Source organism: Mesorhizobium sp. P2_F5 (genome assembly GCF_056403715.1).
Genome location: NZ_JBFUEY010000019.1, coordinates 168,412 through 224,146, shown reverse-complemented (window position 1 = coordinate 224,146; position 55,735 = coordinate 168,412). Strand labels below are relative to the sequence as shown.

Genomic DNA, 55,735 nt, shown 5'->3' with positions numbered 1-55,735 from the left:
TCGGCTCGCTCGCCCGCGCGGTCCTGCCCTACGCCTTCGCGGTGGCCGCCCAGACGGTCGTCGTCATTGCCGGCGGCATCGACCTGTCGGTCGCCGCCATGATGGCGCTGACCAGCGTCACCGCGGCGTCGATGATGAATGGCGCCTCCGAGGAATACGCGCTGTTCGTCGTGCCCTTCGTGCTCGCCATGGGTTTTGCGCTCGGCGCCCTCAACGGCCTGTTGATCGTCGTCACCCGCGTGCCCGACATCGTCGTGACGCTCGCCATGCTGTTCGTGCTGCAAGGCGCTGCCCTTTTGGTGCTCGACGCGCCGGGCGGCGGCATCGCCGAATGGCTGAAGGCGCTGATCTCCGGCACCGTGCCGATCCCCGGCCTGCCAGACGCCATCGACGCCTGGCTGCCCAAGGCGCTGCTGGTGCTGATCGTCTGCTTGTGCATCATCTGGATACCGCTCAGGCGCTCGCGCCTCGGCCTCTCCATCTACGCCATCGGCTCGAGCGAGCTGGCGGCGTTCCGCTCAGGCGTGCCGGTCAAGCGCACCCGCATCATCGCCTATGCGCTGTCGGGCTTGTTCGCCGCCTTTGGCGGCCTGGCGCTGACCATGAGCACCGGCATCGGCGCCCCCATCCCCGGCCCCTATCTGCTGGCCAGCGTCGCCGCGGTCGTGCTGGGCGGTGTGGCGCTCGGCGGCGGCAAGGGCGGCCTGCTCGGCCCCATCGTCGCCGTCTTCGTGCTGCGGCTGGTGCGGACCGACCTGACGCTGCTCGCCATCGACCCGAATGTCACCGCCATTATTGAAGGCCTGATCATGGTGGCTGTGGTGATGTTCGGGGCGTTTATCACGATGCGGGGGCGGCAGTGATGAGGGTTGGGGCGGTGCTGTCGCAGCGAGGGGTCGGCGTTCCTGCGCGCCCCCCTCTGTCCTGCCGGACATCTCCCCCACGAGGGGGGAGATCAGCCGTCACATCGGCTTTCGCCAGTCTCCAACCTTGCACGAATGAGCGAGGCGCCAAAGCTGCCAATCTCCCCACAAGTGGGGGAGATGTCCGGCAGGACAGAGGGGGGCGCCGTAGAGCGCTAGCCTCCCCCACTTACCGCACCTGGCAAACCTCATCGCGAGCAAGGGCAGCGTCATGAGCACAACCGCGATTACTCCCCAACCCATCACCTTCGGCCGCCGGATAAAGCGCTTCATGGCCGACCGGCCGCTCATCCCGCTGGTTATCCTGCTCATCATCCTGGTGGTGATCCTGCAGATCCTGCGCCCAGGCATCGTCAACGAGCGCTGGATCGCCAACACCATCAAATTCGCCATCCCCTTGGCGATCCTCGCCGGATGCCAGACCATGACCATGTTGACCGGCGGCATCGACCTGTCAGTCGGCACGGTGGCAACGATGAGCGCCTTCATCATGGCGACGCAAATCGTCAACCAGGACCCGTCGGTGGCGTTCCTTTTGGCGATGATGCCGGCGGTGCTGATCGGCCTCGTCAACGGCATCGGCGTCGGCGTCTTCCGCGTCCACCCGCTGATCATGACGCTGGGAACCAGCCTGATCGGCACCGGCTGCCTGCAGGTCTACCAGCGCACGGTGATCGCGTCGGGCGCCAAAATCCCGGACTTCCTCGCCTGGCTCGGTACCGGCGTGACGTGGGGCTTCCCCAACGCGCTCTTGCTGTTCGTGCCGCTGGCGGCGCTCATCGTCTTCACGCTGGCCCGCACCGGCTTCGGCCGCCTGCTCTACGCCGTCGGCGACAATGAGTGCGCAACGCGCCTGTCGGGCGTACAATACTGGCAGGTGATCACCGCGCTCTACGTCACCTCCAGCGTGCTCGCCGGCATCACCGGCCTGCTCTATATCGGGCTGATCAAGGCGCCCTCGCTGTCGCTCGCCGAACCGCTGGTGCTGCCCTCGGTCGCCGCCGCCGTGATCGGCGGCACTTCGATCTTCGGCGGCCGCGGCGGCTACACCGGCACCATCATCGGCGCGCTGATCCTCACCGTGCTGACGACGCTGCTGACGATCTTGCAGATGCCGGAGGGGGCACGGCGGATCTTGTTCGGGCTGATCGTGCTGTTCGTGACGGCGGCGTATTTAAGGATTGTGGAGGAGAGGTAGGCGGCTGGTCCCGTAGAAGGTCGGGATAGTCGCCTATGGCTGCGCCGGCCCCCACTCCGTCTCGGCTGCGCCGAGCCACCTCTACCCCCACGTCCGTGGGGGAGAGGAAATGCCAAGCTTTCGTGAGGGAGGAACCCAAACTTTTCGAGGGAGAGGGAAACCCAAGCTTTTGAAGGCCGCAACTTCGGAGATTAGCGTTTCCTCTCCCCCACGAATGTGGGGGAGAGGTGGATCGGCGAAGCCGAGACGGAGTGGGGGGCTACCCTATGCGATTGCCATAGTCCTAGGTGGTCATGCCCAGGACGTGACGGGCTGAGACCGCCCCTTACTTCAACGAAATCGCCATCCCGCTCAAATCCGCATTCACCTGCAGCCCCACCTGCCGGCCCGTGAGCTCGAGCGTGGCGCCCTTGTCATTGGTCATGACGATCACCTGCGCGCCCTTGCCGAGCGCGCCGCCGCCGCCCGCCGCGCCGTAAACCCCGGTCGCATCGCGAACCCTGCTTATATGCCGCACGGTGCCGCGGAAATAGGTCTTGGAAACGCCAAAGGCGAAGCCGCCCGAGACGCCGCCGATCGAGATCGGATAGGAGCGGCCATGGAAGGTCAGCGTGCCCTCGCCGCCGGAGCCGCCGACGAAGAAGGCCGCCTTGTAGACGGCAAAGCGGATCGTGCCGCTGTCGGCATGCGCGGCACTGGCGGCGCTGACGGCAACAGCGGTGATGGCTGCAACCGCAAGCGAACGAAAGCTGGATGAGATGGTCATGATGAGAGCTCCTCAAGGTCGCCGCTCACCCAACAGGCAGGGCTCGTCGGCGTCGAATCAAACTTGAACAGTTTAGACGGGGATTTGGTTCCAGGCTTGGCAGGGTTGGCGCGGAAGATCGCCACGAAACAAGGACAAGCGCTTGCGGGCATACACCGATTGGAACGCCGGCGACGCCAGCCGAGGGGAAAGGTGTAGACAACGGTAGGCGGAGAACGGACGAGTTGATGGCTAAACTGGGCCGGAAGCTGACCGACTGGTTGTAGGTCAAGGCGCGAAGAAGCGGACACTCCGCCTACGACCCCGTCTCGGACGTATTCACTATCCGCAATAGCTCCGAAAGCCGGCGCCCAGGTGCATCACCGAAGCGGCCGCGCTGCGTCACAAACGAACGTTGCAGGTCACCAAACTTGACGCTGGGCTGGCCAAAGCCGACACTGAGCAGAGACAAAACAGGAGCACCTCAGTGGGAGGGCCTGACTCCGACTCTGAGATCACGATCAGCTCGCTCCGATCCGAGTTGACAGCGGCGCGCGAAGAAAATCAGGTACGCACCGCGGAGGTCGCCAATCTCCTTGAACAGCGGAATGCGACGAGTGCGATCCTCAGGGTGATCGCCGCATCGCCGACCGACATCCAACCCGTCCTGCAGGTCGTGGCGGAGAGTGCTGCGCGCTTCTGCGACACCTACGACGCCGGTATTTTCCTAGCGCGAGACGGGACACTATTCCCCAAAGCGCACTACGGCCCCATCGCCTTCGACTTCGAACCGATGCCGGTCGCACGCGATTGGGTCTGCGGTCGCGCCTTCGCTGACTGCAAGACTGTGCATGTCAACGACATAGCGGTTGCAGGTGAGGAGTTTCCTGTCAGCCAAACACTTGCCGAAAGGCTTGGCCACCGCACGATGCTCGCAACACCTCTCATGCGTGACACCGAGGCGATCGGCGCGCTCGTCATCAGGCGCATCGAGGTCAAGCCTTTCAGCGAGAAGCAGATCAAGCTGCTCAAGATTTTCGCCGACCAAGCGGTCATCGCCATCGAGAACGTGCGCCTGTTCGACGAGGTGCAGGCGCGTACACGCGACCTCAGCGAGGCGTTGGAGCAGCAGACCGCGACCGCCGATGTGCTCAAGGCAATCAGCCGGTCGGCCTTCGATCTCCAACCGGTACTGCAGACGCTGGTCGACTCGGCAATACGCCTGGCCGGGGCGGACATGGGCGCAATCACGTTGCGCGTTGGCGATACGTTGCGGTTCATGGCAGGCGACGGGCAGGCTGCTGAGTTGCATGCATACGAACGAGCCAATCCACATGTCGTGGGACGAGGGACGTTCCAGGGCCGCGCAGCGCTGGAGGGAATGACGATCCACGTGGCGGACGCGCTTGAAGACCCGGAATACGAAAGGCCGGAAGCGGCAATCATGGGCAGTTTCCGCGGAGTACTTTCTGTTCCGCTGAAGCGGGGTCAGGAGACCATCGGCGTATTCGGCATGGCGCGGCGGGCGATCGGGCTATTTTCACCGCGTCAAGTCGAACTGGTCGAGAGCTTCGCCGACCAGGCGGTGATCGCCATCGAGAATGTCCGCCTGTTCGACGAGGTGCAGGCGCGCAACCGTGAGGTGACGGAAGCGCTGGAACAGCAGACGGCGACGGCCGAAGTGTTGAAGACGATCAGCAGTTCGGCGTTCGATCTCGATTCCGTGCTGCATACGCTTGTGAAGTCCGCGTCCGACCTCTGTCATTCCGGGATGGGCTACATCTATCTGCGCCAGGGCGACGTGTTGCAGCCGACGGTGCAGATCGGATGGAGCCAAGAATTCCAGGACCACATGAACAACCTCCCGGTCACGCCGGGCCGGGGCAGCATCGCCGCCCGCGTTGCCCGGAGCGGGTCCGTGGAGCAGATTGCCGACGTTCTCGACGATCCGGAGTATACCAACATCGAAGGCCAGCGGCTCGGCGGCTTCCGCACCCTGCTGGGCGTTCCGCTGATGCGTGACGGCGCCGTGACCGGCGTGTTCGTCCTCGCCCGCTCGTCGGTCTCGCCGTTCAGTACGCGCGAAATCGAACTGGTGCAGACATTTTCGGATCAGGCGGTCATCGCCATCGAGAACGTACGGCTGTTCGAAGAGGTCGAGTCCCGCAACCGCGACCTAGCCGAGTCGCTGGAACAGCAGATGGCCACCGGCGAGATATTGCGCGCGATCTCCAGATCCCCGACTGATGCGCAGCCGGTCTTCGACACGATCGCCCAGAGCGCCGCCAAGCTCTGCGGGGCGCAATTCTGCTTTGTTGACCGGTTCGATGGAACGCTCCTGCACTTCATGGCCCACTACGGGGTGCCGCCCGAAGCAATCGAGACCATCGATCGGAGCTTCCCAATGGCACCAGGACGTGGCAGCGCCGCAGCGCGGGCGGTGAGCAGCGGCACCGTTGTGCAAATCCCCGACATACAGGCCGATCCGGATTATCAGGCCGATCCGGATCATAAGATGGGCGCGCTTGCCGATTTCTTGCATTCGCGAAGCACCGTCGCGGTGCCGATGCTCAAGGATGGCGTTCCGATCGGCGTGATCACGGTCGACCGGCTTGAGGCCGGCGATTTTCCCGATCGGCAGGTCGAACTGCTCAAGACGTTCGCCGACCAGGCGGTCATAGCCATCGAGAACGTGCGGCTGTTCGAAGAGGTCGAGTCGCGTGGCCGTGACCTGACCGACGCGCTAGAGAAGCAGACGGCTACCGGCGCGATACTGCAAGTGATCGCCGGGTCTCCTACGGACATTCAGCCTGTGCTGGACGCCGTCGCTGAAAGTGCCGCTCGGCTCTGCGACGCCTATGACGCAACGATCTATCTGCTGCGCTCCGACAGGCTGGCTGTGGGAGCGCATCACGGACCGATTCCGATTGACAGTGCTGGCTTGCCGGTCGCGCGCGACATCGTTACCGGCCGCGCCGTATTGGATCGGGTGCCGGTCCACGTTCACGACTTGACCATCGCTGGAGAGGAGTTTGCAACTGCCCGAATGATGGCTCAACGGCTTGGTTTTCGCGCGATTCTCGCGACTCCGCTGTTGCAGGAAGGAAAAGCAATCGGAGCGCTTATGATCCGGCGCATCGAGGCGCGGCCCTTTAGCGACAATCAAATCGACCTCCTCAAAACTTTCGCCAACCAGGCCGTCATCGCAATCGGCAATGTGCGGCTCTTCGAAGAGGTGCAGGCGCGCACCGCCGAGCTTGGCGAAGCATTACAGCAGCAGACGGCCACGGCCGATGTGCTGAAAGTCATCAGCCGATCCGCCTTCGACTTGCACCGTGTCCTGGAAACGCTGATCGATTCGGCCTGCAAGCTTTGCGGGTCGCACACGGGCGGAATCTACATGCTGGACAACGACGGCGACGCCTACAAACTCGCTGCCAACTACGGAATGAGACCAGAGCTTGTTGCCTACGAGGCTCGCCATGCCATCCGCGTAGGACGGGATTCTTACGTCGGACGCAGTGCATTGGAAAAAGCGGTGATCCACGTTCCTGATGTCGCCAAGGATCTCGAATACGGGTTCCCGGAACTACCAAGTCTCGGCGGCTTTAAGGCCGTCCTGTCCGTGCCGCTGATGCGCGAGGGCGTACCGATCGGCGTTTTCTCAATGGGCAAGCCGGAGCCAGGTCCCTATACACCTCGACAGGTCGATCTCGTCCAGACGTTCGCCGACCAGGCGGTGATCGCGATCGAGAACGTGCGCCTGTTCGACGAGGTCCAGGCGCGCACGGCAGAACTCGGCGACGCCCTGCAGCAGCAGACGGCCACCGCCGACGTGTTGAAGGTGATCAGCCGCTCGACGTTCGATTTGCAGACGGTGCTCGATACGCTCACGCAATCGGCCGCGCAGCTTTGCGAGGCGGATATGGCTGGCATCACTCGGCAGGAGCCGGAAGGCGCCTACTACGCCACCAACTACAATCTGCCTCCGGACTGGCTGGAGTACGTCAAGGACAAGCACTTTGTGCCCGGACGCGGCAGTGTGGTCGGGCGGGCATTGCTCGACCGCGGGATCGTGCATCTGGCTGACGTCCTGGCCGATCCCGAATACACCTTCCTGGAGTCTACGAGCGAGGTTTGGTTCCGGACCGTGCTGGGTGTGCCGTTGATGCGCGAGGGAAATCCGATCGGCGTACTCATACTGGCCCGCCAGAAAGTCCAACCTTTCACCGAGAAACAGATCGATCTGATCCAGACCTTCGCAGACCAGGCGGTCATAGCCATCGAGAATGCACGCCTGTTCGAAGAAGTGCAGGCGCGCACCGCGGAATTGAGCGAGTCGCTGCAGCAGCAGACGGCGACGGCCGACGTCCTGAAGGCGATCAGCCGCTCGACCTTCGACCTCCGGGCAGTGCTCGACGCACTGGCCGAATCGGTCACGCGGCTGTGCGAAGCGGACAACGCCTCGATCGTGCGTGAGACGGACGGCAAATTCGTCGAGGCCGCGAGTTACGGCTATCCGGCCGAGCTCGAGAAATATTTCAGCGGCTTTGTGCACATCCCGGGGCGCGGCACCGGGGTCGGTCGAGTCCTGCTCGAAGGCAAGGCCGTCCAGATTCCGGACGTGCTGGCAGACGCCAACTACACGCTGCGGGAAGGACAGCGGCTCGGCGGATACCGCACGGTGCTGGCCGTGCCGCTGCTGCGCGAGGGGCTTCCAATCGGCGTTTTCTCGCTCACCCGCTCGACGGTGCGGCCCTTCACCGACAGGCAGATCGAACTCGTCGAAACCTTTGCCGACCAGGCGGTGATCGCCATCGAAAATGTCCGCCTGTTCGACGAAGTGCAGGCGCGGACGGCCGAACTCGGAGAGGCGCTGCAGCAACAGACGGCAACGGCGGATGTGCTGAAGGCGATCAGCCGCTCTACGTTCGACCTGCAGCCGGTTCTCGACACGCTGGCGGAATCAGCGGCCAAGCTGTGCGACGCGGACACTAGCGTCATCTTCAAGCGCGACGGCGATCTCTACCGGTGGTCGGCCGACTACGGCAATTTGCCTGAAGCCGCGGTTTTCGCCAAAGCCAATCCCTTCGCCGCCAGTCGCGACAGCGTCACCGGAAGGGTGGCCCTCGAAGCCCGCGCCGTCCATGTTTCGGACGTGCTCGCCGACCCGGACTACGGGGCAACGCAGCTTCAGAAGCTCGGCGGCTACCGGACCATTCTATGCGTTCCGATCTTGCGCGAAGGCGCGCCGGTCGGCGTGTTCGCGCTGACGCGGTCACAGGTGCGGGACTTCACGCCGAGGCAGATCGAGCTCGTCGAGACGTTTGCCGACCAGTCCGGCATAGCGATCGAGAACGTCCGGCTGTTCGACGAGGTGCAGGCGCGTACCCGCGAACTGTCACGCTCGCTCGAAGATCTGAGAACCGCGCAGGACCGCCTCGTGCAAACGGAGAAGCTCGCCTCACTCGGCCAGTTGACCGCCGGTATCGCCCACGAGATCAAGAACCCGCTCAACTTCGTCAACAACTTCTCAGCGCTCTCCGGCGAACTCATCGATGATTTGAGCCGTGTACTGGCCGGAGCGCCTTTGGAGGCATCCGTGCGCGAAGAGGTCGCCGAGCTGACAGGCATGCTCAAGAGCAATCTCGACAAGGTGGTCCAGCACGGCAAGCGGGCCGATTCCATCGTCAGGAACATGCTGCTGCATTCGCGCGCGGGTTCAGGAGAGCATCGTCCGATCGACATCAATGCCGTCGTGGAGGAGAGCCTGAACCTTGCCTATCACGGGGCGCGCGCCGAAAAGCCGGGATTCAACATCACGCTGACGCGGAATTTCGACCCGCAGGCGGGGGATGTCGATCTCTACCCGCAGGAGATCACGCGGGTGCTTCTCAACCTCATCTCGAACGGCTTTTATGCAACGGCCAAGCGGAGCGCCGCGGCGAATGGCGCGGGCTATGAGCCGACGCTCTCCGTCACCACCAGGAGTCTCGGCGACCGTGTCGAAATCAGGATCCGCGACAACGGCACCGGCATTCCGCCGGAGGTGAAGGAGAAGATGTTCAATCCATTCTTCACGACCAAGCCAGCCGGCGAGGGCACCGGGCTCGGGCTGTCGCTCAGCCACGACATCGTCGTCAAACAGCATGCCGGCACGATCGACGTCGACAGCCAGCCAGGCGAGTTCACCGAGTTCCGGATTGTGCTGCCGCGCGCTGAGGCCTCGCTCGCAAAATCGGGAGGTGAAGCATGAGCCTCCTCATCCTGGTCGTCGACGACGAGCCCGACGTCGAGCCGCTGTTTCGCCAGCAGTTCCGCCGCGACATCCGAGCCAGCCGCTTCACCATGGAGTTCGCGCAATCGGCGGTGGATGCGTTGGAGCAGATCGACCACGCCGAAGGGGTGACACTGATCCTGGTGCTGTCCGACATCAACATGCCCGGCATGAGCGGGCTCGAGCTGCTGCCGAAGATCAAGGTGCTGCGGCCCGACGTCCCGGTCATCATGATCACCGCCTATGGCGACGCCGAAACCAAGAGCAAGGCGTTGGAGAACGGTGCCGAAGCGCTGCTGACCAAGCCGATCGACTTTTCGGCGCTCAGGCAACAGATCGAAACCCGGCTGGGAATGGTGGCGTGACGGCGCGCATCCTCGTGGTCGACGACGAGCCCGATCTTGAGGTCTTGATCGTCCAGAAGTTCCGGCGTCAGATCCGCGACGGCGCGGTCATTTTCCTGTTTGCCAGCGATGGTGTGGACGCCCTGTCCGTCATCGACGGCAACAGCGACATCGACATGGTGCTGTGCGACATCAACATGCCCCGTATGGACGGCCTGTCGCTGCTGGAGAAGCTGCAGCAGGCCGAGGGCCAGCAGCTTTCGACGGTCATCGTCTCCGCTTACGGTGACATGGCCAACATCCGCACTGCGATGAACCGCGGCGCCTTCGACTTCATCACTAAGCCGATCGACTTTGCCGACCTGGAGACCACGATCGCCAAGACCTTGAAGCATCGCGAGGTGCTGCACGAGGCGCATCGGCGGCAAGCGGTCGCGGAGCGCGCGCATGCATCCCTGTCGCGCTACTTCTCGCCCAATCTGGCCGAGCGGTTGGCCGGCGACGCCGACGGGTTGGCGCTAGCCGGACAGTGGCGCGAGGTCGCCTCGCTGTTCACCGACATTACCAGCTTCACAACGCTGGTGGAAACGATCGACCCTGCCACGCTAGGCGCGCTCCTCAACGACTATTTGGCCGGCATGACCGACGTCGTGTTCGCGCATGAAGGCACCGTCGCCAAGATCGTCGGCGATGCGCTGCATGTGCTGTTCGGCGCGCCTGGCGAGCAGCAGGACCATGCGGCGCGCGCGGTTGCCTGCGCGCTCGAGCTCGACGGGCTGTCGCAATCGTTTCGCGATAGCTGGCGCGACAAGGGCGTCACGGTCGGTACGACCCGCATCGGCGTCCATGCAGGTCCGGCGCTGGTCGGAAATTTCGGCGGAGGCCGCTTCTTCGACTACACGGCCTATGGCGACACCATCAATATCGCGGCGCGGCTGGAAAGCGCCAACAAGCAGTTGGGCACGCGTATCTGCGTCAGCGGGAGCGCGGCTGCAAGGGTCGACGGCTTCCGTGGACGGCCGGTCGGCGATCTGATGCTGCGCGGCAGGGCCGAGGCGCTGCGCGCGTTCGAGCCTTTGTCGTCAAAGCAGTATGATGATCCTTCGACGGCGAGCTATCTCGAAGCCTTCGGCAGATTGGAGGCCGGCGATGCAAACGCGCTTACGGCTTTCGCCGCGCAGATCGGCAAATGTCCGGACGACCAGCTCGCCAGCTTCCATCTCAAGCGGCTGCTCAACGGCGCCAAGGGAACGCGGATCAGCCTAGACTGATCTTTGCGCCTGTCGCGGCCGCGACCGTCAAGCCTCGTCGCCGGCAATGTCTGCTTTCACGGGGTGGCAAAGGTGCCCGGCCGACAAGAGGCGCAAAGCCGACATCGCAACTGACATGCCGTCGCTGTGGTGCCCCCCACCCCGCTCGCCATCCTCCCCCTACCCCACCTCCGCAAACAGCCAATCCCTGAACGTCTTCACCTTCCGCTGCCTTATCGCTTCCGGCGGGTATACCACGTAAAAACTCGAGACCGCTTTCAGCGCGTGGTCGAAAGGGCGCACCAGCCTGCCCGTCCCGAGGTCGGCTGAGACCAGCATGGTGCGGCCGAGCACCACGCCTTCGCCTTGCACGGCGGACTCGACCGCGAAGGTGGCGGAATCGAATGTCAGCCCGCTGTTGGGGTCGACGCCTTCGACGCCGGCGCTGGCGAGCCACGCCGCCCAGTCGATACGGTAGCCATCGCGGATCAGCGTGTGGTGTTTGAGATTCTGCGGCGTCTTCAGCGGATGCGGCCCTTCGAGCAGCCTCGGGCTGCAGACACCGAGATGTGGGATGAACTCGTTGGCGAGGCCAAGTCCGGCTACTTCGCCGCCATGGCCGAGCGCCTGCCGGTGGGTAAGGTCGCTGCGGCGGCCGATGTCGCGCCGGCCTATCTCTATCTGATGGAGGCCGAATTCATGACCGGCGAGACCATCCACATCGATGGCGGGCAGAGGTTGGTGTGAGCGAAAGAGGCAATCGCCTATGGCGTTCCCCCACTCCGTCTTGGCTTCGCCAAGCCACCTCTCCCCCACATTCGTGGGGGAGAGGAAATGCTAACCGCCGGAGTCGCGACCTCGAAAAACTTGGGTTCCCTCGCCCCAAAAAGCTTGGGTTTCCTCTCCCCTATGTACATGGGGGTAGAGGTGGCTCGGCGAAGCCGAGACGGAGTGGGGGCTGACGCCGACCTCTGCAATTGCTGTCGGGCGGACCAAAAATGCCAGCCTACGGATATTTCGCCGGCTTTGGCGCGTAGATCTGCGGATCGAAGTCCAGATCCTTCGGCAGCGGCAGGCTCGAGCACTGCAAATGCACCTGGCGGGCAAGCAGCCTTCGCTGCTGCTGCTGATGTTCCTTCGCCGCCGCGACGAGGCCCATGCTGTAGGGACCAAGCAGCACGCCGAAGCCCCATCCCGGCTGCCCCTTCTCGCGCGCGTCGTTGGCCATGGCGTCCGTTCGGGCCTGCTGGCATTCCGGCGTCGCCCATTTCGGGTCTTGTGTCGACAGCGAGGCTCCATATTGGACCGGCGAACTGACGCATCCTGCCGCTGTCACGGTCAACGCGACGACCATTGCAATTCTCATCCGCAAGCTTCTCCTAATGTAGGACCGCGACTACAGGACGATTCCAGCCGCAAAAAGGCAGCTTCAGGATGCGGATTTCGGAGAGCCGCTCAACCCAAAAGATTGCGCGCCGCGCGCATGAAGATGCGCGAGCCGATCGGGATCAGATCGTCGGGAAAATCATAGTCGGGATTGTGCAGCGAAGGAGTGCGCTCGCCGGCGCCGAGGAAGAACATCGCCGACTTCGCCTTGTGGCCGAAAATGCCGAAATCTTCCGAGGCGCGCATCGGCAAGGCTTCCTCGCTGCGCATAACACCTTCGTCGTCGAGCGCGCGGTTCAGATGCTCCACCGCGTCCGGCGCGTTGACGCTGGCCACGAAGATCTCGTGATAGTCGCAGCGGACCGACAGGCGATGCTCGCCGGCGATCCTGGCAGCCAGCGCTTCAGCGGCGGCAACAAGCTCGGCCATGCGCTCGTCGCGCCTTGTGCGCAGCGTCGCCCAGACCTCGGCGTAGCCGGGCGAGATGCCGAACACGGCCTCGCCCATCGTCGCGTGGGTGACGGTCACCATGCTGAAATCATCATCGGCAAAGGTACCGCGTCCGAGCGCGGGCAGCAGCGGCATCAGCGCACTCACCGCCGGCATCGGCGACACGCCGGTTTCGGGCATGGACGAATGCGCGGTCTTGCCCTCAAGCACGATGCGGATGCCGCGCGAGGCGCAGTTCACGACACCTTCCCTGAGGCGCACCTCGCCGAACGGCACGCCCGGCAGATTGTGCAGCGAGAAGGCGAAATCCGGAGCGATCTCGCCAAAGCGCGGATCGGCGACAACACCGGCCGCACCATTGCCGGTTTCTTCCGCCGGCTGGAACATCAAGACGACGCGGCCGCGCGCCGGCCTTTCGCGGCCAAGCTGGCGGCCAAGTGCTGCCAGGATCGCGGTGTGGCCGTCATGGCCGCACATATGCGATTTTCCGGGCACCTGCGAGGCATGGTCCACGCCCGAAAGCTCCTCGATCGGCAGTGCGTCCAGCTCCGAGCGGAACAGCACCGTCGGCCCTGCCTGGCCGCTGTCATAGACCGCCGCCACACCATGGCCGCCCAGGCCGGTCAGCACCTGGTCCGGGCCGGTATCGGCGAGGAAGGCGACGACCTCTCTCGCGGTCTTCTCCTCTTCGTTCGAGATTTCCGGCTGCTGGTGCAGCTTGCGCCGCCATGCCGTCAGCTCGATGATGTCGCGATTGGTCAGGGTCATGGTTGGGCTCCGCTTGGTGCTGCGGCCTTCATAGCATGCGTGAAGGCTACTCCGGCAATCCCGCCAACCGCATCGCGTCGGTCACCTCACCGACAATCTCCGGCGCCAGCCCGACCGCTGCCGACCACCGGCCGATGGTGAAATGCGGGTCGAGCGCCATCAGCCGCGCGGCCGAGGCCTTGGCCTCGTCGAGCCGGCCGAGCCTGGCCAGCGGTGCGGCCAGCCAGCCATGCAGCATGCTGAAGCCGGGGGTCATCTCCACCGCCCTCCGGCCTGCTTCTACTGCCTGCTCGTGCCGGCCGGAGAGAAAATTGCCGAAGCCGATAATGCCGTGCGGCACGCAGTTCATGGCATCCAGCGGGGAGAGCCTGATCGCCTGCTCGCCCCAGTCGATGGCGCGTGCCGCATCGCCGCCATAGGCCACCGACACGCAACCAAAGGCGTAGACGAAGGAGCAGGAGGCGTTGAGCGAAAGCGCGGTCGCGAATGCCGCGTCGGCGAGCTTGCGGTCATGCTCGACCATGCCGATGGTGAAACCGGCGAGCGCCATCGCCATGGCGTCGCCCGGACCGTGCTCGATCGCCGCATGGGCATGGCGGGCTGCCTTGTCGCGATGCTCTGCCAGCAAACCGCCGCGTAGGTAAAGGGTCTGATGCGCCCAGGCGGCAAAGCCGTGCGCAAGCGCATAGCTCGGCTCGATGGCGAGCGCCTGGTCGAGAAGCGGCAGACCCTTGGCGGCGCCCTGCGGCATGAAGGTGTAGACATCCGGCAGCGCGCGCAGCAAAAGATCGTACGCGTCGAGACTGTCGGGGCGCTTGCGCTTGACGCGCTCGATCTCGGCCCGGCGCAGATTGGGTTCTATTGCGGCGACGACGCTGACGGTGATCTCGTCCTGCAGCGCGAACACATCGGTCAGCTCGCGGTCGTACCGTTCGGCCCACAGATGGCTGCCATCCTCGGCGTCGATCAGCTGGCCGGTGATGCGCACGCGGCTGCCCACCTTTCGCACTGAGCCTTGCAGCACATAGCGCACGCCGAGCTCCTGCCCGACCTGCTTCACGTCGACCGCGCGGCCTTTGTAGGTGAAGCTTGAGTTCCGCGCGATCACGAACAGCCAGCGAATGCGCGACAGGCCGGTGATGATGTCCTCGACCATGCCGTCGGCAAAATAATCCTGCTCGGCATCGCCGCTCATATTGGCAAAGGGCAACACCGCGATGGAGGGGCGGGCGGGAATGCCCAGGTCCGGCTTCGCTTGCTGTACCGATGCGCTCGCCTGGGCACCGCCTTCCTCGCGCACGGTGCCGACGAAGCGAAAGCCCCGGCGCAGGATGGTGCGGACAAGGCGCTGCTCCTCGCCGCTGTCCTGAAGGGCATTGCGCGCGGCGTTGACGCGGCTGGCAAGCGTGGCGTCGGAGACGATCCGCCCTTGCCAGACCGCATCGACCAGATCGTCCTTGCTGACCACCCGCTCGCGGTTGCGGATCAGAAATTGCAGCAGGTCGAAGACCTGCGGCTCGACGGGGACCAGCTCATTGCCACGGCGCAATTCGCGCCGCTCGCCATCCAGAGCAAAATCCTCAAAATGATACGACAAAATGCTGTCTCCAAATCGTCCGGAAATTGCCGGTCAGGCACTTTAGCCGCGTCTTGAGTGCAAAATCAAAATGATCTCAAGCGAAAATCAAGGGGTCCTGAAGGTCCCCTCAAAGCGCGCCCGCTGCCGCCGGCGCATAGTCCTCCTGCAACAAACGTTCAACCGGCCCAACCAAGCAACCGACCAAGCTTTTGAAAAGGAGAACTCAAATGTCGAACAATGCAGCAAATTCCGTCGTCCTCGTTCATGGCGGCTTCGTCGATGGCTCCGGCTGGGACGGCGTCTACCAGATCCTCAGGAAGGACGGCTATGACGTCACCATCGTCCAGAACCCGACGACCTCGCTCGCCGACGACGTCGCCTTCACCAAGCGCGCCATTGCCGAAGCCAAGAGCGACGTCATCCTGGTCGGCCATTCCTATGGCGGCATCGTAGTGTCGGAAGCCGGCACCGATCCGAAAGTGGCTGGTGTCGTCTATATCGCGGCCTTCGCCGGCGATGCCGGCGAGTCGGTTGCGACCCTGATCGCCAACCCGCCTCCCGGCGCTTCGGTGCCGCCGATCCTGCCGCCCGTCGACGGCTTCCTGATGCTCGACAAGGAGAAGTTCGCCGCCTCCTTCGCCGCCGATGTCCGCCCTTCGCTCGCCGCCTTCATGGCCGACTCGCAGGTTCCGTGGGGCATCCCGGCGCTCGAAGGCAAGGTCACCGCTCCGGCCTGGAAGGTGAAGCCGAGCTGGTATCTGGTCGCCGCCGACGACAAGATGATCCCGCCGCCGGCACAGCGCCAGATGGCAACCCGCGCCGGTGCGACAACGGTCGAAGTGCCCGGCAGCCACGCGGTCTACGTCTCCGATCCGGCAGCTGTCGCCAAGCTCATCGAACAGGCGGCCGCCGGCATCGCCAAGAAGCGAGCCGCGTAACACGAATGAATTGCCCGGGCGCCTGACGATGCCCGGGCGTTTTTGCGCCGTCGTACCGGCCATGGCGGGGTGAGCGACATATTCCCCTCCGGGATCGTCGAGCTCATCTCCGACATCTCGCGGCCGCTCCTGAGGAGCACGGCGCACACGCCTGTGCCAAATCTTCGGCGATATCAGGCTCCATCCAGTTGAGGGCAGTTTCGGAACAACAATGGCCAGGCGGTTTGCGTTTCTCTTGGTTCGCGACTTCACCCTGTCGCCGCTGTCGCTGTTCATCGACACGCTGCGGCTCGCAGGCGATGAGGGCGACCGCAGCCGCAGGATCGAGTTCGACTGGGAGATCGTCGGCGAACGCGGCCTGCCGATCCGGGCGAGTTGCGGTGTCGAATTGCTGCCGACCAAGGCGATCGGCAATCCGGAGGAGTTCGACAATGTCGTCGTGGTCGGCGGCCTGCTCGACACCAACCGCAGCCTCAGCTCCGAAAAGGAAGCCTTCCTGTTGCGGGCCGCCGAAAAGGGCGTGCCGCTGACGGCACTCTGCACGGGCAGCTTCGTGCTCGCGCGCTACGGCCTGCTCGACGGCTACAGCGCCGCTGTGAGCTGGTTCCACATCAAGGATTTCCGCAACCAGTTCCCTGACGTGAACGCCCATGCCGACAGCCTGTTTTCCGTCGACCGGGGCCGTTCGACCTGCGCCGGCGGCACGGGAGCGGCCGACTTTGCCGGCCATTTCGTCTCGCAGTTCATCGGCCGCAAGGCGGCGGAAAAAGCCGCCAATATCCTGGTGCTCGACCGCATCCGCTCGAGCCGGGACGTTCAGCCCGTCGGCGACCTCTTTCCCGCGGCGTCGAGCCGGGCGGTGAAGCGGGCGCTGCTTTTGATGGAAAGCAACCTCCAGGAGACGCTGTCGGTGGAAGAGATCGCGAGCCGGCTGAATCTATCGCGGCGCCAGCTCGAGCGGCTGTTCGGCGCCGAGCTCGGCCTCGGTCCGATGGCCGCATATCTTGCGCTGCGCGTGCATCATGCGAAATCGTTGCTGGAGGCAAGCGACCTGCAGATCGGCGACATTGCCTATCGCTGCGGCTTTCCCAATGCCGGCCATTTCAGCCGCGTCTTCCGCCAGCAGACCGGCATCACGCCCACCCATCTCAGGCATCCCGGCCGCATATCTGGTGTCTCTGCCGGTAGTAGTGGCCCATAGGTGAATGTTCCGGACTATGACGCCATCAGATTTCGAGTGCGACCTCGGCGCCGGTATGATAATATCATACCGGCTCTGATAGGAGAAACCATGTCAGCAACTGAAAAACGCACTTTCAGCCTGCCGGCCGAGCAGGCCGCTTTCATCGACCAGCTCGTTCAGTCCGGCACATACGCCACCAGCAGCGAAGTGATCCGCGCCGGTCTTCGCGCATTGCAGGAACGCGATGCCGCCGTGGAGCGCTGGCTGCGCGAGGAGGTCGTGCCGACCTATGACAGGTGGAAGGCAGATCCTTCCCAGGCCATCCCGGTCGACCAGGTTTTTGACAGCATCCGCGCCCGTCACGCCGCCCGCCTCAAGGGGGACGTGTGAAGCGCCGGCATGTTGTCCTGTTGCCGGACGCCCAGGCGGACCTGCTATGGATATACGATACGGTCGCTCACGCATCCGGAAGCCTCACCGCCATTCGCTACATTGAGCGGATCGAGCGATTTTGCCTGGGTCTTGACTACGCCTCGGAGCGCGGAACCCGAAGGGATGATTTACGGCCAGGGCTTCGCATCGTTGGTTTCGAGCGGCGCCTGACTGTGGCGTTCGCCATAGAAGGCGATCAGGTGGTGATTCTCCGGGTGTTCTACGGTGGCGCTAACTGGGAGGACGAGTTGGGATCTACCGCTCCGTGAACGCTCGCGCGAAGGAATCCAGCATCGGTCGCGCCAGATATTCGAAGAAGGTCCGCTCGCCGGTGCTGATAAACGCCTCGACCGGCGTTCCCGGGTAAAGCTGCTCAGCTTTCACGCCCTGCGGCAGCGTGTCCGTGATCTTCAGCCTGGCGCGGAAATACGCCTCGTGCGTGGTTTCATCGATCAGCCGGTCTGCTGAAATCTGTGTCACCGTCGCCGAGACCTCAGGCGTGAGGCGCGCGTTCAGGGCCGACAGTCTGAGCTTCGCCGGCTGGCCGACACGGACTAGGTCCACATCCCTCGGCCGCAGCTTCGCGTCGACGATGAGGCCTGACGCGGTGGGCAGGATCTCCATGATCTTCTGCCCGGGGGCAATCACGCTGCCCTTGGAATTATAGGTCGACGACACCACAATGCCGGCCGCCGGCGCCTTGATTGTCGTGCGCCCCAGCACCGCCTCGGCTGCCGTGATCTGTTCGCCGATGTCGGCCAAATTGGTGCGAACCTCGTCGAGCTTGGTCAGCGCGTCCTCGACGCGTTGCGTGGTGGCGCGCTCGACCTGCGCCTGGGCTTCCACGATCTGGGTCTTGGTCGCAGCAAGGTCCGCCTCCAGCGCGCCGGCCTGGCCGACCAGATCGGCCTCGCTGCGCAAAAGCTGCGAATATTCGCTGCGGTTGGTGAGGCCCTTGTCGAGCAGGCTGGTCTTGATGCCGAGTTCCTTCTTCACGATGTCAGCCTGTTGCTGGATCGCCAGTTTCTGCGCGTCCAGTCCCAGCGCCGACTCGCGATGCATGGCGACGCGCTGCGCCAGGATCGACTGCTCGGACCGGAACCGGGCGAGCCTGGCGTCGAACTCCTTCTGCTGTTCGTGCACCAGATTGTCGAAATCGGTCTGGAACGGCGCGGGTGCCGCCTCGGTGATTGGCGCCAACCTGTCCGATCCGTCGCGCTCCGCTTCGAGCCGCGCGGCGCTCGCCCTGAGCGCGATCGACTGTCTGGTCAGCCGGTTGAGGTCGGCCTCGGCCGCCGTGCGGTCGAGGAGGACCAGCGGCTCGCCTTGTTGCACGCGGTCGCCTTCATGCACCAGCAGCTGCTCGATGATGCCGCCCTCGGGGTGCTGGATGAGGATGTTGCCGCCCGTCGCCGAGATCGTACCGGACGTGATCACCGCCCCGGAGAGCGGCGCGCTCGCCGCCCAATAGCCGAAGCAGCCGACGAAGAGCGCTACGGCCGCGTAGCCGACGATGGCCGTGCGGCGGAAATCGGTGCGCGGTCGGCTTTCGAAGGCAATGCTCTGCTGTGTCATCATCTATGACCCGAAGCGGACGCTGTGCGGACGCACGGTCGGCACGAACGAGCCCGTCACCACGGCGCTCCCGGCAACGCCCTTGCCGGCCGTGGATTGCCGCAGCACCTCGCTCGAGGGGCCGAAGGCTTCGATGGCGCCGTTGCGCAGGACCATCACGCGGTCGCAGGCGGCAGCGATCGAGGGGCGATGCGTGATCACCAGTGCCGTGACGCCCGCGCCGCGCACGGCCGAAAGCATCGCTTCGAGCGCCGCCTCCCCGCTGCCGTCGAGATGGGCGTTGGGCTCGTCCAGCACCAGAATGCGTGGATTGCCGTAGAAGGCGCGCGCCAGTCCGATCCGCTGCCGCTCGCCGCCCGACAGCACGGTATGCGACGGCCCGATCATGGTCTGATAGCCGTCGCGCAGCGTGAGGACCAGCTCATGCGCCTCGGCACGCCTGGCCGCTTCGACGATCGCGGCGTCATCGGCGGCGGGATCGAAGCGGGCGACGTTTTGCGCGATCGATCCGGGGAAAAGCTCCACCTCCTGCGCGAGATAGCCGATATGCCTGCCAAGCTGGATTTCGTCCCAGCTCCTCAGATCGGCGCCGTCGATCCTGACCGCGCCGCCGGTCGGCTGCAGCGCGCCCACAAGCAACTTCGCCAGCGTCGATTTGCCGGCGCCGCTCGGGCCGACGATCGCCACCGCTTCGCCGGCGCCGATGGCAAAATTCAACCGCTTGAGGATGGGCTCGGTGCCGAACGACGCATTCGGCGCGATGAAGAACAAATCCTGCACCGAAATCGCACCCAACGGATCGGGCAGGACGAGCTTGCGCGCTTGCGCCGGTTGCGCCGCAAGCGCGGTGTCCAGCCGCTTCCAGCATCGCCTGGCATCGACGATCTGCCGCCAGGATCCGATCAGCTGATCGAGAGGTTGCAACGCGCGCGACGACACCAGCGATGAAGCGAAGATCATGCCGGCGGTCATCTGCCCTTGCAGCACCAGCCACGCGCCGGCGCCGAGGATCGCCAGTTGCAGCATCATGCGCAGCGACCGCGATGTTGCGCTGAAGATCGCATTGGCGCTGCCGGAACGGTCATGCAGGGTCAACGCTTCGGCGACATGCTGTCCCCAGACCGCGGCGGCATTTTGCACCATGCCCATGGCGCGCAGGGTTTCGGCGTTGCGGGCAAAGGCCTGCTCCGCCTGGCTGGCCACGGCCGAGCGTTCCGCCGACATGGCATCGTTCCTGCCGATGGCAAGCTGGTTGGCCACGACCAGCAAAAACAGAAGCACGGCGCCGGCGAGCGTCAGCCAGAACAGCACGGGATGGATGAAATAGAGCAAGGCGAGGAAGACGGGAGCAAACGGCAGGTCGAACAGCACCGCCACGCCGCGCGACCTGATGAAGGCGCAGGCTGTGGCAAGATCGCTCAGCGGCGACAGCGCGCTGCCGGCATATCTGGCGCCAAGCGAGGCGGCAAATGTCCGCGCACCGAGCTTTTGGTCGACGGTCGCCGCGACGCGTTGCGCGTAGATGGCGCGGACCGCGTCGAGCAGGCCGAGAAAGCCGAGCGCGGCAACCGCCATTGCCGACAGGTAAAGCAGCGTCTCGACGCTGGAGGAGGGCAGCACCCGGTCATAGACCTGCAGCAGATAGAGCGGGATCACCAGAAGCAGGATGTTGATCAGCAGCGAGAAGACGCCGATATCGGCGATGGCGCGCAGGAAAACCGGGCGCAGCCCGATGGCTGCATCCCTGAGCGGCGCGCGGTCCCGCGGCATCGCGCCGGCCACCTAGACTGTGTGCTCGGTTGTGCTCAGATGGCTCTGCTGCAAATCGTTCAGCGTATAAGCGTGGATATAGTCGATCTTCATCTGCGCGGGCGTGGCGAGATGGTCGGGCGGCGCGCCGGCTTGACCGCCGACCGCAAGGTCGACCAGCATATACATGGGCTTGTTCATATCGGACGGCGTCGCCGCTTCCGCGACCTGGACGCCATCATAGGTCCAGACCAGCTTGTCCGGCGTCCACAACAGGCCATAGGTGTGATAGCCGTCGGTGTTCGAGACATTCACCGTCGACCCGACCGTGGTGTGGGTTCCCGTCTCATTTGTGTGCGCGGTCATGAGAAGCGCATTCGGGTTCTGGCCATACATTTCCATCACGTCGAGTTCCGGGGGCCAGGAACCGTCTTCGGGCAGAAGCCAGAAGGCCGGCCACGCGCCGGCGTTTTCCGGAAGGTCGGCCCGCATTTCGAAATAACCATAGGTCTGCGAGAAGGTGTCGTGCGTCGTCAGTATGCCGGAGGTGTATTCGTAGTTGTTGATCAGCGGCTTGATGTCGTCGGGCGCCTGCGCCGCGGTGATGGTGAGCACGCCGTTTGTCACGCTGAACGGATGGACCGAGCTGGTCGGCGCATAATTGCCGTCGATATACCATTGCAGCTCGCCGTTCTGGGGCTGCGAGCTGCCGTTCTGCGCCCCCCACCAGAAATTGGAATCCCAGGTGCCGCTCTGGCCGTTCCACAGGCTCAGCGTGTTGAAATCGTCGTTGAAGGACAGCGTCATGCCTGTCTTGTCGATCGGCAGCTCGAACTGGGCGGGCTGAAACTTGTCGATCGTGGTGTTGTTGAACACCAGCACCTCGCTCGAGCCGAGGTTCAGCTGCACGTTCGATCCCACCTGGACCATGTTCGCCTGGACGGCCTCGAACGAGGTGAAGGCGTAGCCGTTGAGGCGCACGGTGTCGGTCGCGTCGAAATCGGAGATCAGGTCGCTGCCGTTGCCCTTGGTGATGATGAAGGTGTCGGCGCCGGCGCCGCCGATCAGCACGTCATTGCCCTTGCCGCCGTCCAGCGTCTGGCTGCCGGCGCCGCCCGTTATGATGTTGTCCTGACCATTGCCGAAGGCATAGTGGCCGTCGCCGGTGACGACGAGGTTCTCGAAATTGGCGGGCAGCTTGTAGCTCATCCAGGTGTCGATCGTGTCGACGCCCGCGCCGTAGTTCTCGACCGCTTTGTTGATCGTCGAATAGAGATGGTAATAGTCGTCGCCCGCGCCGCCATACATGGTGACCTTGACGCCGGTGTCGCCCCAGAAGGAATCGTTGCCCGAGGTGCCGTAGAAGTACGGCGCTCCAGTCGCCGAGAACCAGTGGGTGGAAGCGCCGGTGTAGGGAAGCGGAATGCCCTTGGCGTTCAGGACGGTGGTCATTCGGACACTCCTTGTGCGTGTTGCCTTGGCCGCTCGATAGCCTTCGAGCGACCACCGGATCAAATTTTAGATTAATCTGTCGCTCCAGGGTATCATCCTATAGTACACCAAGAAGATAGCCATTCATCAATTAATAGATCATGTTGAGTATAATAAGCTGAGCCTAATACAATTTTAGAGAGAGACTTCAAAAATTTTAATAAATATTGTAAAATTTATGCCGAAAGATTAGGCAGATTGTCAATAATGCATGCAATTGTCGCGATGCGGCTTACCTGCCTGAAGCGACGGCCAAAATAGCGGGACGGATGGCCGCAGCCAAAGGGCCCAAAAAATTTGACAGGCCGTGTCGGACCGGGTGAAGTTCACCCGTCCTTGGGGCATCGATCAACGAAACCACAAAGGATACCAGAGACATGCCAAGCACCGTACGTTTGCACCGCGTTCTGACGACCAACCCTGAGAAGGTCTACCGCGCATTCACCGAAGCCGATGCGCTGGCCAAATGGCTCCCGCCGAACGGCTTCACCTGCTCGGTGCACAGCTTCGACGCAAAAGTCGGCGGCACGTTTAAAATGTCGTTCCGCAACTTCACCACGGGCGGCAGTCACGCCTTCGGCGGCGAATATCTCGAGCTCGTTCCAGGCGAACGCGTGCGCTACACCGACAGGTTCGACGACCCCAACCTGCCCGGCGAGATGCAGGTGACCGTGATCTTGAAGAAAGTGTCGGTCGGCACCGAACTCGACATCACGCAGGCAGGCATTCCCGACCTCATTCCGGCCGAGGCCTGCTATCTCGGCTGGCAGGAGTCACTGCGCAACCTGGCAAAGCTCGTCGAACCCGAGATCAATCAGTAGAGCCATCCGAAGCGCCGTCGGCAGCGCGGCCCAGCCCGCGCCGCCAACAATGCCGAGCCGAGCGCTCATCGCCTCATGGCCCGGTGCAGATCGGCAGCGGCTGTGGCGGTGGCGGCGGATTGTCCTTCTTGTATTGCGCGATGATCGGCTCGAGGCTCTTGCGCGGCCAGAATTTCGGCTTTCCGATCTCCTTCAGGCAGGACGCATTCCAATAGGCGCCGGATTTGCCAACGGCGGCGATGTCGCGCGATTCCGGGTAGATGTAGAGCGTCGTCGGATTGCCCTTCACCATCGAAATGATCTGGTCGGCATCGGCCGGCGACCAGCTGGTGCAGCCATTGCTGCGGCCGCCGGCATAATCGACCAACTTGCCGTAGGGCACAAAGCCGTCATGGTCGGCGTAGGAGCTGTTCGGGTTCTTGCGCAGGCACATGCCACGCAACAGCCGCGCCGCATGGCCGCCGATCACGCGTTGCCTGGCGTTCGCCGTCTCGCCTTCGCCGTCGAACTGGATGAAGGTGCGCATCAGCGCCTGGTCCTGCTTTGCGCCGACCCGGTAAAAACCCTTGAATGAGGTCTTTGCCTCGCCGGTCATATAGGCGCCACCCGCCGTCAAGGAAGAGTCCAGGGCATTGCCGAAGTTTTTTGCGCAGCGTTTCCCGTTCGAGAAATTGACGATACCCTTCAAATTGCGGCCGCCGCCATGTCCCGACGATATCGCCCGAAACGACTGCTTGGCCTCGCAGATGACGTAGTAGCGGCGCCCGAGCACACCATTGCCGAGATCGCCGGGCCGCGTTGCATCCATGGCGAAATAGCAGCCATTGTGGACCGCGCCCTGCGCGACCTTCTTCTGATAAAGCGCACGCGCCCGCTCCAGCACCACTTGCGAAATCTCGCCATCGCCATCGCCGACATGGGCCTGCAGCCAGTCCGGCATATTGGACGACCCGGCAAAAGACCGGGCCGATACCGTCACAGCGATGACGGCGACGGCAAGGATGCCGAGGATAAGAACAGCCAGAGATTTCAACCGCACCGGACAACCCTCCCGCCCGAACCGTTCTGCGATTCTCGGAAAGCCATCATAATTCGCCGCGCGCCGATCGGCGAAACACATCTTGTTCAGAACCGCACCCACTTGTCGCGCCGGTTACAGCGCCAAACTCCCTTGCTCCGCCTCCACCGCATTGGGATCGCCTGGCGCCGTTGCCCAGGCGAGCTCGACCAGCGTCACTGTGCGGCGGCCGGTGCCGTCGAGCTGGCAGACGATGAGGCCCTGTTCCTCGATATAGGTGAGCAGCCGCCGGGCGCGGCGCAGCGAATGCGAACCGTAGGCACGCGCGATCGCTGCATCGCTCGGACACGGCCAGCCCTCCTTGGCGGCGCGGGCGATCATCATGAACACGCCCTGCATGTCCTCGGGCAGCAGCGACGCGCGCACCGAGACGTCCTGCCAGGCGTCATCGCCTGCCATGTCGGCGCCAAGCCCGGCGCGGGCGCGCGTCAGCATGCGGCGGAATTCGGTGAGGTCCGGCACTACCGAAGCGAGGCCCTCGATGCGGCAGCGGACCACGAACTCCTGATAGAGCACGCCGATGACGCGAAAGCCCGCGTCGGGCTCGGCCAGCACGGCGCGCAGCACACGGTCGACGCGCCCGCGCCGCTCGGCCAGATCCTCGGCGCTGATTGCCGGCTCCACGGGTTCCGGGCGGATGTCCAGCGCCGCTGACTTCGCCGCCATCAGCTGGTCGAGCAGGTCCGGCGACGCCATCCGGCGCGGCGTGCGCATCGTCTCGGGCGGCGGCGCCGCCAGGATGATGGCGCGCGCGTCCTCAAGCGCTGTTTCCGGCATCGCCATCAGCCGTGGCGTGCCGTTGCGCGGGCTTGTCTCGGTCTGGCCGATGCGCACGCCGAGCGGACGGCGCGACAAAGCCGGGCCCAGCGCCATGAAGTGCCCGCGCTCGAGGTCGCGAAACGCCTCCGCCTGGCGCCGTTCCATGCCGAGAAGGTCGGCGGCGCGCGCCATGTCGATATCGAGGAAGGTACGGCCCATGAGGAAATTGGAGGCTTCGGCCGCGACATTCTTGGCGAGCTTGGCCAGCCGCTGCGTGGCGATGATGCCGGCGAGGCCACGCTTGCGGCCACGGCACATCAGATTGGTCATGGCGCCGAGCGAGAGTTTGCGCGCTTCGTCGGAAACCTCGCCGGCCACGGCAGGCGCGAACAGCTGCGCCTCGTCGACCACCACCAGCATCGGATACCAGTGCTCGCGGGCAACCTCGAACAGGCCGCTGAGGAAGGCGGCGGCGCGCCGCATCTGGTTTTCGGCATCGAGCCCTTCGAGATTGAGCACGGTGGAGACGCGGTGGATGCGCGCCCGCTCGCCGGCCGCCTGCAGGCCGCGCTCGGTATGCTCCTCGGCATCGATGACGAGATGGCCGTAATGGTCGCCCAGCGAGACGAAGTCGCCTTCGGGGTCGATGATGGTCTGCTGCACCCAGGGTGCGCTCTGTTCCAGGAGCCGGCGCAAAAGGTGCGATTTGCCGGAGCCGGAATTGCCCTGCACCAGAAGGCGGGTGGCCAGCAGCTCCTCAAGGTCGAGCGCCGCCGGCGCACCCGCCGTCGTCTGTCCCATCTCGATGGCTACGGTCATGTCACGACTCTCCTTGAGGAGAGGGCTTATCAACCTGACCGCAAGCCGTCGAGCGCGCCATGACCGCCCGCCCAGTGTTCCACACCTATGCTGCCAAAGCGCCACACCTCAGCCGACCTAACCCATGGGAAGGGCGCCTCAAGCGGGCTTCACCGGTGGCAATAGCGGCGCATCCAGACCGTCGAAGGGGTCACACCAGGCCTCGATGGCTTCGAGCCGGTGATACCAGCCGTGAACGGCAGGATAGTCAGCGAGCGGCAGGCCGGCGACCTCGTTGAAAGGCAGGAACGTCGCCATGCGGAAATCGGCATAGGAAGGCGACTTGCCCACCAGCCAGGGCCGCCGGGCAAACTCCGCCTCGAGAATTGCCGCCGCGATACGGAAGTCCGCCAGCCCCTCTTCGACCTTGCCCTGGTCGATCGGGCCAATCCCGTAGCGCTGCTTGGTTCCGCGCTCGAAATGCACGGTGTCGCAGGCCCGGACAAAATTCTCCTTGCCCCAGCTCAGCCAGCGGATCATGTCCGGTTGGTCGTCGCCGCCGCGCCAGAAATCCGAACCCGCCTCACGCGACAGCAGGCAGGCTATGGCGTCGGCTTCCCACAGGCTGCCGCCCGGCCATGCCAGTATGGGGACAGAAAGATTGGGATTGAGCGGCCGGAAACGGTCGGCTTGCCCCGGCGCGAAGGGCGCCGCGAACTCAAACTCGACCCTTGCCTGCAGATGGCGTGCCGTCGCAACGGCGAGGCGCGGATTGGGGTTGCGGCTGAAGAAAAGTTTCATATCTGGGCAGCCCTTGGACGCTGTTTTGTTCGATCCTATCAAACACGGAAACGTGCCCGCTCGGCAATCTGGTCGGACCACGATTCCGCTGGCGCAAGTTGCCGTTCGGCGTATCATTCCTGCGGGAGAGGGTTCTTGGCAGGAGGAAGCCAATGAACGTTGTAGCAAGCGTACCTGTCATCGACCTGACAGCTCGGAACCTTGTTTCCTCTGTGCTTTCCAAATTCCGCGCCGGCGATACCGTCTCGACCAGGGCGGCGCTCGACGCCATCCGCCGCATGGATTCGACCTGTGTCGACAGCGACGACGATCTGGTCGAACTGATCGTTATGGCGGCAATTGGTAAGACCATGGCGGTCGTGTTCGACCACCGCAAGCAGTGACGCCGGAACGAAAAACGGGTTGCGCCGTTTCGATTGTCTTCAAGTTCGAGTTGAGTTCCAGGAGTAGCGTCAATGCGCGATGAACAGTTCGACGTTCCCGTGACCATCGAAAGCGAAGGCAGCGGCCTGACCGTGACCGGAACGATGCAGGCCGCCTCGTTTCTGGTCGACGGATGGCCCGACGAAGAGCGCGGGCCGAAATACCGGTCTGCCCTCAAAGCAATGATGGATGCGATGGAGCAGCGCCGCGCGGTCGGCACGGCGCGCCGTGCCTTCACCGCCGCGGCCCGGGAAGCGCACTTGTTCGTGCGCGAAGGCCGGCATTAGCTCACTGACGTGCGGCGCGCGCCTCAGCTTCCCAGCGGATGCGGCATGTAGCCGACGAAGCCTGCGATCTTCCAGCGCCCCGACACTTTCCTGCAGAAATACAGCGTCTGCCATTTCAGCCGGTCGACCGTGCCGTCAGCCTTGGCCACCGAGCCGTTGAACTTCTTGTGCAGCACCGCGCGGTCGCCATCGACATCGATGTCGCGCATATTGGTGACACGGAATAGCGCCTCGCGCAGCGGCTCGGCGAATTTGGTCGCCGCCGTTTCCTTGGCCTGCCGCAGCCACTCGTCGCGATAGACGGCAAGGCTCGGGAATTGCAGCCGCCACGCGTCGGCGTCATTGAGGAAATGCGCATGCATGCCGAAAAAACTGTCGGCGACGAAATCGTCCTCGACCATCGACCAGTCCTGACCGATGAAGGCGTCGATGTCGCGCTGCACCAGCATTTCCCAAAGCGCGTGACGATCGGCGTCGCCTTCCGGAAACGGGTTCTTGTCGAAGGTCATTGAAAAAATCTCCTGTCGGGAAAATGCGAGGCGCAAGATGCTGGCGAGCCCCTGATAAAGCAACACGCATCTGGAAAAATCTTGCTTTCCCAAAACGCCGCTATGAGGATCATGGGGAGAGGCGTAGAGCGAGCGGCTGAAACGGAACCGCAGGCGTGATCCGCCAAGTGTGAACAGGAGTTTTCCCTTGCCCAAGCAGTGTTTTGGAACATCCCATGTGCCGCTGTCGCCGGCAGTGCGCGCCGGCGATTTCGTTTATATTTCCGGCCAGGTGCCGGTCGACAGCGACCGCATCGTGGTCAAGGGCGGCATTACCGAGCAGACCGAGCAGGTGCTGCAGAATGTGAAGGCAGCACTCGCGCTAGCCGGCTGTACCATGGACGATGTCGTCAAGACCACGGTCTGGCTCGAGGACGCGCGCGATTTCGGCGCCTTCAATGCCGTCTACGCCAAGCACTTCCCCAAAAATCCGCCGGCCCGCACCACGGTCGAATCGCGACTGATGATCGACATCAAGATCGAGGTCGAAGCCGTCGCCTACCGGCCGGTTTGATCACCAGACGCATCCCACACGGAGGCAGGCGCCGATGCAGTTCGATCTCCTGATCAAGGGCGGCCGCCTGATCGATCCGGCCTCGGGCCTGGACGCAGTGCGCGATGTCGCCATCGCCAATGGCCGCGTCGCGGCCATCGAGGCCGCGATCGATGCCGAACACGCCACGCAGGTCGTCGATGCCAGGGATTGCATCGTCACCCCCGGCCTCATCGACCTGCACAGCCATGTCTATTGGGGCGGCACCTCGCTCGGCGTCGACGCCGACCGCCTGGCCGCCAAGAGCGGCACCACCACTTTCATCGACGCCGGCMGCGCCGGCGCCGGCAATTTCCTCGGCTTTCGCCGCCATGTCATCGAGCGCTCGAAGGTGCGCATTCTGGCCTACGTCAACATCTCCTTTGCCGGCATATTCGGCTTCTCGCAGACGGTCTCGGTCGGCGAATGCAGTGACCTCAGGCTGTGCGAGCCGCGCGAGACGGTGGCGGCGGTGCGCGAGCACGCCGACGTCGTCGTCGGCGTCAAGGTGCGCTCCGGCAAGCATGCCGGCGGCACCAGCGGCATCGCGCCGGTCGATCTCGCGCTCGAGGCCGCCGACCAGGCCGGCCTGCCGCTGATGGCGCATATTGACGAGCCGCCGCCCGACCGCTCCGAAGTGCTGCCGCGCCTGCGCAGGGGCGACATCCTCACTCACTGTTTTCGCCCATTTCCCAATGCGCCGGTATTCGCCTCCGGCGCCGTGCGGCCGGACATGTATCTGGCCCGCGAGCGCGGCGTTATCTTCGACATCGGCCACGGCATGGGATCGTTCGACTTCGCGGTGGCGAAGGCGATGCTGGACGAGGGCCTGGCGCCAGACGTCATCTCGAGCGACGTGCATCTCTACTGCGTCGACGGTCCTGCCTTCGACATACTGGTCTGCATGTCGAAGCTGATGGCGCTGGGCATGCCGCTGGTCGAAGTGCTGCGCGCCGCAACGCAACGCCCGGCCGAGGCGATTGCCAGGCCGGATCTCGGCACGCTGAAGGTTGGCGGTGTCGGCGATGTGGCGGTGCTGAGGCTGCGCCCCGGCCGCTACACCTTCGTCGATGCTGTCGGCGCAGCACTTGTCGCCGACCAAAGGCTGACCTCGGACGGCATCGCCATCGGCGGTGTCTGGTGGCCAAACGAGGCCGGCGATTACAACGAGACCGAGAGGTTCGAGCCGCACGCGTCGCATACCCATGTCGAGGTTGCGGCACGGCATTTCGGACAGAGGTAATCTCCCCCCTTGAGGGGGAGATGGCCGGCAGGCCAGAGGGGGTCGGTTCGACCGGACGCGACCTACTTGCGCCAGATGACGTTAGCGCTCCACGCGCGGCGACCCCCTCTGTCGCCTCCGGCGACATCTCCCCCTCGAGGGGGGAGATCAGCAGCGCCCCGCATTACTCACCGCCCCATAAACCGGCGTCACGATCCCTTCCATCCGCGCCTTGATCTGCAGCGCAACATATTTCGAATAAAACCGCGACAGCGCCAGATTGCCGCCGTGGAACCACAGCGCGTCCTGCGCCGTCGGCTTCCACATGTTGCGCAGCTCGCCTTGCCACGGGCCGGGATCGCCCTTGACGCCGGAGCCCAGGCCCCAGCATGGCCCGACCTTGTCGGCCACCTCGCGCGAGACGATGGCCGCCACCGTTTCGTTCATCGACTGGTAGCCGGTGCAGGAGACGATCGCATCGACCGCCAGTTCGCTGCCGTCATCGAAGGCAATGCCGGTCGGCGTCAGCGACTTGATGCCGACGCCGCTCTTCACCTTGATCTCGCCATTGATGATCAGTTCGCAGGCGCCGACATCGATGTAGTAGCCGGAGCCGGTGCGGTAGGCCTTCATCAAAAGCCCGGTCTCGTCCTCGCCGAAATCGATGGCGAAGCCTGAAGCGCGCAGCCGGTCGTAGAAGGCGGCGTCTCGCGCCTTGATCACCTCGTAGAGGTCTCGCTGACCCTTGGGCACCAGCGCGAATGGCGTCGAGGCGACGATCAGGTCGGCTCTGTCGGTGGTGATGCCGCGCGCCAAGGCCTTCTCGGAAAATATCTCGAAACCGACTTCCATCAGCGTATCGGATTTCACCACCGTCGTCGGCGAGCGCTGGATCATGGTGACCTCAGCGCCGCTCTCCCAGAGGTCGACGCTGACATCGTGGCCGGAGCTTGCCGCACCAATGACGGCGACCTTTTTGCCGCGGAATTTTTCGCCGCTGGCATATTGGCTGGAATGCAAGAGCTCGCCTTTGAAGGTCTCGGCGCCGGGCAGCGCGATCTGCCGCGGCGGGCCATACGCGCCGGTGGCAAAGACAATGTGCTTCGGCTTCAGCGTGATGTGCCGGCCGACGCGGTCGACCACCACCGTCCACACTTTCTCGGCCTCGTCATAGGAGGCGCTGACGCATTTGGTGGCGACCCAGTAGTTGAGCTCCATCACCCTGACATACATTTCCAACCAGTCGCCCATCTTGTCCTTGGGCGTGAACACTGGCCAGTTCTCCGGGAACGGAATGTAGGGCAGATGGTCGTACCAGACCGGATCGTGCAGCACGAGCGAACGATAGCGGTTGCGCCAGGAATCGCCGGGGCGCGCATTCTTCTCGATGATGATGGTGGGCACGCCGAGCTGCCTCAGCCGCGCGCCGAGCATAATGCCGCCCTGGCCACCGCCGATGACCAGACAGTAGGGCTGCTCGGTGGCGCCGAGGTCGCGCGTCTCGCGCGCTCGCGCCTCCGCCCAGGTCTCGCGCGCAGGATCGGCCTTGTGGCGGATACCGAGCGGCCGCGCCGGACCTTTCTGTTCCTCGAAACCCTTGAGCTCACGCATCGCCGTGAACAAGGTCCGGCAACGGCCGTCCTTGAGCCGCACAATCCCTTCGCCCCGCGCGACAGAGGTTTCGAAGCTGAACCAGGCCTCGACGGTGCCTTCGTCCGAAGTCGCCTCGCCCGAAAGGGTCCAGTGCGAGGGTTTCGCCGTCGCCAGCGTTGCCTTCAGCATATCGCGGATGGCGTCGTGGCCCTCCATGGTCGTGATGTTCCAGGTGAAGGCCAGCAGATCGCGCCAGTAGCAGTCGTCGACGAACAGGTTGGCGGCAGTCTCGGCATCATCAGCTTCCAGCGCCCGCTCAAGCGCGGAAAGCCATGTCGCCGCCTGTTTCGATGGGGCCATGTCGAGCATCTGTTCTTCCCTTGTTTTGCGCTCTCATTGTTTCGAAAGACGCCGCCGCCGCAAGAGGCCGCGATATCAAGCCATCGGTTTTTTGGGCAGCCCGGAAACGAGCCATCTGCCGAAAATCTTTATAGGAATTTTATATCTTTCCTCCGCGGCCCGTCTCGAACCTTTATGGCGATCGGGTCCATATTCCATTGCGAGCAAAACGCTCCGGCCGCCGTGACCGATCGAGGTACGGCGGATCGTTCTCAGGGAATTTCTGGCCTGCCAGCAGCTGGCGCCAAATACAAGCAGAAGCAAGGACCAACACAATGGACATTGTCGTCATCGGGATCGACGTTTTGTTTTTCGCTCTTTCCCTCGCCTACATCAAAGCCTGCGACGCGCTTTAAGCGGAAGGATCACACCATGCTTGTCGATTACATCCTCGGTGGCGGCGTGACCTTGTTCCTGCTCGTCTACCTGACATACGCCCTCGTTCGCCCAGAACGCTTCTGACGCAAGGCACGGAAAGCCATTCTCATGACACTCAACGGATGGATACAGATCCTCGTCTATTGCGGGATCGTCGTTTTGCTGGTGAAGCCGCTCGGCGGCTACATGTACCGCGTCTTCAACGGCGATCGCACGTTCCTGTCGCCCATACTTGGCCCGGTCGAGCGTGGCCTTTATCGCATTTCGGGAACCAGTGAACGCGAGGAGCAGCACTGGACGACCTACGCGGCAGGCATCATCTTCTTCAGCCTTGCCAGCTTCCTGGTGCTGTACTTTCTGCAGCGCCTGCAAGGCGTGCTGCCCTACAATCCGGCTGGCATGACGGCGGTCGAGCCCAATCTCGCCTTCAACACCGCCGTCAGCTTCGTCACCAACACCAACTGGCAGAATTACGGCGGCGAAAGCACGATGTCCTATCTCGTGCAGATGGCTGGCCTGACCGTGCAGAACTTCATGTCGGCCGCTGTCGGCATCGCCATTGCGGTGGCGTTGATCCGCGGCTTCGCCCGGCACTCGGTCAAGTCGATCGGCAATTTCTGGGTCGATATGACCCGCTGCACCCTCTACATCCTGCTGCCGCTCTGCATCGTGCTGACCCTCGTCTATGTCTGGTTGGGCATGCCGCAGACGCTCGGCCCGTATGTCGACGCCACCACACTGGAGGGTGCCAAGCAGACCATCGCGCTCGGCCCGGTCGCCTCGCAGATCGCCATCAAGATGCTCGGCACCAATGGCGGCGGCTTCTTCAACGTCAACGCCGCGCATCCGTTCGAAAATCCTGATGCGATCTCCAACCTGATCCAGATGGTGACGATCTTCGCGCTCGGTGCAGCGCTGACCAACGTCTTCGGCCGCATGGTCGGCAACCAGCGCCAGGGCTGGGCTATCCTGGCCACGATGGGTGTGCTGTTCATCGCCGGCGTCGCCATCTGCTACTGGGCGGAAGCGGCGGGCAATCCGCTGGTCCATGCGCTGGGCATCGACGGCGGCAACATGGAAGGCAAGGAGACCCGCTTCGGCATTACCGCCTCTGCGCTGTTCGCCGTCATCACCACGGCCGCCTCGTGTGGCGCCGTCAACGCCATGCATGATAGCTTCACGGCGCTTGGCGGCTTGATCCCGATGGTCAACATGCAGCTCGGCGAAATCATCGTCGGCGGTGTCGGCGCGGGCTTCTACGGCATCATGATGTTCATCGTCGTCGCCGTCTTCGTTGCCGGCCTGATGGTCGGCCGCACGCCGGAATATCTCGGCAAGAAGATCGAGGCCAAGGAGGTCAAGATGGCGATGCTCGCCATCCTCTGCCTGCCGCTGGCGATGCTGACCTTCACCGCCATCGCCGTGGTGCTGCCAAGCGCCGTGGCCTCGATGGCCAATGGCGGTCCGCACGGCTTCTCCGAAGTTCTCTATGCCTACACCTCGGCGGCGGCCAACAACGGCTCGGCCTTTGGCGGCCTTTCCGGCAACACGCCCTGGTACAACATCACGCTTGGCATCACCATGCTGATGGGCCGCTTCCTGGTCATCATTCCCGCACTTGCCATTGCCGGCTCGCTGGTGGCGAAGAAGACGGTGCCCGCCTCGGCCGGCACCTTCCCGACCGATGGTCCGCTGTTCGTCGGCCTGCTCGTCGGCGTCATCCTGATCGTCGTCGGCCTGACCTTCTTCCCGGCACTGGCGATCGGACCAATCGTCGAGCACCTGGCTGCCATCAACGGGCAGACATTCTGAGAAAACGGCCATGTTCTGGTTCAACCCCAAGCGCAAGAAGGCCCGGCCGCGAGCCGGCACCGAGGGGGAGGAAACTCCCCCTCCCTTCCCCAGCGTGTCCACCTTCCTCGGCCTCGCGGCAGTCATGATCGTGATCTGGCTACTGGCCTACGGGCCGCCGCACCTTTTCTCGGCATCCGATCGATCGGTGCCGGCCAACATTTCAGATACTGGAGCCACCAAATGAGCCAGTCCAAATCCGCGGTCATCATGGATGCCCGCATCCTGTGGCCCGCCATCGGCGGCGCCTTCAGGAAACTCGACCCGCGCACCCTGATCAAGAACCCGGTGATGTTCGTCGTCGCCATCGTCTCAGCTCTGACCACGGTCCTGTTCATCAGGGACCGCTTCACCGGCGGCGGCGATTTCGGCTTCACGCTGCAGATCATCATCTGGCTGTGGTTCACCGTGCTGTTCGCCAACTTCGCCGAAGCCGTCGCCGAAGGCCGCGGCAAGGCGCAGGCCGACTCGCTGCGCAAGGCGCGCACCGAGACGCAGGCCAAGCTGCTTAACGGCGATGACCGCTCCAAATTCAAGCTGGTGCCCGGCACCAGCCTGAAGGTCGGCGACATCGTGCTGGTCGAAGCCGGCGACATCATCCCGTCCGACGGCGAGGTGATCGAAGGCGTGGCCTCGGTCAACGAGGCGGCAATCACCGGTGAGTCCGCGCCGGTCATCCGCGAATCCGGCGGCGACCGCTCGGCCGTCACCGGCGGCACGCAGGTTTTGTCCGACTGGATCCGCGTGCGCATATCGGCCGCCTCGGGCCATACCTTCCTCGACCGCATGATCTCGCTGGTCGAAGGGGCCGCGCGTCAGAAGACGCCGAACGAGATCGCGCTCAACATCCTGCTCGTCGGCATGACGCTGATCTTCGTGCTGGCCACCGCGACGATCCCGAGCTTTGCCTCCTATTCCGGCGGCTATATCTCGGTGACCGTGCTGGTCGCGCTGTTCGTCACCTTGATCCCGACCACCATCGGCGCCCTGCTGTCGGCCATCGGCATTGCCGGCATGGACCGCCTGGTGCGCTTCAACGTGCTGGCCATGTCGGGTCGTGCCGTGGAAGCCGCCGGCGACGTCGACACCCTGCTGCTCGACAAGACCGGCACCATCACGCTCGGCAACCGCCAGGCGACCGAGTTCCGCCCGGTCAAAGGTGTCACCGAGCAGGAACTGGCCGATGCGGCACAGCTCGCTTCGCTCGCCGACGAGACGCCTGAGGGACGCTCGATCGTCGTGCTGGCCAAGGAGAAATACGGCATACGCGCCCGTGACATGGCGACATTGCATGCCACCTTCGTGCCCTTCACCGCCCAGACCCGCATGAGCGGCGTCGACATCGACGGCTCGTCGGTGCGCAAGGGCGCGGTCGACTCGGTTCTCGCCTATGTCAACCAGTCGACATCGGCCACTCATAGCACGCGCCCCGGCATCGACACTGTCCGCGACCTGCAGGCGATCGCCGACGAGATCGCCAAGTCCGGCGGCACACCGCTGGCGGTCGAGCGTGACGGCCGCCTGCTCGGCGTTGTCCACCTCAAGGACATCGTCAAGGGCGGCATTCGCGAGCGCTTTGCCGAACTGCGCAAGATGGGCATCCGCACCGTGATGATCACCGGCGACAATCCGATGACGGCGGCGGCAATCGCGGCCGAAGCCGGCGTCGACGACTTCCTTGCCCAGGCAACGCCCGAGGACAAGCTGAAGCTGATCCGCGACGAACAGGCCAAGGGCAAGCTGGTCGCCATGTGCGGCGACGGCACCAACGACGCCCCGGCGCTCGCCCAGGCCGATGTCGGCGTCGCCATGAACACCGGCACGGTGGCCGCCCGCGAGGCCGGCAACATGGTCGACCTCGACTCTGACCCGACCAAGCTTATCGAGATCGTCGAGATCGGCAAAGCGCTGTTGATGACGCGCGGCTCGCTGACGACCTTCTCGATCGCCAACGACGTCGCCAAATACTTCGCCATCATCCCGGCGATGTTCGCCGTCTTCTACGTCGCGCCGGGGCATACCACCGGCCCGCTGCAGGCGCTCAACATCATGCACCTGGCGACGCCGCAGAGCGCCATCCTGTCGGCCATCATCTTCAACGCGCTGATCATCATCGCGCTGATCCCGCTGTCGCTGAAAGGCGTCAAATACCGCGCCATCGGCGCCGGCGCCCTGCTCAGCCGCAACCTGCTCGTCTACGGCCTCGGCGGCATCATCGTTCCCTTCGTCGGCATCAAGGCGATCGACATGATCGTCACCGGCCTCGGCCTCGCTTAAGGAAGAAATCCATGCTTTCCCAGATAAGACCCGCTGTTATCATGATCGTCTTTTTCACTGTCCTCACCGGCCTGATCTATCCCCTGGGGATGACCGGCATCGCCCAGGCGCTGTTTCCGTACCAGGCCAATGGCAGCCTGATCGAGAAGGACGGCAAGGTCATCGGCTCCGAGCTGATCGGCCAGGGCTTTGCCGGCGACAAGTATTTCCATGGCCGCCCCTCGGCTGCCGGCGACGGCTACAACGCCGCCGCGCCCAGCGGCTCCAATCTCGGCCCGACCAACCCCAAGCTGATCGACCGCATCAAGGGTGACGCTGAAAAGCTGAAGGCGGAAAATCCGAACCAGCCGGTGCCGATGGATCTGGTGACGACCTCGGGCAGCGGCCTCGACCCCGATATCAGCCCGGACGCCGCCTATTTCCAGGTCGCCAGGGTGGCCAAGGCCAGGGGCTTCGACGAAGCCAGGGTCAAGGCGCTTGTCGACAGCCATGTCGAGGGCCGCGAACTCGGCTTCCTCGGCGAGCCGGTGGTCAATGTGCTGGCGCTGAACCTGGCTCTGGACGATACCAAGTGAGAGACCGCTTAGAAATTCGCTCCGGCGAGTCATATGGTGGTGGTTTCGAGAACCGGAGCGCAGCGGACTTTTGGGTCCGTGAGCACCGGAAGCGCAGAAAACGCCACCAGATGGCCGCCGGAATAGAATTTCTAAGCGGTCTCTCAAGCCAGGGGCCGGGGATCGACACCGTCCCCGGCGCCGTTCATGATCGAGCCTGATGCCGGACGCCAGAAGCACCGATACCAGACCCTCTCCGGACGCATTGCTCGAGCATGCGGAGCGGGAAGAGCGCGGCCGCCTACGGATATTTCTCGGCGCGGCCCCCGGCGTCGGCAAGACCTACGAGATGCTGATGGCCGGCCGCGCCAGGCTGGCAGACGGCGTCGACGTGGTGATCGGCATCGTCGAAACCCATGGCCGCAAGGAAACCCTCGCGCTGGTCGACGGCTACGAAGTCATCCCGCGCCAGAAGGTCAGCTACAAGGACCGTGTCCTCGATGAGATGGACATCGACGCCATCCTCGCCCGCCGGCCGGCGCTGGTGCTCGTCGATGAGCTTGCCCACACCAACGCACCCGGCAGCCGCCACCCCAAGCGCTATCTCGACGTCCAGGAAATCCTGACGCGCGGCATCGACGTCTACACCACGCTCAATATCCAGCATGTCGAAAGCCTGAACGACGTCGTGGCGCAGATCACCCGTGTCAGGGTGCGCGAAACCGTCCCGGATTCCATAATCGACCAGGCCGACGACATCGAGATCATCGACCTCACGCCCGACGACCTGATCAAGCGGCTGAACGAAGGCAAGGTCTATTTCCCCAACACCGCGCAGCGTGCCGTCGAAAACTACTTCTCGCCCGGCAATCTGACGGCGCTTCGCGAACTGGCGCTGCGCCGCACCGCCCAGCGCGTCGACGAGCAATTGCTCAACCACATGCAGTCGCATGCCATCCAGGGCCCGTGGGCGGCGGGCGAAAGGGTTCTGGTCTGCGTCGACGCGCGACCGGGCGGTGCGGCCCGCATCCGCTATGCGCGCCGGCTGGCCGACCGGCTGCGCGCGCCGTGGACGGCGCTGCATGTCGATACGCCGCGCTCGGCCGCCATGTCGGAGGAGGACAAGGACCGGCTGGCGACGCTGCTGCGCCTGGCCGAGCAGCTCGGCGCCGAGGTGACGACCATTCCTGGCCAGAACGTTGCACAGGACATTGTGCGCCACGCGACGGCGAACAACTTCACCCACATCGTCGTCGGCAGGCCGACCCGTTCGCGCTGGCGCGAGCTGATCGAAGGCTCGCTGACCTACGATCTCATCCGCAATGCCGGCGACATCAGCGTCCATGTCATTTCCGGAACCGAGCGGGGCACCGAGGCTGCCGCCAGGAACGTTAGGACGGCGGACGAGCAGAGGTCGTTCCAGGTCTGGCCATATATGCTGGCAACGGCCTATGTCGCGGGCTCGCTCGCCTTCAGCGCGTTGCTCGACCAGTTTCTCGATGTCCGCAATCTCGCAATCATCTTTCTCATCGCGGTGCTGACATCGGCGGTGGCCGGCGGTCTCTGGCCGGCTTTGTACGCCTGCGTCGTCAGCGCCTTGGCTTTCAACTTTTTTTTCCTCGAACCGCGCTACACGCTGACGATCCGGGATCCGGAGAGCATCGTAGCGCTCGCCGTCTTCCTCGTCGTTGCAGTCATCGCCAGCAATCTGACGGCGCGCGGGCAGCGCCAGGCGGTCGCCGCCCGCTCTCGCGCACGGGCGACGGAGGACATCTATCTCTTCTCCAAGAAGCTCGCCGGCGCCGGCACGCTCGACGACGTGCTGTGGGCTACAGCCTTCCAGATCGCCTCGATGCTGAAGCTGCGCGTGGTGCTGCTGTTGCCGGAAGACGGCACGATCACCGTCAAGGCCGGCTATCCCCCCGACGATACGCTGGCCGAGGCCGACATCGCAGCCGCCCGCTGGGCCTGGGAGCATAACCGTGCCGCTGGCCGTGGCGCCGACACGCTGCCCGGCGCCAAGCGCCTCTATCTGCCCTTGCGGACGGGCCGCACGGCCATCGGCGTCGTCGGTCTCGACAACGACAAGCAAGGGCCGCTGCTGACCCCGGAACAGCAGCGCTTGCTCGACGCGCTGGCCGATCAGGCGGCAGTCGCCATCGAGCGCATCCAGCTGGTCGCCGATGTCGATCGCGCCAGGCTCGCGGCCGAGGCCGACCGCTTGCGCTCGGCGCTGCTGACGTCGATCTCGCATGATCTGAAGACACCGCTGGCGGCCATCATGGGCGCGGCCGGCACGCTCAGGGAATTTGCCCAGTCATTACCCGAGAACGATCGGGCCGAGTTGCTGACGACCGTGCTCGACGAATCCGAGCGGCTGAACCGTTTCATTGCCAATCTGCTCGACATGACCAAGATCGAATCCGGCGCCATGGAGCCGAATTTCGCTCTCCACTATGTCGGCGACATCGTCGGCTCGGCCTTGCAGCGGGCGCGCAAGATCATCGCCGGGCACAAGACAGAGGTCGACATTCCGGCCGACCTGCCGATGCTGAAGCTCGATCCCGTCCTGTTCGAGCAGGTGTTGTTCAATCTGCTCGACAATGCCGCGAAATACGCGCCGCCGGGGTCGACGATCCGGCTGCAGGGCTGGGTCGACAATGGCTCCGTCGTGCTGCAGGTCATGGATGAGGGACCGGGCATTCCGCCTGCCGACCTGGAGCGGATCTTCGACAGCTTCTACCGGGTGCGAAAGCGCGACCAGGTCCAGGCCGGTACCGGGCTCGGCCTGTCGATCTGCCGCGGCTTCATCGAGGCGATGGGCGGCACGATCACGGCGGCGAACCGCAGCGACCGCCCGGGCGCCGTCTTCACCATCCGCATGCCGAGGCCGTCTGAGACACCCGGCATGGACGGACAAAGCACGGACGGGCAAACTTCTGGTGATCCGGCATGACAAATTCCAACGTCAGCATATTGGTCGTCGATGACGAACCGCCGATCCGCAAACTGCTGCGCGTCGGCCTCGGCAGCCAGGGCTATGCGGTCGGTGAGGCGCCTAACGCCAGAGCCGCGATCGAGATCGTCGAGGCGGAAAAGCCGGATCTGATCCTGCTCGATCTCGGGCTGCCCGGCATGGGCGGCCTCGACCTCCTGCGCAAATGGCGCGACGACGGGCTCGACGTTCCCGTGGTCATCCTGTCCAGCCGCACCGACGAGGCCGGCATCGTCGCCGCACTCGAACTGGGCGCCGACGACTACATCACCAAGCCGTTCGGCATGAACGAGCTGGTTGCCAGAATCCGCGTCGCGCTGCGCCACAAATTCCAACAGCAGGGCGAGAAGCCAGTGTTTCAGACCGGCGACCTCAGCGTCGACCTGGTCAAGCGCATCGTCAAGGTCGAGGGCAAGGAGATAAAACTCTCTCCCAAGGAGTACGACATATTGCGCATCCTGGTGCAGCACGCCGGCAAGGTTCTCACCCACCATTTCCTGTTGAAGCAGGTGTGGGGAGATTCGACCGACGTGCAGTATCTCAGGGTCTATGTCCGCCAGCTCAGGCAGAAGATCGAAAAGTCGCCCGACCAGCCGCGCTATATCACCACCGAGACCGGCGTGGGATATCGGCTACGCGAGGTTGAGTGACCGGGCGCGGGCGCTCGCTGTTCAGTCCGCCGACAATTCCGCGGTCCGGGCGAGCGCGCCGCCAAAACCGTTGAGCGGAATGGTAAAACTCACGGCCTGGCCAGTGTCGGCGGCGAAGGCGTCGATCTTCAGCGTGGTGGCGGCCTTGAGCAGCGGCGTGACGCTGGCGTCGAATGCCACCGGCACCAGGCAGCCGACGGCCTGGCAGGTGTTGAACGGCAGGCTGCCGTCTTCCAGCTTTTGGTCGTCGATAGTCAGGCTGACGCCCTTGGCCAGCGCCAGGCCGAACGGCAGCGCCAGCGTTCCGGCGGCATCCTCGCCGCTCTTGCTCGACAGCTCTATCGCCAGCAGGCGCTGGTTGGATTGCTTGTTGAACTGCTGATGCGACAGGCTGCACGCCTTCACCGTGCCCGTGATCTGGCAATTGACCGTCCAGTCGCCATGGGTTTCGGACAGCGCAGACGCGCCACCGGGCAGCGTCGGACCGGCGGCAGCGGCCGCAGGTGCTGCCTTGTCGGTCTTGGTCTGCGCCGCGACCGCCGGGCCAAGAATACAAACGGCACCCAGTAGCGCTGCGAAATATACTTGCCTGCTTTTCATCAATATGCTCCCGATTCTGCCTCGAGCCAGCCGCCATCGAGCTCAAGGTCCGCGCCCGATAAAGCGGTCAATCGATATTTTCTGTCAAGTGCGAGCCGGTCGCTTCCGCTCCTGGTTCTGCTGATTTCGGCGGCCCATGGCAGATCGGGACGAACGCCCTATATAGGGAAGGTTATGTCTGTACGGGAATGAACGGATGTCGACGCTTCGTCTATCGACAATTCTGATGTCAGCAGTGCTGGCGGCGGCGACGCTGCCCGGCATCATGCAATCTGCTGCGGCGCAGTCCGTTAATCCCAATTCCAACCGGCTGATCCAGCAGAACCAGTTGCAGCAGTTGCGCAACAGCTTTCAACGCCAGCAGTTCCAGCAGCAGCAGCAGCAATACCGCGAACAGGATCGCCAGATCGTGCCGCAACCGCGCCCCGAAGTGCCGGTCGTCAGGCAAAGTTGCCCGATTCAGATCGTCAACAACCAGATTGTGCGCGTTTGCCGTTGATATCGGTCGCTTGCGATTTACTTAGTCGACTTATCTAATAAAAATGCTTCATTGCCTCGCGGGCATTTTTGGGGTTTGCAGGCGGCGTGCGGCGGTGCGCCGGCCGACCGGGTTTTTAGCAAATGGCGACGACGAAGAAAAAGGCGGTGCGCAAGGCAAGGCGAGGCGAACGCATTCGCCAGGTCGCCGCCATCCCCTTTCGCCAGGACGTTGACGGCAATTTCGAAGTGATGATGGTCACGTCGCGCACGACGAAGCGCTTCATCGTGCCCAAGGGCTGGCCGATGAAAGGCAAGAGCGGGCGCAAGGCCGCCACCATAGAGGCGCGGGAAGAGGCGGGCGTGCTCGGCAAGACGCTCAAAGAGCCGGCCGGCAGCTATTCCTACTGGAAGCGGCTGGAAACCAACTTCGTGCGCGTCGACGTCGTCGTCTATCTCCTTGAGGTGTCGGAAGAACTGAGCAACTGGCAGGAGGCCAAAAGCCGCCAGCGGGCATGGCTCAAGCCGCAGGACGCGGCCTTGCTCATCGATGAGCCCGATCTTTCCACGCTGATGGCAAACCTGGCAATGCCTCAGCCGGCCGTGCCGGACCCGGCTTGAGCCTCACTTGCCCTCGTCATCCTCTACGGGAAATGGCCGCAGCGGCGTGCCGGTATAGGCCCACAGCCATTCGCGCGGCAGCGGGCCCTTGTTGCGGTCGCTCTGCTGCGACTGTTCCCAGGCATGCGCCAGGATCCCGACCGAGCGCGACAGCACGAACAGGCCGCGCGTCAGCGGCGGCGGAAAGCCGAGCTCGCCATAGATGACGGCAGTGGCGCCGTCGATGTTGAGCGGTATCTTCTTGCCCTTACGCCGTGCGACCTCCGCCTCGACAGCCTCGGCGATGTCGGCGAACCGTCCGCTGACGACGCCGCGCGCGGCAAAATCGCGGGTCACCTCGATCAGGCGCGGCGCGCGCGGATCGACCGGATGGAAGCGGTGGCCAAATCCCGGCACATAGCCTTTCTCCTCGGCGAAGAAGCGATCGAGCCGCGCCGAGACCGCCTCGTCGAGTGCAGCACCCTGGTCGAGCGCCACGGCGATGTCGCCGTAGAAGGACAGCGCCTGTTCGCCGGCGCCGCCATGCACGTCACCCAGCACATTGACCGCCGAAGCCATGGCGCTGTTGATGCCGACGCCGCAGGTGATGGCCATGCGAGCAATGGCGATCGACGGCGCCTGCGGCCCGTGATCGACGGCCGCCCCCAGAGCAATGCCAAGCAGCGCCGCCTGCTCCTCGCTGGGCAGTTCGCCGCGCAGCATCAGCCAGATGACAGCCGGGAAGCTGACGCGGCCGATCAGATCCTGGATCTCATAGCCGCGCAGCCGGATGATGCCGGGGCTCATCTCGATGATGCCGGTCTGCCACCATTCCTCGCCGCGCTCGCGGCCGGTCTTTTTCTCCCCCTCGCTCACGCGCTTCTCCTGGTGCGCGGCGGCAGGGCGGAAAAAACCTCGTCCATATGCTGGCCGAGCACAGGCGGCGGCAGGACAGGCAGGGGTGCCGCGCAATCGACCATGAAGCCACCGCGCACGACGGTCAGCGGCTGTTCCATACCGGGCAGGCCCTGGAAACGGATTGTCATGTCACGCTCGGTCACCTGGCGCTCCTCCAGCACCTGCGGGATCGTCAGCACCCTTCCCGCCGGCACGCCGGCGCGGTTGAATTTTTCCTCCCAGGCTGCGGCCGAGGCACTGGCCAGCGCCGTCTCGATCAGCCCCTTCAGAGCGGCGCGGTTCTGCTTGCGCGTCTCGCGTTCGGCAAAGCGCGAATCCGACGCCAACTCCGGCTGTCCGATCAGCTGGCACAGCGTGACAAACTGCTCCTGCTTGTTGGCGGCGATGTTGAGCAACCCATCACCGGTGCGAAACGCACCGGAGGGCGCTGCCGTCATGTTCTCGTTGCCCATCGGCTTCGGCTCGACGCCGGCGGTCAGATAGTTGGAGACCGGCCAGCCCAACGCCGACAGCGTGCATTCGAGCATCGAGACATCGAGAAACGCGCCCTCGCCCGATGTCTTTTGCTTCACCAGCGCCGCGGCAATAGCAAAGGCCCCGACCAGCCCGCCCAGCGTGTCGGCGACGGGATAGCCGACCCGCAAGGGTGCGGTCTCCGGCGTGCCGGTGATGCTCATAATGCCGGACAGCCCCTGGATGATCTGGTCGTAGGCCGGATTGTCACGCATCGGCCCGGTCTGGCCGAACCCCGATATGGCGCAATAAACCAGACCAGGACGGACCTCTTTCAGCGCTTCATAGCCAAGGCCGAGCCGCTCCATCACGCCGGGGCGGAAATTCTCGACCAGCGCGTCGGCCGAGGCGACCAGATCGAGGAAACGCTCGCGATCGGCCTCTTTCTTAAGATCGAGCACCACCGATCGTTTGCCGGCGTTCTGCGCCAGGAACGAGGCACCCATGCCGGCTCTGTTGAGCGCCGGCGAGGCGCCGAGCTGACGCGCCAGATCGCCGCCTTGCGGTGCCTCGACCTTGATGACGTCGGCGCCGAGCAGCGCCAGCTGATAGGCGCAGTAAGGGCCGGCCAGCACATTGGTCAGGTCGAGAACGCGGATGCCGGCAAGCAGATCGGTCATGATGTTCCAGATCGCTCAGGCATCGCCCGGCACATGCTCCGGTCCACGCCGGCGGCGATGCTCGATGAAGGCCCAGATATGCGGGCCGGCGAGACCGATGAAGGCGAGCGTCAGCAGCGTCAGCGACAGCTTGTGGGTGTAGAACACCGACCAGTCACCGTTCGAGATCGTCATCGCCCGGCGGAACTGGGTTTCGGCGAGCGGCCCCAGGATCATGCCGATGATGACAGGCGCGGTCGGGAAATCGAAGCGCCGCATCAGGAAGCCGGCGGCTCCCAGCAGATAGAGGATGACGAGGTCGATCGGCGATTGCGAGATGCCGTAGGTGCCGACGGTCGCAAACACCAGGATGCCGGCATAAAGCTGCGGCGCCGGAATTTTCAACAGCCGCACCCACAGCCCGATCAGCGGCAGATTGAGGATGACCAGGATGACGTTGGCGATGAACAGGCTGGCGATCAGGCCCCAGACCAGATCGGCCTGCGTCGTCAACAGCAGCGGCCCCGGATTGATGCCGTAGCTCTGGAAGGCCGACAGCATGATCGCGGCGGTCGCCGAGGTCGGCAGGCCAAGGGTGAGCATCGGCACCAGCACGCCGGCGGCCGAGGCATTGTTGGCGGCTTCGGGACCGGCAACGCCCTCGATGGCGCCGACCGTGCCGAACTCCTCCTTATGCTTCGACAGCTTCTTTTCGATGGCATAGGACAGGAAGGTCGGGATCTCGGCGCCACCGGCCGGCATGGCGCCGATCGGGAAGCCGATGAAAGCGCCGCGCAGCCATGGCTTCCACGAGCGCCCCCATTCGGCCGCCGTCATGTAGAGCGAGCCCTTGAGCGGCACGATCTCGTCCTTGCCGGCATAGCGGCGCGAGGCCATGTAGAGCGTCTCGCCGACGGCAAACAGGCCGACCGCGGCTATGATGACATCGACGCCGTCGAGCAGCTCGTTCGTGCCGAAGGTGAAGCGCGGCTGGCCGGTCTGCAGGTCGACGCCGATCATGCCGATGACGAAGCCGATGAACAGGCTGGTGAGGCCGCGCACCGACGACGAGCCAAGCACTGCCGAGACCGTGATGAAGGCGAGCACCATCAGCGAGAAATATTCGGCTGGCCCGAAGGCCAGCGCGAACTTCACCACCACCGGCGCCAGGAAGGCGACGCCCATCGTGCCGATGGTGCCGGCAACGAAGGAGCCGATCGCCGACGTCGCCAGTGCCGCGCCGCCGCGGCCCGAGCGGGCCATCCTGTTGCCTTCCAGCGCGGTGACGATGGTGGCGCTTTCGCCCGGCGTGTTGAGCAGGATCGACGTCGTCGAGCCGCCATACATGGCGCCGTAGTAGATGCCGGCGAACAGGATGAAGGAGGCTTCCGGCGCCACCTGGTAGGTGATCGGCAACAACAGCGCGATGGTGAGCGCCGGCCCGAGGCCGGGCAGCACGCCGATGGCGGTGCCGAGCGTGGTGCCGACCAGGCACCACAACAGGTTCATCGGCGAGAAAGCGACGGAAAATCCGTGACCGAGATGACCGAGCGTTTCCATGGCGTCAGCCTCTCAACGTGGCGATGATCGCGTCGATCACCGTGTTCAGCTGGTTTTCGATGAAGCCGGCGCCGATGTTGACGCCGAGCGCCCGGGCAAAGCCGAAATAGGCGGCCAGCGCCAGGATCAGGCCGGTCAGCGCATCGCGCAGCGTATGCTTGCTGCCGAAGCCGTAACAGACAAGCACGAACATGATGACGGAGGCGGCGGTGAAGCCGAGCGGCTGGATCAGCACCAGATTTGCCACTAGCCCGGCAACGACGATGCCCATCGCCTTCCAGTCGGTCGGTGTTTCCTTTTCCTCCTGCGGCTGCCAGCCGCCGCGCACCGCGGCGAGGATGAGCAGCAGCGAAAGCACGATCATGCCGGTCATGGTGATATAGGGAAAGACGGTCGGCCCGACCTTCGAATAGAGCGGCGACACCGGGATCGCCAGGGTCTGCCAGGCGACGGCCGCGGCGCAGGCGAGAAGCCCGACGCCGATCAACAATTCGGGCATGGCAAGGCGCGGGGGCGCCGGCTGCTGGTCGCTGCTCATCAATGTCCTCCCAATATGACCGGCATCCTCCCGCCGGCCGCATCCGCAGTTTCACTCCCACCGCATCATATGTCTATGCGGCAGGTGAAAGTCGGAAGGGGGCGGCACAAGCCTCGTTGGAGAGGCCGCCCCCAGAGCAATTCCAGGAAAAGTGCGAAGCGGTTTTCCGTCCGGAATTGCGCCAAAATAAAGTTAGAGCGGATCACCGTTTCCGTGAAACGGTGATCCGCTCTTGGAGTATTAGGCGAGGCCGAGGTCCTTGAGGATCGCGGTGATGCGTGCGGTGTCGTCGGCGAGGAATTTCGCATAGTCGTCGCCGGTCAGAAGGATGGGCGTCCAGTTGCGGTTCTTGCACTCGGTCGCCCAGGCGTCGCTCTTGGCCATGGTTTCGATCATCGTGACCATCGCCGCCTTGTCGGCGTCGGAGACGCCGGGCGGTGCAAAGACGCCGCGCCAGTTGAACAATTCGACATCGATGCCGGCTTCCTTCATCGTCGGAGCGTCGATGCCGTCCTGCCGCTTGTCGGCGGAGATGGCGAGCAGTCGGAGCGCGCCTGCCTTGATCTGTTCGGAGAACTCGCCGAAGCCGGAAATGCCGGCCGCAACCTGGTTGCCGAGCAGCGCCGACAACGCCTCGCCGCCACCGGCGAAAGGCACATAGGAGAGGTTGGTTGCCGGAACGCCGACCGTCTTTGCGATCAGGCCGAACAGAATGTGGTCGGAGCCGCCGGCCGAGCCGCCGGCCACCGGAACCTTGGTCGGATCGGCCTTAAGCGCCGCAACGAAATCGCCGGCCGTCTTGAACGGCGAATCCGCTGGCACCACCAGCGCCTCGAACTCGCCGGTGAGGCGGGCGATCGGCGTGACTTCGGAGAGGTTGTTGGCGGATTTGTTGGCGATGATGGCGCCAACCATGACCATGCCGGCAACCATCAGCGAATTGCCCTTGCCGTTCCACTGACTGATGAACTGCGGCAGGCCGACCGTACCGCCGGCGCCGCCGACATTGGTGATCTGCGAGCCGGAGATCAGCTTTTCACCGCGCAGCACCTGGTCGATGGTGCGCCCTGTCTGGTCCCAGCCGCCACCGGGCGCGGCCGGCACGAAGATCTGGATCTGCGGTGCATCCTGAGCGAAGGCGGGCGTCAAATGCGTTGCGACGAAACCGGCAGCGCCTGCGGCCGCGGTGCTCATCAAAAATCTGCGTCTGTTCAGCATGGGATTCCTCCAAATCACGACACCTCCTCCGGTGCCTGCCAGAAACGTAGCCTGAAAACAGACCCGCTCGGCAAAAATTCATGCCGATTTCAGTGCGTTCTGTCAACAGGAACGCCGTTCTACTAGACAGAACACTTCGCATGCGGCACAATCGTCCCGATCGGCCTTGGTCCGAACGAGTAACTGGAATGAAACTGTCCGCGAGATGACCGAAGCGCGATCCCAGCCGTTGCAGGCCGATGGCGTTGCCGCGCTCGACCGCGCGATCGCCATTCTCGACGCTTTCGCGACCGCCGACCGCTCGCTCAGCCTGGCCGAAATCGCGGCGCGGACCGGGCTTTACAAGAGCACCATATTGCGGCTGGCGAACTCGTTGTTGCGCGGGCAGTTGCTGGAGCGGCTCGACGACGGCCGCTACCGCATCGGGCCGGCCACCTTCCGGCTTGGCGCGCTCTACCAACGCTCGGTGGTGGCGGTCGATATCCTGCTGCCGATCATGCGCGATCTCGCCGAGCGCAGCTGGGAAAGCGTGGCGTTCTATGTCCGCTCCGGCGACGCCCGCACCTGCCTCTACCGCGTCGAATCCAAGCATCCGATCCGTTACACGATCCGGGAAGGCGACCTGCTGCCGTTGCTTACCGGTTCGGGTGGCCGCGTGCTGGCAGCGTTTTCAGGCCAGCAGGGCGAGCCTTACGAGACCATCCGCCAGACCTGCCACTATCTGTCGATCGGTGACCGCGACCCCGAGACGGCGGGCGTGTCGGCGCCGGTGTTCGGACCGGGCCGTGTTCTGCTTGGCGCCTTGACCCTCGCCGGCCCATCGACGCGCGTCGATACCGCCTTCCTGCGCCGCATGACACCGGCTTTGCTGGAAGCGGCCGCCCGCTCCACCCGCGCTTTCGGCGAGGATGCCTCGATGCTCGAGCAGGCGGCGCGCCTGGCCGGCCCCGTAGGGGCAAGCCTCAGTTCAGTTTAACCAGAACCACACGGCGGTTCTTGGCGCGGCCTGTCTCGTCATCATTGCTGGCGACGGGCGCCATCATGCCGGCGCCGGCGGCTGTCAGTCGCCCGCCGTCAATGCCGTATTTCGAAACCAGCGCTGCCCTCACCGCTTGGGCCCGCCGCGACGACAGATCGAGATTGTAGTCGAAGGCGCCCTGATTGTCGGTGTGGCCGACCACGATCACCGCCATGCCCGGCTCGTTGGTCAAAAGCGTCGAAATCTCCTTCAACGTCGGCTCCGATTCCGCCTTGATGTCGGCCTTGTCGATGTCGAAGAAGATGCCGTAGAGCGAGATCGACCCGGTGGTCGACAGCGAATCCGCCATCTTGGCCGCTTCGACCACCACCATCTTCTTGTCGCGCGCCTTGGGCTCCAGCACCTGGACGACGGCGATGGTTCGGCCGTTGAGTTCCTTGCAATAGAGGTCGTCGATCAGCGAATAGGCCTGCACGGTGACATAGGCGTCGCCGCCATCCTGCGGCACCTTGGCTGAGAAGAAGCGCTGGTCGTTGATGCCTGTGGTTACAGCACAGGCGCCGTTGGAAAAGGCCGCGTCCTTGACGTCGCTTTCGTGGAAGAAATACATCATCAGGCTCATGTCGCCGCCGCCMCCGCTCGACGACCGGTCGGCGGCGCCGCCGCACTCTTCCTTCTTGCAGTCGAACAGCACTTCGCCGCCGGCGGCCGCGATCACATCCTGATAGTTGCGCAGCACTTCGAGTGGCGAACGCTCGGCCGGCAGCACATAGGCGATGCGGGTCAGCGCTCCCTCGACCTCGGCCTTCTTGTCCGGCGCATAGATGCGATTGTTCATCGCATCACGCGCGTCCGCATCGGCACTCGGCTTCAGCGGCGACAGCGGTACGGTGAAATCGGTGTAGGCGAATTTTTCGTAGGAGACGATGAAACGACCCCTCATAGCGCTTGGCCAGGTGATTGTCGGCGGCGCCCTCTATGTCGGCGGTCGGCACCGCCGCATCGGCGCCCGCCAGCCGCACGGCCGCAAACAGCAGCAGCCCCGCCCAGAAAAGCTTCAGGAGTATCGCATTGATCGCACGCATTGGTCGGCTCCCCCAAAGCAATTCCAGGAAAAGTGTGAGCGGTTTTCCCACCGGAATTGCGTAGCTACATCACAATGGCCAATCCTAGCAGAGCGGTGGAATAGCGTCGATGAAGTGCTTCACACCAACCGTTCGAGCAGGATCGTCGGCCCATCGTGATAGGTGGTTTCCAGCACCTTCGTGTAGCCGCACTTTGCCGCGACGTTTAGCGAGCCGGTGTTCTCCGGATCGATGATGCAGACGGTTCTGGCGCCGGCAAAGGTTTCGTCGCCCCAGGCCAGCACCCGTTTGACGACTTCGCTGGCGAGACCCTTGCCATGCGCTTGCGGCGCCAGCGCCCAACCGGCTTCCGGAATGCCCTCGAGCGACGGCTCGATATCGCGCTTGAGATCATGGAATCCGGCTTCGCCGATGAAACGGCCACTGGCCTTGTCCTCGATCGCCCAGAAGCCGCAACCGAGCAGCGACCACAGGCCGGCGTGCCGCAGGAACCGCATCCAGCTTTCCTCACGCGTCCGCGACTTGCCGCTGATGAAACGGGTGGTGACGGGACTGGCCCACATGACGACATAGTCGTCGAAATCATCGATCCGGTGAGCCCGCATAATGGTCCGTTCCGTTTCGAGAACCGGAACGCCGGCTGCTTTTGGACTGTCCATGAAACTCTGCCTCCGTTGACGGTCGTCGCTTAACAGACCGACGCTCGCCAACAAGGGCCAACGCAGATCATCGTGCGGCCAGGCAAGCTATCTCGATCAATCAAAGCTAGCTGTCAGGATGTGGCGTCTATGGCGCCGATGGCTCGGTCGAAGGCAAGCCCGCCTCTGGGAATTCTGCCGAACGATGCTACCTTTCGCAACCGGTCCGGCGAGGGCCGCCTCGATACCGCCAATGGGGGGAGAACACCATGGACACCACCGATCTTGTGCTTGCCATTTTCCATCATCTGCTGGTGTTCTCGCTGGCCGGCATCATCGGCGCCGAATTCGTCCTGATCCGCGGCGAGCTGTCTGCCGCCACGCTCAAGCGACTTGCCGGCATCGACCGCCACTACGGCATCATCGCCACCCTGATCATCATCATCGGCATCGGCCGCGTCATCTATGGCCTGAAGGGTTGGGAGTTCTACGTCTACAATTGGGTGTTCTGGGCCAAGATGGCGGCGTTCGGCATCGTTGGCCTGCTGTCGATCATCCCGACCATCCGCTTCATCTCCTGGAACCGACAGGCCAGCGCCAGCCCCGGCTTCCAGGTGCCGGCGGCGGAGCTCGCCTCGGTGAAGACCTATGTGCGCGCCGAAGCCTTCATCTTCCTGCTCATCCCAATCTTCGCGGCGGCCATGGCGCGCGGCTACGGTTACTAGAGCTTTGTTTTTACGCAATTCCCAAGGGAAAGCGCTACGCGCTTTTCCCGGGAAAACCGCTTCACACTTTTCCTGGAATTGCTCTGAAGCAACGCCAACACGAAACCCAGCTCCGCCGGGCATACTCCCCACTGAGCGCCATGGTTGCGGACGACTGTATTTAACAGTTTGCGTCAGGCGACAATCTGTTAGCTTGCCTTTGTTGCCCCATCGCTGCCGGACCTGCACAGCGATTGGAAATTGATATCCTGGGAGGAGAATTAAGATGAGGAAATTTGTTGCCGCCCTGGCCGCCGCCGCGGCCGTCACGCTCTATTCGTTCACCGCCTCAGCACAGACCTATCCCGAGCGCACCATCACCGTCGTCGTGCCGTTTGCAGCCGGCGGTCCGACCGACACGGTCACGCGCCTTGTCGCCGAAGCCATGTCGAAGGATCTCGGCCAGCAGATCATCGTCGAGAATGTCGGCGGCGCCGGCGGCACGCTGGGCGCCGGCCGTGTCGCCAACGCTGACCCGGACGGCTACACGCTGCTCCTCCATCACATCGGCATGGCGACGAGCGCTACGCTCTACAGGAAGCTCGCCTACGACACCCTGAACGCTTTCGAATATGTCGGCCTCGTCACCGAGGTGCCGATGGCCATCGTCGCCCGCAAGGACCTCGAGCCGACAGACCTGAAAGGGCTGGTCGAATACGCCAAGGCCAACAAGGACACCATCACCGTCGCCAACGCCGGCATAGGGGCTGCCTCGCATCTGTGCGGCATGCTGTTCATGAGCGCCATCGGCACGCCGCTGGTCACCGTACCCTACAAGGGCACCGGCCCGGCCATGACCGACCTTCTCGGCGGCCAGGTCGACATCATGTGCGACCAGACCACCAACACCACCAAGCAGATCCAGGGCGGCACCATCAAGGCCTATGCCGTCACCACGCCGGAACGCCTTGAGGTCATGAAGGACGTGCCGACGACGATCGAAGGCGGCCTGCCCGCGGTACAGGTCGGCATCTGGCACGGCCTCTATGCGCCGAAGGGCACGCCGGCCGAGATCACCGACCGCCTGTCGAAATCGCTCCAGGTCGCGCTGAAGGACCCCAACGTCATCGCCCGCTTCGCCGAACTCGGCACCAAGCCGTCATCCGAAGCCGATGCTATACCGGCAGCGCTGAAGGCCAAGCTGGAAGGCGAGATCACGCGCTGGAAGCCGATCATCGAGGCCGCCGGCCAGTACGCCGACTGATGGCTTGAACGGGGCGCTTCTGGCGCGCCCCGTTTTCATTCGTTTTCACAGTCGCAACGGCAGGCCCAGGGCCTGGGAGGACCGTCATGAAACCTTTCGCTATCGACAGGACAAACGGCCTGTGCGCCGCGCTGTTCATCTTTTTCGGCGCCTTTTTCGCGATACAGTCGCTCGGCCTCGAAATCGGCACCGCCTTCCGCATGGGACCGGGTTATTTCCCGCTGGTGCTGGCGATCGTGCTGATCGTGCTCGGCGCCATCATCCTCGTCCAGGCGGTGCGCGTCGAGGGCGAGCCGATCGGCCCCATTGCCTGGCGGGGCATGCTGTTCATCCTGCCGGCGCCGATCTTCTTCGGCCTGACGGTGCGCGGCCTCGGCTTCGTCCCGTCGATCTTCCTGACGGCGCTGATCGCCTCCTTTGCCAGCAGCCGCATGAAGCCGCTGACCGCGCTTGTGCTGTCGGCCGGCCTGACGCTGTTCTCGGTCCTGGTCTTCAGCTACGCGCTCGGGCTGCCGTTCCAGCGCTTCGGCCCCTGGCTGCCCCAATGGCTGCCGTTGTGAGGCGCTGACATGGACCTCCTCAACAACCTCGCACTCGGCTTTTCGACGGCCACAACGCCGGCCAATCTCGGCTTCTGCCTGATCGGCGTCCTGCTCGGCACGCTGATCGGCGTCCTGCCCGGCATCGGCGCCACCGCAACCATCGCCATGCTGTTGCCGATCACCTTCCAGATCGGCGACCCGGTCTCCTCGCTCATCATGCTTGCCGGCATCTATTACGGCGCCCAGTATGGCGGCTCGACCACCGCCATTCTCATCAACATGCCCGGCGAATCCTCCTCGGCCGTAACCGCGATCGACGGCTACCAGATGGCCAAGAACGGCCGCGCCGGGGCGGCGCTCGCAATCGCCGCGATCGGCTCGTTCTTCGCCGGCACGGTGTCGACCTTCCTGGTCGCCGTCTTTGCCCCGCCGCTGACGGCAATCGCCCTGCAATTCGGCGCGGCGGAGTATTTCTCGCTGATGATCGTCGGCCTCGTCTCGTCCATCGCGCTCGCCCATGGCTCGATCGTCAAGGCGCTGGCGATGGTCGTGCTCGGCCTGCTGCTCGGCATTGTCGGCACCGACATCTACACCGGCACACCGCGCTTCACGCTCGGCATCCGTGAATATGCCGACGGGTTGAACTTCGTCGCGGTGGCTGTCGGCGTCTTCGGCGTCGCCGAGATCCTGCGCAACCTCGAAAACGAGCACGAGCGCTCGGTGCTGATCAAAAAGGTCTCCGGCCTGATGCCGACCCGCGACGACTTCAAGGCCATGGCGGCACCGATCGTGCGCGGCACCATTATCGGTTCGGCGCTCGGCATCCTGCCCGGCGGCGGTGCGGTCCTTGCGTCCTTTGCCTCCTATACCGTGGAAAAGCGCGTGTCGAAAAACCCGGGGGAGTTCGGCAAGGGCGCCATCGCCGGCGTCGCCGGACCGGAATCGGCCAACAATGCCGGCGCCCAGACCTCCTTCATTCCAATGCTGACGCTGGGCATTCCGGCCAACCCGGTCATGGCGCTGATGATCGGCGCCATGATCATCCAGGGCATCGTGCCCGGTCCCAATGTCGCGACCGAGCAGCCAGCGTTGTTCTGGGGCATCATCGCCTCGATGTGGATCGGCAATCTGATGCTGATCGTCCTGAACCTGCCACTGATCGGGCTTTGGGTGAAGCTGCTGACGATCCCTTATTACGTGCTCTTCCCGATCATCATGGCGTTCTGCTCGATCGGCGTTTACAGCGTCAACACCAACGCCTTCGATCTCCATGCCGTCGCCTTCTTCGGCCTGCTCGGCTACGTCCTGACAAAGCTGCGTTGCGAACCCGCACCGCTGCTGCTCGGCTTCGTGCTCGGCCCGCTGCTCGAGGAAAACCTGCGCCGCGCCATGATCCTGTCGCGCGGCGACCCCTCGACCTTCGTGACGAGGCCGATCAGCGCCGGCCTGCTGTTCGTCGCACTCGCCGTGCTCGTCGTCGTCTTCCTGCCGTCGGTCAAGAAGAAGCGCGAAGAGGTGTTCGTGGAGGAGAACTAGTTCCCCTTAGATATCCGCTGGGCCGAGCGCCGCGATCGGCACCAGCGGCGCCGGCACGTCGGTGGTCTTCTCCGCCGACTTGCAGATATCGGCGATGACGCAAGACGGGCAATCGGGCTTGCGCGCCTTGCAGACATAACGGCCATGCAGGATCAGCCAGTGATGCGCATGGCGCATATACTCGTCCGGGATGATCCGCAGCAGCCCTTGCTCGACCTGCTCCGGCGTCTTGCCCGGCGCTAGCCCAAGCCGGTTGCCTATGCGGAAAATGTGGGTGTCGACCGCCATCGTGTGCTGGCCGAACGCCATGTTGAGCACGACATTGGCGGTCTTGCGCCCGACACCCGGCAGCTTGACCAGTTCATCCCTGTCACCGGGCACCTCACCGCCATAATCGCGCATCAGCACCTCTGAGAGCGCGATGACATTCTTGGCCTTGTTGCGCCAGAGCCCGATGGTCTTGATGTACTCGCCGACCCTGGCCTCGCCCAACGCCAGCATCTTTTCAGGCGTGTCTGCGATCGTGAACAGCGCCCGCGTCGCTTTGTTGACGCCGGCATCGGTCGCCTGTGCCGACAGCACCACCGCCACCAGCAGCGTAAAGGCATTGACGTGCTCGAGTTCGCCCTTCGGCTCCGGCCGCTGCACCGAAAACCGCCGGAAGATCTCATCCACTTCGGCGGCGCTGTAGAGTGAGCGGACCCTTGCCGGCCGCGGCCGCGGCTTGGCGTTCGAGCCGTCGCGCCGCCCGGGCGGCAGTTCGATTTTCGGCGTGGTTGAATTTTTCGGCATTGCGGATTTTTTGGACTTGGGGCTCGCCATACCCTTCCTATAATATCCCCTCATGAGCGACACAAACGCCTCATCGCAAGCTGACGAGCCATTCTTCCAGGCGCTGCTGACGCCGCACCGGTCGCTCGGCCGCACCGGCTTTGCTGTGCTGATGGGCGCCTTGCTGTTCGGCTGGGTGGTGACCGGAGCGTTCTTCCTGTCGCGCGGCGCCTGGCCGGTGTTCGGTTTCTTTGGGCTCGATGTGATCGCCGTCTACATCGCCTTCCGCGCCAACTATCGCGCCGCCCGCGCCCGCGAGGAAGTGTCGGTCTCGCGCACCAGCCTCGACATCCGCAAGACAGCGCCCTCGGGCCGGTCCGAAGCGCATCGCTTCAACCCGTTCTGGGCCCGCTTCTCCGTCTCTCGTCACGCCGAGATCGGCATCACGAAAATGGTGGTGGAAGCACAGGGGCAGAATGTGCCGATCGGGTCTTTCCTCGACCCCGGCTCTCGTGAGAGTTTTGCTGCTGCTTTTTCACGGGCACTGACAAAGGCCAGATCGTGACTTGAAGCTATACTTGTTTTCTGATCTCATCTCCAATCTTGGAGATGGGAGGAAAGTCATGATCGATCGTTATACAAAAGCCGTTTTGACCTTGATCGGCGTCATGCTGTGTGTGATTTCATTTCAATTATCTTTTCGCGACGCGATAGCTCAAAATTATGGCTCTGAGCGAAATTGCGGCTGGAATGCCAAGGAAGCCTGTTTCGTCACGACTCAGCCATATGATAGTTTTTCCAGTAGCGGCAATACGTGGCTGAGGGTCTCCAAATAAGCAGGCTTACAATTCTATTCAAAACCGGTAGCGCAGGATCCTGCCGACCTTGCGCAATGCAGGAATGTGTCTCCACAGCCCAATGAACAGTTTCGCCGACCAG

At 63.9% G+C, this 55,735-nt stretch carries 55 protein-coding genes (2 of these 55 running past the window's edge); 31 read left to right on the top strand and 24 right to left on the bottom strand.

Translation table 11 applies throughout. From position 1 onward, the window contains the following. Both AC1DYO_RS23895 and AC1DYO_RS23890 read left to right on the top strand, forming a co-directional pair. Window positions 1-863: the 3' portion of an ABC transporter permease gene (locus AC1DYO_RS23895; RefSeq protein WP_477266924.1), read on the top strand. Its footprint begins 109 nt before the window's first position; only the last 863 of its 972 coding nucleotides appear in the window; its start codon lies off the left edge, out of view; its stop codon occupies window positions 861-863. Window positions 864-1,134: 271 nt separating this feature from the next. Next, a complete protein-coding gene (locus AC1DYO_RS23890; RefSeq protein WP_477266923.1) occupies window positions 1,135-2,121 on the top strand; it encodes an ABC transporter permease in 987 nt (328 codons plus the stop codon). Between the two features lie 325 nt (window positions 2,122-2,446). Here the strand turns inward: AC1DYO_RS23890 and AC1DYO_RS23885 are convergent, their stop codons facing one another. Then, a complete protein-coding gene (locus AC1DYO_RS23885; protein ID WP_477266922.1) occupies window positions 2,447-2,887 on the bottom strand; it encodes a hypothetical protein in 441 nt (146 codons plus the stop codon). Window positions 2,888-3,407: 520 nt separating this feature from the next. Here AC1DYO_RS23885 and AC1DYO_RS23880 point away from each other — a divergent pair. From AC1DYO_RS23880 to AC1DYO_RS23870, 3 genes are read left to right on the top strand one after another with little or no spacing between them, the layout of a single operon-like run. Beyond that, a complete protein-coding gene (locus tag AC1DYO_RS23880) occupies window positions 3,408-9,122 on the top strand; it encodes a GAF domain-containing protein (protein WP_477266921.1) in 5,715 nt (1,904 codons plus the stop codon). Beyond that, window positions 9,119-9,508, top strand: coding sequence for a response regulator (locus AC1DYO_RS23875; protein ID WP_095081778.1), 390 nt, complete (start codon window positions 9,119-9,121; stop codon window positions 9,506-9,508). The genes AC1DYO_RS23880 and AC1DYO_RS23875 overlap by 4 nt, the downstream gene beginning before the upstream one ends. Next, window positions 9,505-10,758, top strand: coding sequence for an adenylate/guanylate cyclase domain-containing protein (locus AC1DYO_RS23870; RefSeq protein WP_477266920.1), 1,254 nt, complete (start codon window positions 9,505-9,507; stop codon window positions 10,756-10,758). Before AC1DYO_RS23875 ends, AC1DYO_RS23870 begins: the two co-directional genes overlap by 4 nt. 159 nt (window positions 10,759-10,917) lie before the next feature. Here AC1DYO_RS23870 and AC1DYO_RS23865 read toward each other — a convergent pair whose 3' ends face one another. Then, entirely contained in the window at window positions 10,918-11,313 is a 396-nt protein-coding gene (locus AC1DYO_RS23865; protein WP_477266931.1) for a LysR substrate-binding domain-containing protein, read from the bottom strand. Between AC1DYO_RS23865 and AC1DYO_RS23860 the strand changes: the two genes are divergently transcribed. Continuing rightward, entirely contained in the window at window positions 11,266-11,484 is a 219-nt protein-coding gene (locus AC1DYO_RS23860) for an SDR family oxidoreductase (protein ID WP_477266930.1), read from the top strand. The genes AC1DYO_RS23865 and AC1DYO_RS23860 overlap by 48 nt on opposite strands. Before the next feature lie 259 nt (window positions 11,485-11,743). Here AC1DYO_RS23860 and AC1DYO_RS23855 read toward each other — a convergent pair whose 3' ends face one another. From AC1DYO_RS23855 to AC1DYO_RS23845, 3 genes are all read right to left on the bottom strand, one after another. Then, window positions 11,744-12,103, bottom strand: a complete 360-nt coding sequence (locus AC1DYO_RS23855; RefSeq protein WP_477266919.1) for a hypothetical protein — start codon at window positions 12,101-12,103, stop codon at window positions 11,744-11,746. A gap of 89 nt (window positions 12,104-12,192) precedes the next feature. Then, entirely contained in the window at window positions 12,193-13,341 is a 1,149-nt protein-coding gene (locus AC1DYO_RS23850) for an amidohydrolase (protein ID WP_477266918.1), read from the bottom strand. A 46-nt stretch (window positions 13,342-13,387) separates the two neighbouring features. Next, window positions 13,388-14,938, bottom strand: a complete 1,551-nt coding sequence (locus AC1DYO_RS23845; RefSeq protein ID WP_477266917.1) for a winged helix-turn-helix domain-containing protein — start codon at window positions 14,936-14,938, stop codon at window positions 13,388-13,390. 209 nt (window positions 14,939-15,147) lie between these two features. Here AC1DYO_RS23845 and AC1DYO_RS23840 point away from each other — a divergent pair, with 209 nt between their 5' ends. From AC1DYO_RS23840 to AC1DYO_RS23825, 4 genes are all read left to right on the top strand, one after another. Next, a complete protein-coding gene (locus AC1DYO_RS23840) occupies window positions 15,148-15,858 on the top strand; it encodes an alpha/beta fold hydrolase (RefSeq protein ID WP_477266916.1) in 711 nt (236 codons plus the stop codon). Between the two features lie 211 nt (window positions 15,859-16,069). Next, window positions 16,070-17,059 carry a GlxA family transcriptional regulator gene (locus AC1DYO_RS23835; protein ID WP_477266915.1) on the top strand — a complete coding sequence of 330 codons (990 nt, stop codon included), beginning with the start codon at window positions 16,070-16,072 and terminating at the stop codon, window positions 17,057-17,059. Between the two features lie 90 nt (window positions 17,060-17,149). After that, window positions 17,150-17,431, top strand: a complete 282-nt coding sequence (locus AC1DYO_RS23830; RefSeq protein ID WP_477266914.1) for a type II toxin-antitoxin system ParD family antitoxin — start codon at window positions 17,150-17,152, stop codon at window positions 17,429-17,431. Further along, window positions 17,428-17,742: a type II toxin-antitoxin system RelE/ParE family toxin gene (locus AC1DYO_RS23825; protein WP_477266913.1), complete on the top strand. Its 315-nt coding sequence runs from the start codon at window positions 17,428-17,430 to the stop codon at window positions 17,740-17,742. Before AC1DYO_RS23830 ends, AC1DYO_RS23825 begins: the two co-directional genes overlap by 4 nt. On the opposite strand, the gene AC1DYO_RS23820 is transcribed toward AC1DYO_RS23825, so the two are convergent. Genes AC1DYO_RS23820 through eglC form a run of 3 tightly spaced genes read right to left on the bottom strand, consistent with a single transcriptional unit; the run spans window position 17,729 to window position 22,249 of the window. Beyond that, window positions 17,729-19,048 carry an HlyD family type I secretion periplasmic adaptor subunit gene (locus tag AC1DYO_RS23820; RefSeq protein ID WP_477266912.1) on the bottom strand — a complete coding sequence of 440 codons (1,320 nt, stop codon included), beginning with the start codon at window positions 19,046-19,048 and terminating at the stop codon, window positions 17,729-17,731. The two genes, AC1DYO_RS23825 and AC1DYO_RS23820, sit on opposite strands and share 14 nt — an antisense overlap. 3 nt (window positions 19,049-19,051) lie before the next feature. Then, window positions 19,052-20,818 (bottom strand): type I secretion system permease/ATPase, encoded by a 1,767-nt coding sequence (locus tag AC1DYO_RS23815; protein ID WP_477266911.1) that lies wholly within the window; start codon window positions 20,816-20,818, stop codon window positions 19,052-19,054. 12 nt (window positions 20,819-20,830) lie between these two features. Continuing rightward, window positions 20,831-22,249 carry an endo-1,3-1,4-beta-glycanase EglC gene (gene eglC / locus AC1DYO_RS23810; protein WP_477266910.1) on the bottom strand — a complete coding sequence of 473 codons (1,419 nt, stop codon included), beginning with the start codon at window positions 22,247-22,249 and terminating at the stop codon, window positions 20,831-20,833. Between the two features lie 416 nt (window positions 22,250-22,665). Here eglC and AC1DYO_RS23805 point away from each other — a divergent pair, with 416 nt between their 5' ends. Beyond that, window positions 22,666-23,109, top strand: coding sequence for an SRPBCC family protein (locus tag AC1DYO_RS23805; protein WP_477266909.1), 444 nt, complete (start codon window positions 22,666-22,668; stop codon window positions 23,107-23,109). A gap of 73 nt (window positions 23,110-23,182) precedes the next feature. Here the strand turns inward: AC1DYO_RS23805 and AC1DYO_RS23800 are convergent, their stop codons facing one another. The 3 genes from AC1DYO_RS23800 to AC1DYO_RS23790 form a co-directional block, all read right to left on the bottom strand. Next, on the bottom strand, window positions 23,183-24,148 hold the full coding sequence (locus AC1DYO_RS23800; RefSeq protein ID WP_477266908.1) for a hypothetical protein: 966 nt from the start codon (window positions 24,146-24,148) through the stop codon (window positions 23,183-23,185). Between the two features lie 114 nt (window positions 24,149-24,262). Further along, entirely contained in the window at window positions 24,263-25,765 is a 1,503-nt protein-coding gene (locus AC1DYO_RS23795; protein WP_477266907.1) for a helicase HerA domain-containing protein, read from the bottom strand. 138 nt (window positions 25,766-25,903) lie between these two features. Further along, window positions 25,904-26,545, bottom strand: a complete 642-nt coding sequence (locus AC1DYO_RS23790) for a glutathione S-transferase family protein (RefSeq protein ID WP_477266906.1) — start codon at window positions 26,543-26,545, stop codon at window positions 25,904-25,906. A gap of 152 nt (window positions 26,546-26,697) precedes the next feature. Between AC1DYO_RS23790 and AC1DYO_RS23785 the strand changes: the two genes are divergently transcribed. Continuing rightward, the gene (locus tag AC1DYO_RS23785) at window positions 26,698-26,928 is read left to right on the top strand and encodes a hypothetical protein (protein ID WP_477266905.1); all 231 of its coding nucleotides are present in this window, start codon (window positions 26,698-26,700) and stop codon (window positions 26,926-26,928) included. Window positions 26,929-27,000: 72 nt separating this feature from the next. After that, entirely contained in the window at window positions 27,001-27,255 is a 255-nt protein-coding gene (locus AC1DYO_RS23780) for a DUF982 domain-containing protein (protein ID WP_477266904.1), read from the top strand. 23 nt (window positions 27,256-27,278) lie between these two features. Here the strand turns inward: AC1DYO_RS23780 and AC1DYO_RS23775 are convergent, their stop codons facing one another. After that, a complete protein-coding gene (locus AC1DYO_RS23775) occupies window positions 27,279-27,764 on the bottom strand; it encodes a hypothetical protein (RefSeq protein ID WP_477266903.1) in 486 nt (161 codons plus the stop codon). 187 nt (window positions 27,765-27,951) lie between these two features. On the opposite strand from AC1DYO_RS23775, the gene AC1DYO_RS23770 reads away from it, so the two are divergent. Continuing rightward, on the top strand, window positions 27,952-28,317 hold the full coding sequence (locus tag AC1DYO_RS23770) for a RidA family protein (protein ID WP_477266902.1): 366 nt from the start codon (window positions 27,952-27,954) through the stop codon (window positions 28,315-28,317). A gap of 34 nt (window positions 28,318-28,351) precedes the next feature. Beyond that, window positions 28,352-29,578: an amidohydrolase/deacetylase family metallohydrolase gene (locus tag AC1DYO_RS23765; RefSeq protein ID WP_477266901.1), complete on the top strand. Its 1,227-nt coding sequence runs from the start codon at window positions 28,352-28,354 to the stop codon at window positions 29,576-29,578. Window positions 29,579-29,725: 147 nt separating this feature from the next. On the opposite strand, the gene AC1DYO_RS23760 is transcribed toward AC1DYO_RS23765, so the two are convergent. Next, the gene (locus tag AC1DYO_RS23760; protein WP_477266900.1) at window positions 29,726-31,519 is read right to left on the bottom strand and encodes an NAD(P)-binding domain-containing protein; all 1,794 of its coding nucleotides are present in this window, start codon (window positions 31,517-31,519) and stop codon (window positions 29,726-29,728) included. A gap of 402 nt (window positions 31,520-31,921) precedes the next feature. Between AC1DYO_RS23760 and AC1DYO_RS23755 the strand changes: the two genes are divergently transcribed. From AC1DYO_RS23755 to AC1DYO_RS23725, 7 genes are all read left to right on the top strand, one after another. After that, on the top strand, window positions 31,922-32,011 hold the full coding sequence (locus AC1DYO_RS23755) for a K(+)-transporting ATPase subunit F (RefSeq protein WP_023669708.1): 90 nt from the start codon (window positions 31,922-31,924) through the stop codon (window positions 32,009-32,011). 24 nt (window positions 32,012-32,035) lie between these two features. Beyond that, the gene (gene kdpA, locus AC1DYO_RS23750; RefSeq protein WP_477266899.1) at window positions 32,036-33,739 is read left to right on the top strand and encodes a potassium-transporting ATPase subunit KdpA; all 1,704 of its coding nucleotides are present in this window, start codon (window positions 32,036-32,038) and stop codon (window positions 33,737-33,739) included. Window positions 33,740-33,749: 10 nt separating this feature from the next. After that, window positions 33,750-33,965: a hypothetical protein gene (locus AC1DYO_RS23745; protein WP_477266898.1), complete on the top strand. Its 216-nt coding sequence runs from the start codon at window positions 33,750-33,752 to the stop codon at window positions 33,963-33,965. Then, window positions 33,962-36,055: a potassium-transporting ATPase subunit KdpB gene (gene kdpB, locus AC1DYO_RS23740; protein WP_477266897.1), complete on the top strand. Its 2,094-nt coding sequence runs from the start codon at window positions 33,962-33,964 to the stop codon at window positions 36,053-36,055. The genes AC1DYO_RS23745 and kdpB overlap by 4 nt, the downstream gene beginning before the upstream one ends. 11 nt (window positions 36,056-36,066) lie before the next feature. After that, window positions 36,067-36,630 (top strand): potassium-transporting ATPase subunit KdpC, encoded by a 564-nt coding sequence (gene kdpC, locus AC1DYO_RS23735; RefSeq protein ID WP_477266896.1) that lies wholly within the window; start codon window positions 36,067-36,069, stop codon window positions 36,628-36,630. A 199-nt stretch (window positions 36,631-36,829) separates the two neighbouring features. After that, window positions 36,830-39,565 (top strand): DUF4118 domain-containing protein, encoded by a 2,736-nt coding sequence (locus AC1DYO_RS23730; protein WP_477266895.1) that lies wholly within the window; start codon window positions 36,830-36,832, stop codon window positions 39,563-39,565. Beyond that, complete coding sequence (locus AC1DYO_RS23725) at window positions 39,562-40,254, top strand: response regulator transcription factor (RefSeq protein ID WP_477266894.1); 693 nt, start codon at window positions 39,562-39,564, stop codon at window positions 40,252-40,254. The genes AC1DYO_RS23730 and AC1DYO_RS23725 overlap by 4 nt, the downstream gene beginning before the upstream one ends. Window positions 40,255-40,275: 21 nt before the next feature. Here AC1DYO_RS23725 and AC1DYO_RS23720 read toward each other — a convergent pair whose 3' ends face one another. Further along, window positions 40,276-40,854: an invasion associated locus B family protein gene (locus AC1DYO_RS23720; RefSeq protein WP_477266893.1), complete on the bottom strand. Its 579-nt coding sequence runs from the start codon at window positions 40,852-40,854 to the stop codon at window positions 40,276-40,278. Window positions 40,855-41,050: 196 nt separating this feature from the next. Here AC1DYO_RS23720 and AC1DYO_RS23715 point away from each other — a divergent pair, with 196 nt between their 5' ends. Further along, window positions 41,051-41,353: a hypothetical protein gene (locus tag AC1DYO_RS23715; RefSeq protein WP_477266892.1), complete on the top strand. Its 303-nt coding sequence runs from the start codon at window positions 41,051-41,053 to the stop codon at window positions 41,351-41,353. Window positions 41,354-41,475: 122 nt separating this feature from the next. Beyond that, window positions 41,476-41,952 carry an NUDIX hydrolase gene (locus tag AC1DYO_RS23710; RefSeq protein ID WP_477266891.1) on the top strand — a complete coding sequence of 159 codons (477 nt, stop codon included), beginning with the start codon at window positions 41,476-41,478 and terminating at the stop codon, window positions 41,950-41,952. Between the two features lie 3 nt (window positions 41,953-41,955). Here AC1DYO_RS23710 and AC1DYO_RS23705 read toward each other — a convergent pair whose 3' ends face one another. The 5 genes from AC1DYO_RS23705 to AC1DYO_RS23685 form a co-directional block, all read right to left on the bottom strand. Then, window positions 41,956-42,807 carry a citryl-CoA lyase gene (locus AC1DYO_RS23705; protein WP_477266890.1) on the bottom strand — a complete coding sequence of 284 codons (852 nt, stop codon included), beginning with the start codon at window positions 42,805-42,807 and terminating at the stop codon, window positions 41,956-41,958. After that, window positions 42,804-43,982, bottom strand: coding sequence for a CaiB/BaiF CoA transferase family protein (locus tag AC1DYO_RS23700; RefSeq protein WP_477266889.1), 1,179 nt, complete (start codon window positions 43,980-43,982; stop codon window positions 42,804-42,806). The genes AC1DYO_RS23705 and AC1DYO_RS23700 overlap by 4 nt, the downstream gene beginning before the upstream one ends. Before the next feature lie 15 nt (window positions 43,983-43,997). Beyond that, entirely contained in the window at window positions 43,998-45,521 is a 1,524-nt protein-coding gene (locus AC1DYO_RS23695; RefSeq protein ID WP_181059477.1) for a tripartite tricarboxylate transporter permease, read from the bottom strand. A 4-nt stretch (window positions 45,522-45,525) separates the two neighbouring features. Then, complete coding sequence (locus AC1DYO_RS23690; RefSeq protein ID WP_477266888.1) at window positions 45,526-46,062, bottom strand: tripartite tricarboxylate transporter TctB family protein; 537 nt, start codon at window positions 46,060-46,062, stop codon at window positions 45,526-45,528. 237 nt (window positions 46,063-46,299) lie between these two features. Continuing rightward, on the bottom strand, window positions 46,300-47,277 hold the full coding sequence (locus AC1DYO_RS23685; protein WP_477266887.1) for a Bug family tripartite tricarboxylate transporter substrate binding protein: 978 nt from the start codon (window positions 47,275-47,277) through the stop codon (window positions 46,300-46,302). Between the two features lie 205 nt (window positions 47,278-47,482). On the opposite strand from AC1DYO_RS23685, the gene AC1DYO_RS23680 reads away from it, so the two are divergent. Continuing rightward, window positions 47,483-48,253, top strand: coding sequence for an IclR family transcriptional regulator (locus tag AC1DYO_RS23680; RefSeq protein ID WP_477266886.1), 771 nt, complete (start codon window positions 47,483-47,485; stop codon window positions 48,251-48,253). Here AC1DYO_RS23680 and AC1DYO_RS23675 read toward each other — a convergent pair. The 3 genes from AC1DYO_RS23675 to AC1DYO_RS23665 all read right to left on the bottom strand — a co-directional run bounded on the left by AC1DYO_RS23675 (window position 48,240) and on the right by AC1DYO_RS23665 (window position 50,000). Then, complete coding sequence (locus AC1DYO_RS23675; RefSeq protein WP_477266885.1) at window positions 48,240-49,199, bottom strand: OmpA family protein; 960 nt, start codon at window positions 49,197-49,199, stop codon at window positions 48,240-48,242. The two genes, AC1DYO_RS23680 and AC1DYO_RS23675, sit on opposite strands and share 14 nt — an antisense overlap. Further along, window positions 49,099-49,341 (bottom strand): hypothetical protein, encoded by a 243-nt coding sequence (locus tag AC1DYO_RS23670; RefSeq protein ID WP_477266884.1) that lies wholly within the window; start codon window positions 49,339-49,341, stop codon window positions 49,099-49,101. Before AC1DYO_RS23670 ends, AC1DYO_RS23675 begins: the two co-directional genes overlap by 101 nt. Before the next feature lie 119 nt (window positions 49,342-49,460). Next, window positions 49,461-50,000, bottom strand: a complete 540-nt coding sequence (locus AC1DYO_RS23665; RefSeq protein WP_477266883.1) for a GNAT family N-acetyltransferase — start codon at window positions 49,998-50,000, stop codon at window positions 49,461-49,463. A 248-nt stretch (window positions 50,001-50,248) separates the two neighbouring features. Here AC1DYO_RS23665 and AC1DYO_RS23660 point away from each other — a divergent pair, with 248 nt between their 5' ends. From AC1DYO_RS23660 to AC1DYO_RS23645, 4 genes are all read left to right on the top strand, one after another. Further along, window positions 50,249-50,704, top strand: a complete 456-nt coding sequence (locus AC1DYO_RS23660) for a DUF2214 family protein (RefSeq protein WP_477266882.1) — start codon at window positions 50,249-50,251, stop codon at window positions 50,702-50,704. 265 nt (window positions 50,705-50,969) lie between these two features. After that, on the top strand, window positions 50,970-51,947 hold the full coding sequence (locus AC1DYO_RS23655; protein ID WP_477266881.1) for a tripartite tricarboxylate transporter substrate-binding protein: 978 nt from the start codon (window positions 50,970-50,972) through the stop codon (window positions 51,945-51,947). An 86-nt stretch (window positions 51,948-52,033) separates the two neighbouring features. Continuing rightward, entirely contained in the window at window positions 52,034-52,507 is a 474-nt protein-coding gene (locus AC1DYO_RS23650; protein WP_477266880.1) for a tripartite tricarboxylate transporter TctB family protein, read from the top strand. 9 nt (window positions 52,508-52,516) lie between these two features. Further along, window positions 52,517-54,025 (top strand): tripartite tricarboxylate transporter permease, encoded by a 1,509-nt coding sequence (locus tag AC1DYO_RS23645; RefSeq protein ID WP_477266879.1) that lies wholly within the window; start codon window positions 52,517-52,519, stop codon window positions 54,023-54,025. 6 nt (window positions 54,026-54,031) lie between these two features. On the opposite strand, the gene nth is transcribed toward AC1DYO_RS23645, so the two are convergent. Then, window positions 54,032-54,847, bottom strand: a complete 816-nt coding sequence (gene nth, locus AC1DYO_RS23640; protein ID WP_477266878.1) for an endonuclease III — start codon at window positions 54,845-54,847, stop codon at window positions 54,032-54,034. 22 nt (window positions 54,848-54,869) lie between these two features. On the opposite strand from nth, the gene AC1DYO_RS23635 reads away from it, so the two are divergent. After that, window positions 54,870-55,361, top strand: a complete 492-nt coding sequence (locus AC1DYO_RS23635) for a DUF2244 domain-containing protein (protein WP_477266877.1) — start codon at window positions 54,870-54,872, stop codon at window positions 55,359-55,361. Window positions 55,362-55,419: 58 nt separating this feature from the next. Continuing rightward, window positions 55,420-55,632 carry a hypothetical protein gene (locus tag AC1DYO_RS23630; RefSeq protein WP_477266876.1) on the top strand — a complete coding sequence of 71 codons (213 nt, stop codon included), beginning with the start codon at window positions 55,420-55,422 and terminating at the stop codon, window positions 55,630-55,632. Window positions 55,633-55,650: 18 nt separating this feature from the next. On the opposite strand, the gene AC1DYO_RS23625 is transcribed toward AC1DYO_RS23630, so the two are convergent. Next, window positions 55,651-55,735 carry the final stretch of a class I SAM-dependent methyltransferase gene (locus AC1DYO_RS23625; RefSeq protein WP_477266875.1) on the bottom strand. 731 nt of this gene lie beyond the right edge of the window, so the window shows 85 of its 816 coding nt (coding positions 732-816); its start codon lies beyond the right edge, outside the window; the stop codon is at window positions 55,651-55,653.

Coding starts and splice junctions, on each gene's coding strand:
- AC1DYO_RS23815 (WP_477266911.1), bottom strand. CDS start 20,818: ATGCCGCGGGACCGCGCGCCGCTCAGGGATGCAGCCATCGGGCTGCGC.
- AC1DYO_RS23710 (WP_477266891.1), top strand. CDS start 41,476: ATGGCGACGACGAAGAAAAAGGCGGTGCGCAAGGCAAGGCGAGGCGAA.
- kdpC (WP_477266896.1), top strand. CDS start 36,067: ATGCTTTCCCAGATAAGACCCGCTGTTATCATGATCGTCTTTTTCACT.
- AC1DYO_RS23790 (WP_477266906.1), bottom strand. CDS start 26,545: ATGAAACTTTTCTTCAGCCGCAACCCCAATCCGCGCCTCGCCGTTGCG.
- AC1DYO_RS23785 (WP_477266905.1), top strand. CDS start 26,698: ATGAACGTTGTAGCAAGCGTACCTGTCATCGACCTGACAGCTCGGAAC.
- kdpB (WP_477266897.1), top strand. CDS start 33,962: ATGAGCCAGTCCAAATCCGCGGTCATCATGGATGCCCGCATCCTGTGG.
- AC1DYO_RS23665 (WP_477266883.1), bottom strand. CDS start 50,000: ATGGACAGTCCAAAAGCAGCCGGCGTTCCGGTTCTCGAAACGGAACGG.
- AC1DYO_RS23655 (WP_477266881.1), top strand. CDS start 50,970: ATGAGGAAATTTGTTGCCGCCCTGGCCGCCGCCGCGGCCGTCACGCTC.
- AC1DYO_RS23695 (WP_181059477.1), bottom strand. CDS start 45,521: ATGGAAACGCTCGGTCATCTCGGTCACGGATTTTCCGTCGCTTTCTCG.
- AC1DYO_RS23660 (WP_477266882.1), top strand. CDS start 50,249: ATGGACACCACCGATCTTGTGCTTGCCATTTTCCATCATCTGCTGGTG.
- AC1DYO_RS23795 (WP_477266907.1), bottom strand. CDS start 25,765: ATGACCGTAGCCATCGAGATGGGACAGACGACGGCGGGTGCGCCGGCG.
- AC1DYO_RS23890 (WP_477266923.1), top strand. CDS start 1,135: ATGAGCACAACCGCGATTACTCCCCAACCCATCACCTTCGGCCGCCGG.
- AC1DYO_RS23780 (WP_477266904.1), top strand. CDS start 27,001: ATGCGCGATGAACAGTTCGACGTTCCCGTGACCATCGAAAGCGAAGGC.
- AC1DYO_RS23855 (WP_477266919.1), bottom strand. CDS start 12,103: ATGAGAATTGCAATGGTCGTCGCGTTGACCGTGACAGCGGCAGGATGC.
- AC1DYO_RS23840 (WP_477266916.1), top strand. CDS start 15,148: ATGTCGAACAATGCAGCAAATTCCGTCGTCCTCGTTCATGGCGGCTTC.
- AC1DYO_RS23630 (WP_477266876.1), top strand. CDS start 55,420: ATGATCGATCGTTATACAAAAGCCGTTTTGACCTTGATCGGCGTCATG.
- AC1DYO_RS23850 (WP_477266918.1), bottom strand. CDS start 13,341: ATGACCCTGACCAATCGCGACATCATCGAGCTGACGGCATGGCGGCGC.
- AC1DYO_RS23775 (WP_477266903.1), bottom strand. CDS start 27,764: ATGACCTTCGACAAGAACCCGTTTCCGGAAGGCGACGCCGATCGTCAC.
- AC1DYO_RS23830 (WP_477266914.1), top strand. CDS start 17,150: ATGTCAGCAACTGAAAAACGCACTTTCAGCCTGCCGGCCGAGCAGGCC.
- AC1DYO_RS23685 (WP_477266887.1), bottom strand. CDS start 47,277: ATGCTGAACAGACGCAGATTTTTGATGAGCACCGCGGCCGCAGGCGCT.
- AC1DYO_RS23715 (WP_477266892.1), top strand. CDS start 41,051: ATGTCGACGCTTCGTCTATCGACAATTCTGATGTCAGCAGTGCTGGCG.
- AC1DYO_RS23680 (WP_477266886.1), top strand. CDS start 47,483: ATGACCGAAGCGCGATCCCAGCCGTTGCAGGCCGATGGCGTTGCCGCG.
- AC1DYO_RS23645 (WP_477266879.1), top strand. CDS start 52,517: ATGGACCTCCTCAACAACCTCGCACTCGGCTTTTCGACGGCCACAACG.
- AC1DYO_RS23755 (WP_023669708.1), top strand. CDS start 31,922: ATGCTTGTCGATTACATCCTCGGTGGCGGCGTGACCTTGTTCCTGCTC.
- AC1DYO_RS23700 (WP_477266889.1), bottom strand. CDS start 43,982: ATGACCGATCTGCTTGCCGGCATCCGCGTTCTCGACCTGACCAATGTG.
- AC1DYO_RS23635 (WP_477266877.1), top strand. CDS start 54,870: ATGAGCGACACAAACGCCTCATCGCAAGCTGACGAGCCATTCTTCCAG.
- AC1DYO_RS23860 (WP_477266930.1), top strand. CDS start 11,266: ATGCGGCCCTTCGAGCAGCCTCGGGCTGCAGACACCGAGATGTGGGAT.
- AC1DYO_RS23875 (WP_095081778.1), top strand. CDS start 9,119: ATGAGCCTCCTCATCCTGGTCGTCGACGACGAGCCCGACGTCGAGCCG.
- AC1DYO_RS23760 (WP_477266900.1), bottom strand. CDS start 31,519: ATGCTCGACATGGCCCCATCGAAACAGGCGGCGACATGGCTTTCCGCG.
- AC1DYO_RS23745 (WP_477266898.1), top strand. CDS start 33,750: ATGTTCTGGTTCAACCCCAAGCGCAAGAAGGCCCGGCCGCGAGCCGGC.
- AC1DYO_RS23670 (WP_477266884.1), bottom strand. CDS start 49,341: ATGCGTGCGATCAATGCGATACTCCTGAAGCTTTTCTGGGCGGGGCTG.
- AC1DYO_RS23720 (WP_477266893.1), bottom strand. CDS start 40,854: ATGAAAAGCAGGCAAGTATATTTCGCAGCGCTACTGGGTGCCGTTTGT.
- AC1DYO_RS23820 (WP_477266912.1), bottom strand. CDS start 19,048: ATGACACAGCAGAGCATTGCCTTCGAAAGCCGACCGCGCACCGATTTC.
- eglC (WP_477266910.1), bottom strand. CDS start 22,249: ATGACCACCGTCCTGAACGCCAAGGGCATTCCGCTTCCCTACACCGGC.
- kdpA (WP_477266899.1), top strand. CDS start 32,036: ATGACACTCAACGGATGGATACAGATCCTCGTCTATTGCGGGATCGTC.
- AC1DYO_RS23885 (WP_477266922.1), bottom strand. CDS start 2,887: ATGACCATCTCATCCAGCTTTCGTTCGCTTGCGGTTGCAGCCATCACC.
- AC1DYO_RS23805 (WP_477266909.1), top strand. CDS start 22,666: ATGCCAAGCACCGTACGTTTGCACCGCGTTCTGACGACCAACCCTGAG.
- nth (WP_477266878.1), bottom strand. CDS start 54,847: ATGGCGAGCCCCAAGTCCAAAAAATCCGCAATGCCGAAAAATTCAACC.
- AC1DYO_RS23730 (WP_477266895.1), top strand. CDS start 36,830: ATGCCGGACGCCAGAAGCACCGATACCAGACCCTCTCCGGACGCATTG.
- AC1DYO_RS23650 (WP_477266880.1), top strand. CDS start 52,034: ATGAAACCTTTCGCTATCGACAGGACAAACGGCCTGTGCGCCGCGCTG.
- AC1DYO_RS23835 (WP_477266915.1), top strand. CDS start 16,070: ATGGCCAGGCGGTTTGCGTTTCTCTTGGTTCGCGACTTCACCCTGTCG.
- AC1DYO_RS23725 (WP_477266894.1), top strand. CDS start 39,562: ATGACAAATTCCAACGTCAGCATATTGGTCGTCGATGACGAACCGCCG.